Origin of the sequence: Paraglaciecola arctica, assembly GCF_018861065.1 — a bacterium.
Classification (GTDB): Bacteria; Pseudomonadota; Gammaproteobacteria; order Enterobacterales; family Alteromonadaceae; genus Paraglaciecola; species Paraglaciecola arctica_B.
The window spans coordinates 173015-230685 of record NZ_JAHKQO010000015.1 but is presented as its reverse complement, the minus strand read 5'-3'; the positions used below and the strand labels follow the sequence as shown (position 1 = coordinate 230685).

Sequence of the window (57671 nt, the reverse complement as noted above, 5' to 3'; positions counted from 1 at the left end):
GTCGGCCATTTTGGGGGAGTGTTTAGAGCGACGAGTAATCTTCAACAAACCTTTGGAAAGGGGCGGTGTTTTAATACCCCTTTAACTGAGCAAGGAATAATTGGTTTTGCTACTGGACTAGCAGCGCAAGGCTCTGTGCCTATTGCTGAGATTCAATTCGCTGATTATATATTTCCTGCATTCGATCAAATAGTAAATGAGACTGCAAAGTTTCGATACCGCAGCGGTGGTCAATTCTCTTGCGGAACGCTGACTATTCGTACCCCTTATGGCGGCGGTATCGCCGGTGGTCACTATCATTCTCAGTCACCTGAAGCGTTTTTCGCCCATGTACCCGGAATTAAGGTCATAGTTCCACGTAACCCCTATCAAGCGAAGGGTTTGTTGTTGGCGTCAATTCGTGATGATAATCCTGTGTTGTTTATGGAGCCCAAACGTCTGTATAGAGCTTCGGTTGGCGAAGTTCCTGAAGATGATTATAAATTACCTCTAGGTCAAGCCGAAGTGATTACACAAGGTACCGACATCACCCTATTGGCTTGGGGAGCACAAGTGGAAATTATCGAAAAAGCAGCGGTATTAGCTGAAGAACAGGGAATTTCATGTGAGGTAATAGATTTACAGAGCATTTTGCCATGGGATGTTGAGACGGTTTGTCATTCTGTTGCAAAAACCGGTCGATTATTGATTAATCATGAAGCACCACTCACTGCGGGTTTTGCCAGCGAAATTGCGGCAAGTGTGCAAGAAAGGTGTTTTCTAAACCTCGAATCACCTATTTGTAGAGTGTGCGGCTTAGATACGCCTTATCCCTTGGCTCATGAAAAAGAGTATATGCCAGACCATCTTAAAACCTTCGAAGCGATTAAACGCAACGTCAATTTTTAGCTCAATATTAAGGAGCAAGTTATGCAAGATTTTATTCTGCCGGATATTGGCGAGGGCATTGTGGAATGCGAAGTGGTTAAGTGGTTAGTTGCACAAGGTGAAACTATTACCGAAGACCAAGCGGTTGTTGAAGTCATGACAGACAAAGCCTTAGTAGAAATTCCTGCAAAGTATAGTGGTGTAGTCACCAAGTTATATTATGTAGAAGGGGATATTGCGAAAGTACATTCACCTTTGTTTGAAATGCAGATAGATGGAGAAGGAGAGCAACAACCGACAGTGGTGGCTAACGAACCTAGCAATGAAGTTAAAACAACAGATAACCCACTCGATAGCAGCCCAAATGATTTGGGGAATATCAAACCCGCGTCGGGTAAAGCGCTAGCAAGCCCCGCAGTCAGAAGGTTAGCAAGAGAATTAGAAATAGATTTATCACAAGTTAACGGCAGTGGAGAAAAAGGGCGAGTATTAAAAGAAGATCTTAGCGGGTTTTCTTCTTCAACTTCGCAACCTAGTGCCACTGTTCCAAACGTTAGTGGTGGAACACGAGTAGAACCTATTCGTGGAATTCAAGCTGCCATGGCAAAACATATGATGCATTCAGTTTTTACTGTGCCACATTTCAGTGTCAGTGAAGAAATTGAAATGGATAGTTTGATTTTGGCTAGGGAGCAACTAAAACCGTCTTTTGAGAAAGAAGGGGTGAAACTGAGTTTTATGCCATTTTTCATTAAAGCGATGTCGTTAGCACTACAACAATTCCCAGTAATTAACAGTCAAGTTAATGCTGATTGTTCAGAAGTGACCTATTTCGACGATCATAACATCGGTGTAGCGGTAGACTCCAAAGTCGGTTTGGTGGTGCCAAATATAAAAGGCGTGCAAAATCTATCTTTGTTTGATGTTGCAAAACGATCAAACGAGTTGGTAGATCTAGCTCGCCAAGGTAAGTTAAGTAATTCGGATCTTAAAGGTGGTACCATCAGTATCTCTAATATTGGTGTATTAGGGGGCACAGTTGCTACACCTGTTATTAATGCCCCAGAATCAGCAATTGTAGCTTTGGGCAAGATCCAACGCCTACCTAGGTTTGATGAGAATGACGTGGTAAAAGCCGTAAACATCATGCATGTGAGTTGGTCTGGTGACCATCGTATTATTGATGGAGCGACAATGGTGAGATTCAATAACCTTTGGAAATCTTATTTGGAAAATCCTCTCACAATGTTAGCTAATACTCGATAGTGAATTAAATTTAATGATAAACCCGCTAACAGCGGGTTTATTTTTGCTTTAAGATTAAGGCCAATAAATTAAATACTACTGCTACATTAAGGATTTCACTATTGTTAAGTTATCGACATAGTTTTCATGCAGGTAATCATGGTGACGTACTAAAACACATTAGCCAACTATTATTAATTGACAAATTAAAAAGTAAAAATAAAGGCTTTTGTTATTTTGATACGCATAGCGGAGCAGGGATCTATCGATTAGATTCTGAAGAAGCACTTAAAACTAAAGAATTTCAACAAGGTATTGATTGTTTAGTAGGAAAATCAATTCAAAATCAAACTGTTAGCGACTATTTGTCGTTAGTTTCGAGCTATCGAAAATTCATGCAGTACCCAGGCTCTCCTGAAATCGCCAAATCAATGTTACGGCCTCAAGACAAACTAGTGTTGATGGAGTGGCATAATCAGGAAATACAAAATTTAAGAAGCAATATGGGTGGTAAAAATATCGCGATTCATCATAGAGATGGTTATGAAGGATTGTTAGCCTTAACCCCACCAGAAATGCAACGAGGCATAGTGTTAATTGACCCTTCTTATGAAGTAGCCAGTGAATACCAGCAGGTAGTCGATACTGTGATATCAGCTTATAAAAAATGGAATTCAGCCATTTATGCCATTTGGTATCCTTTAATAGCAGACAGAGCCGCAGCGAATCCTAGTTTCAATAGTAGTAACAGTAAACAAGGGAAAAGCGAATCAATGCTTCAGAGCTTGCAGCAACATCCTTTCAAAAATTTACTTAAGGTTGAGTTACGCGTAACTGAAGGCGAGCAGGCTGCAGGCATGTATGGTTCGGGCATGGCGATAATTAACGCTCCTTGGCAATTTGATCTCAGGGTGCAAGAAGCATTAGTCGAGTTGACACCATTAATGGCGCAAAACGATAGCGCTTCTTTCAGTGTCGATTGGTTAATTGCAGAGTAAATGGTGCTCTATAAAAGATGACAGCTGAAAATATAAAACATTTTTATATTCCAGATGAACAGTCTATTTATTTGTTATCCCATAAGGATGCCAAGAAATTAAAAGATTGGTTTAAACTATGTACCGAACAATTGCAGTTACTCGGTTACCAAGACATTGAATTAATCGGCAAAGGAGCGTTTGGATTTGCTTTTTCGGGAACGGTTGCTAGGCAAAATAGCGCTCAAAATGCCTTTCACCGTCAGCAACAGGTGTTTAAGTTTTCGCGAATTAATCTGCCACAACATGTACAAGACAGACTAGAAGAAGAAGCGTACATGTTGAGTTTGGTAGATCACCCTCATGTTCCACGATTAATCGAATATCAAAAAATTAAGAAGCAGTCTGTTTTGGTAATGGAAAGAGCCAAAGGTGAGGATCTCGAAAAAATATCTCTTAAATATGGGCCATTATCAGTGCGTCTGGTGATAAAAATAGCGGCACAACTTGCTGATATTCTTTTGTATTTACGTGATCACCAACAACAAAATCAAAGTAAACCAATCGTTCATGGCGATATTAAACCATCCAACATTGTGTTTGATGAAGATAGTGAGGAAGTGGGACTGATTGATTGGGGGTCTTCAGTTTTTGCCCAAATTGACCAGCAAGGGCAATTTGTAGGTAACAATGTCATGGATTTGATGTCTAGTGACATGCAACAAACCAATGCTCGTCTTGGTGATGTATATTTTATCGGAGAGGAGCAACTTAACGGAGGTCTGTCATCGGTACGCTTTGATGAGCAAGGATTAGCTAGTACCTTATATGCATTGGCATCAGGGCAATCTAGTCGTTTTGGACATAAGGTGATCACTCCAAACTCGCTGGGCTTACCTAAAGAGTTGGCTAAAACCTTAACTGCGATGATGAGTGATTCCCCCGAATTACGGCAACAAGGAGGGGATTATTTTATTCAAAACATGCAATATATCAAAAATGTCGTATTGAATGATCAGTTGCATCTTGCCCATGTATCTCTTATTCCGTCTAGGGTGAGCAGCTATTCAAAAGAAATCGATACAGTAGTTTACAGTTCTAGAAAGTCTTTTCTAAGGATTGAATCCTATGACGTTGAAGAAGAACTTAGGTTAATCGACGACGCGCAATTTGAGCGATACTACAAAAATTTTATGCAGGGAATGGGAGACACTGAGAAAGCCTTTGTTGCTGCGGTTAGCCGCTTAGGTAAATACCCTGTGGTGGGTGGTCTAGCGGTTAGGTGGGAGAAAACCGGTGTTTTCATTGACTCTAGCCTCAATTTATACGATTCAACTTTACTAAAATCTTTTGAAGCGTCTCTTAATAATATCGTGCATTTTGCCAGAGCTATTAATCGAGTGGGTGTATTTAAATGTTGTATGTTTAACGCGCGAGATACATTACATGTTGAACGTAAAGATGAAACCAGCGTATTTTTACCTGAAAAATCTATGCAAATTCCCTTTGAACTCAGCGAGGTCTCACTTTCGGAGCATGACAGTCGCATGCATTCATATTTTGAGGATGGTGATGATCCAGACGAGTTATTAACGTTACCAAAAGCATTAATGGCAGTAATCAGGCAATTAAACAGTATTCATCATACTGGTTGTATTATATTTGAATCTTTGCCGACACACCTTAAAATACATAGTGATTACAAGTTGTTAAATCACAGTATGGAACTGGAATTTAAGAGTTTATTAAAAGATGTCATTGACCTTATTCCGACAATAGAAGGCCTCGGAATTTCAGGTTTTATGAAGTTACCTTATAAAGACACCAGGTTTTTTACCCATCAAAGTCAATTACCTGATAGATTTTATCCTAAGAACCCTCGTCGAGTAACTTAGGGTAAAAAATCAAAATCGTATTAAACAAGTAGGGTATATATGCCAGAAGTAAAATTAGTAGAATTGTTGACCCTAGATAAACTAGAAGAAGGTTTATTTCGAGGACAAAGTTGGGATTTAGGTTTCAGAGCCTTATTTGGTGGCCAAGTATTAGGCCAAGCGCTAGCAGCGGCGCAACTTACTTTGCCGGAAGGTCGTATTACCCATTCATTTCATAGCTATTTTTTGCTGCCAGGAGATGCAAATAAGCCCGTGGTGTTTGATGTTGAAAACGTACGCGATGGGCGCAGCTTTTCGACTAGACGCGTAAAGGCGATTCAAAATGGCAGAAATATATTTTATATGACGGCATCTTTTCAAACTCCAGAAAAGGGTCTTGAACACCAATACGCCGAAATGCCCAATGTACCGCAACCAGAAGAAATAGAGTCGGATATTAAATTAACAGAAAACTCTTTAAGTTTGTCACAACACATGTGTGACAACAGTGGCTACCATAAACCCATTGATATGCGCACCGTTAATTTTGCCGACTTGGATAAAGCGACAAAACAAGAGCCTAAACGGTACATTTGGATGAAAGCCCAAGAGGTGTTATCAGGCAATATTAATCTCAATCAAGTCATGTTGGCCTACGCGTCGGACTATCATTTTTTATCAACTGCTCTTCATCCCCATTGTGTCGCGAACTCTGATAAAAATTTACGTATTGCCACTATTGATCATTCAATGTGGTTCCATCATCCGTTTGATTTTGATGACTGGTTATTATACAGCGCTGAAAGCCCGTTTTCTGGTGGTGCAAGGGGACTAGTCAAAGGCCAGTTTTTTAATCGACACGGTAAGTTGGTTGCTTCAACCATGCAAGAAGGTCTAATACGTTTAGTTGGAGAACAGCAGTGATTTATTCTTTAGGTGATGACAAAGTGACTTTAGCTGAGGGTGTTTTTGTTGCTCCTGGCAGCCATGTTATTGGTAAAGTTGTTATGAAAACCAATAGCAGTGTTTGGTTTAACTCTGTAGTACGCGGTGACTGTGATTTGATTAATATTGGTGAAGACAGCAATATACAAGATGGCTCAGTGTTACATACAGATTTTGGGATTCCACTTATTATCGGTAAAGGTGTAACTGTAGGTCATAAGGTAATGTTACACGGTTGCGAGGTAGGAGATTACAGTTTAATTGGTATTAATAGTGTGGTGTTAAACGGCGCAAAAATTGGTAAGTACTGTGTTATAGGTGCTAACAGTTTAATAACCGAAAATATGCAAATACCCGATGGTTCTTTGGTAATGGGTTCTCCTGCCAAAGTGATTAAAACTATTCCTGAAAAACAGCAAAAAATGTTAGAACAATCTGCTGCCCATTACGTGCAAAATGCGAAGCGGTTCTTGCGAGATTTAAAACCGGAGAAAACATCATAAAAAAGGCCCGAATCTATTGCTAGACCGGGCTTAGGGGAATGGCTCTTAGTTGAGCCGTGCGCTAACTGTTAAATTCTGAATAGAAATACTTAATCTTAAAACTAGACTTTTAAGAGTAGAACAAGTTTCAACAAAAAGTGGAATATTTTCCAATTTATTTTTATTAAATAGAAAAATCAATATGTTAGAACATATCTAAAACTCAAGTTTTTTACATAAATTAAACGCTTTATTCAATCGATAAATGTATGAGCATTAGTGTATTTATCTTTGTTATGCTCAGCATACAGACTCTGCTGTTGTGGCAAACATCTATTACTGCAAAAATTAACCTATTAATTCACCCAAATTTGGAGCTTCTATGACTCAGTCATTTACATCCTTTATTCCACCAACACGCGTCCTTATGGGGCCGGGTCCTTCAGACGTCTACCCAAAAGTACTCGAAGCATTAGCAAGACCAACCATAGGTCATTTAGATCCAAAGTTTGTTGATCTAATGGACCAAGTAAAACAATTATTACAATATGCCTTTCAAACTGACAACGCCTTAACTATGCCTATTTCGGCGCCAGGATCTGCGGGAATGGAATCGGTTTTTGTTAATTTAGTCGAACCCGGAGACAAAATTGTCGTCTGTCAAAATGGTGTATTTGGTGGACGTATGCAACAAAACGTTGAACGTTGTGGTGGTATAGCAATTATGGTGCAAGACGACTTTGGCAAACCCACTGATCTTAATAAAGTTAGAGAGGTGCTGCTTGCTAACCCTGATGCCAAAGCACTGGCATTTGTTCACGCTGAAACGTCAACGGGTGTATTAAATGATGCTAAAGCTTTGTGTCAAATTGCGAAGGAATTTGACTGCTTAAGTATAGTTGATGCCGTTACATCTCTAGGAGGCAGTGAATTACAGGTAGATAAATGGGAAATCGATGCTATCTATTCCGGTACTCAGAAATGTCTTTCGTGCATACCTGGTTTATCGCCAGTGTCATTCAGCGAAAAGGCGATTGCAGTGATTAAGCAGCGTAAACATCCTGTGCAAAGTTGGTTTTTAGACATGGATCTAGTCATGGGGTATTGGGGGCAGGGTACTAAACGTGCTTATCATCATACCGCACCGGTTAATAGTATCTACGCCTTACACGAGTCCTTGTTAATTTTGCAAGAAGAGGGATTACAAAACGCTTGGCAAAGGCATTTCAAAAATCATATCAGTTTAAAAAATGGACTAGACAAGCTTGGGTTGTCGCTATTGGTTGACGAAAAGTATCGCTTACCACAGTTAAATATGGTGTTAATTCCTAATGGTGTAGACGATGCGCTAGTACGCAATCGATTATTAACTGAGTTCAATTTGGAAATAGGAGCAGGCCTAGGTAGTTTAGCTGGCAAAGTTTGGAGAATTGGGCTAATGGGATGTGGTTCGAGCCAAAAGAATGTGGATTATTGTCTTTCAAGTTTAGAAACGGTGCTTAACTAAGCGTTCACGGTCTAATTTATTATTGTCGACACTTTACCCTTGATCTTTTTGTTATAAGATTTATTATGGGGGTATTAGTTTTAATTGTCGACAATAAAGCCATTGCAAACAACCAACAACCTATCTCCGAGCATTACACGTGCGGATACAGTTTTTATCGACCTTCGGCAACGTATTGTTGAAGGTGATATTAAAACGGGCTCAAAATTGAGTGAGCCCGAACTGTCTAAATATTACGAAATTAGTCGCTCTACGCTTCGCGACGCCTTATCTAGGCTAGAAGGTTGTGGTTTGCTTGAACGTAAAGCCAACATCGGTTATCGCGTAGTGACTTTGTCTACACAAAAGTTACTGGAGATTTTTCGTGTGCGAGAATCTTTAGAAGGTATGGCGTGTCGCCTAGCAGCGCAAAATATGTCTGCGTCTCAAATTGCAGATCTAAAACATTTGCTCGAAGTCCATAATCAACATGAGTCTTTGCAGCAAGGTGAAGCCTATATACAAGAAGAAGGTGATTTAGACTTCCATTTTCGTATTGTAATGGGAAGCGGCAATATTCTGCTAACTCGCCTTTTGTGTGAAGAATTATACTATTTAGTTCGTATGTACCGGTATCAATTCGGTATGGCGAGCCCTAGAGCTAAAAGAGCCTTTTCTGAACACCACCACATTATTCAAGCCATCGAAGATAAAGATGGTGAACTGGCTGAAATACTTATGCGTAGGCATATTTCAGCGTCACGTAAAAACGTCGAAAAACGGATGAATACCCTATGAAAACTCCCGGACAACGCTTTCGTCAAGCTTTAAAAGACAACCAACCGTTACAAATTGTTGGCACCATTAATGCCTATTCAGCGATGATGGCAAAACAAATCGGACATCAAGCAATCTATTTATCAGGCGGTGGTGTGGCTAACGCTTCCTATGGATTACCCGATTTAGGCATGACTTCTTTAAACGATGTATTAGTAGACGTTCAGCGAATTACTGCTGCTTGTGATTTACCACTATTGATTGATATCGATACCGGATGGGGTGGTGCCTTTAATATTGCTAAAACCATTCGTGACATGGAAAAAGCCGGTGCAGCTGCGGTACACATGGAAGACCAAGTTGCTCAAAAACGCTGCGGTCACCGACCCAACAAAGAGATTGTGTCTACGGAAGAAATGGTAGACCGAATTAAAGCTGCGGTTGACGCACGCACCGATCCTGATTTCTTTATTATGGCCCGCACAGACTCATTTGCGCAAGAAGGACTAGAGGCCGCAATTGAGAGAGCAAAGGCCTATGTAGCAGCGGGGGCAGATGGAATATTTGCAGAAGCGATAAAAACAGAACAACACTATCGTGCTTTTTCAGAAGCTTTGGACGTACCTATTCTGGCAAATATCACAGAGTTTGGCCAAACTGAACTTTGGAATAAGAAGGAATTAGGCGAGTGGGGCGCCGATATGGTGCTTTACCCTCTTAGCGCATTTAGAGCGATGAATAAAGCGGCTGAAAATGTGTATCAGTCTATATTGAGTAGCGGCGATCAAAAAGCCGTAGTAGACACCATGCAAACCCGTGCAGAGTTGTATGACTATCTTGGCTATCATGCATACGAGCAGAAATTAGACTCACTATTCTCTGAAGGTAAGAATAAGTAAAGCAAGACATTGAACCCAGTAGATAACTATAAACCTTACAACCTTTGTTTTTAAGCAAAGGTTTAAATATATAAGTTGGACAAAAAATGACTGATAAAAAATTAAGTGGTGCAGGCCTTCGTGGTCAAAGTGCTGGTGAAACTAAACTTTGTACTGTTGGTAAATCAGGCTCAGGGCTTACCTATTGTGGATATGATGTGTCAGACCTGGCAGACAATGCCACATTCGAAGAGGTAGCCTATTTGTTGTTTAATGGTGAGCTACCTAACCAACAACAACTAGACACTTATAAAGCACAGTTACTTAAACAAAGAGATTTACCACAAGCGCTTAAAGATGTCTTAAAACTTATTCCTGCTGATGCCCATCCAATGGATGTAATGCGTACAGGTTGTTCATTTTTAGGCAACATCGAACCTGAAATGGACTTTAGTGAACAAAATAAAGCGGCTAATAGATTGCTCGCCGCGTTTCCAGCCATCATGTGTTATTGGTATCGATATAGTCACGACGGAATTGAAATTGATTGTGTCACTGATGAAGATTCTTTAGGCGGGCATTTCCTTAAATTATTGACTGGAGATTCCCCATCTGAGCTTCATAGTAAAGTGATGGATGTCTCTCTAATTTTATACGCTGAGCATGAATTTAATGCATCTACTTTCACGGCTCGCGTGTGTGCTTCTACTTTATCTGATATGTATTCTTGTGTGACTGGCGCCATAGGTTCGCTTCGAGGTCCTCTACATGGTGGTGCAAATGAAGCGGCTATGGACATGATCCAAAAATTTAGCTCTCCGTCTGACGCAAAACAACAAATGGCTGGTATGTTAGAGCGTAAAGAAAAAATCATGGGATTTGGTCACGCGATATATCGTGAGTCTGATCCTCGTAATGTCATTATCAAAGCCTGGTCAGCAAAACTAGCAGAGGAATTTGGTGATAGTTCACTTTATGATATTTCAGTCGCTTGTGAAGAATTTATGTGGGATACCAAAAAATTATTCTGTAATGCGGACTTCTTCCATGCTTCGGCCTACCACTTTATGGGAATACCTACTAAGTTATTTACCCCAATATTTGTGTGTTCACGCTTAACGGGATGGGCTGCACACATTATGGAACAACGCTCGAACAATCGTATTATTAGACCAAGTGCTGATTATATCGGAGCAGAACCAAGAAAAGTAACCGCCATTAGCCAACGATAATAGCCTTCTATTAACAGGCCGAACATTTCGGCCTGACGTCCTTTCTTTAAACTCTGGATATTTTTATGAATTACGAACATCGCAAACCTCTTCCCGGTTACTCTATTGGTGGGGTCAATGTTGACTACTTTGATACCCGTGAAGCAATAGAAGCCTTTAGCCAAGGGGCTTACGCTAAATTACCTTATACCTCCCGAGTGTTAGCCGAACAACTTGTCAGAAAATGTGAGCCAGAATCACTCAAGGATTGCTTAAAACAAATTATCCACAACAAACAAGAACTGGATTTTCCGTGGTATCCAGCACGAGTTGTTTGTCACGATATTTTAGGGCAAACCGCGTTGGTTGACTTGGCCGGATTGCGCGATGCAATTGCTGAACAAGGTGGTGATCCAGCTAAGGTGAATCCTGTTGTACCTACGCAGTTGATTGTGGACCATTCTTTAGCTGTTGAACATGATGGAAACGACCATGATGCTTTTAATAAAAACAGAGCCATAGAAGACAGACGTAATGAAGATAGGTTCGATTTCATAGAGTGGACCAAAACCGCCTTTAAAAATGTTGATGTGATTCCTGCTGGCAACGGCATTATGCATCAAATTAATTTAGAAAAAATGTCCCCGGTCATACAGTTGCGTGACGGTGTGGCATTTCCCGATACATGTGTAGGCACAGATAGTCATACTCCCCATGTAGACGCCTTAGGCGTAATTGCGATTGGAGTAGGTGGACTAGAAGCGGAAACCGTGATGCTTGGTCGCCCATCTATGATGCGTTTACCTAGTATAATTGGCGTAAAACTTTCAGGTAAGCGACAAAGTGGGATCACTGCCACAGATATTGTTTTAGCTATTACAGAGTTTTTACGTAATGCCAAAGTTGTGTCTGCTTACCTTGAATTTTTTGGAGAGGGTGCATCTGAATTAACCATTGGTGACCGCGCAACTATTTCAAATATGACGCCAGAATATGGTGCATCTGCGGGTATGTTTTATATCGATCAACAAACCATTGATTATCTTAAAATGACGGGCCGCGAGCCAGAACAAGTTGAGTTGGTAGAAACCTATGCTAAACATACCGGCCTTTGGGCTGATGACCTAAAAGAAGCAGAATACCAGCGAGTTTTGGAGTTTGATTTGTCCTCTGTTGGCCGCAACATGGCTGGCCCGTCAAGCCCCCATAGCCGCGTCGCTACCAGTGATTTGGCTTCAAAAGGCATAGCCTATAGTGTTGAACAAAAAGAAGGTCAAATGCCTGACGGGGCAGTGATCATTGCGGCGATTACTAGTTGTACCAATACGAGTAATCCTCGTAACGTTGTGGCGGCTGGTTTAATTGCCAAAAAAGCCAATGAATTGGGACTTCTTCGAAAACCTTGGGTGAAATCATCCTTTGCACCAGGCTCTAAAGTCGCTAAATTCTATTTAGAAGAATCAGGTCTATTACCAGAAATGGAGAAGTTAGGCTTTGGTATTGTGGGATATGCTTGCACCACCTGTAACGGCATGAGTGGCGCATTAGATCCTGTTATTCAAGAAGAAGCAGTAGAACGCGATCTATACACAACTGCAGTCTTATCTGGTAACCGAAATTTTGACGGGCGAATTCATCCTTATGCGAAACAGGCATTTCTAGCATCACCACCTTTAGTGGTGGCTTATGCCATTGCTGGGACTATACGTTTCGATATTGAAAAAGACGTACTGGGTTATGACACTAACAACCAGGCTATTAGACTCAAGGATATTTGGCCCAGTGATGAGCAAATAGACGCGATAGTGTCGCAGTACGTTAAACCGGAACAGTTTAAAAAAGTGTATACCCCTATGTTCGATTTAGGTTCTTTTGAAGCGGCTAAGAGCCCGTTGTACGATTGGCGACCACAAAGTACTTATATCCGCAGACCGCCCTATTGGGAAGGAGCCCTTGCAGGAGAACGCACCATGAAAGGCATGCGTCCATTGGCTGTATTAGGTGACAATATTACAACTGACCATTTATCACCTTCTAACGCCATTATGTTAGACAGCGCGGCAGGTGAGTATTTAGATAAAATGGGCGTGCCCGAAGTCGACTTTAATTCTTATGCTACACACAGGGGCGACCACCTTACAGCGCAACGTGCCACTTTTGCTAATCCCAAATTGTTAAACGAAATGGTATTGAAAGACGGAAAAGTGCAGCAAGGATCGTTAGCTAGACTAGAGCCTGAGGGCAAAGTCATGCGAATGTGGGAAACCATAGAAACCTATATGCAACGTAAACAACCGCTGATTATTGTTGCTGGTGCTGATTACGGACAAGGCTCTTCTCGAGATTGGGCCGCTAAAGGTGTGCGTTTGGCAGGTGTTGAAGTTATAGCGGCTGAAGGTTTTGAACGAATTCACCGCACAAATTTAGTGGGTATGGGGGTGTTGCCTCTTGAGTTTAAACCTGGCACAACACGACATACTTTAAATATAGACGGTACCGAAACCTATGACGTTATTGGTGATTATGCTGCAGGCAAAACCTTAACTTTAAATATCACCAGAAAAAACGGTTCACAAGTTCAGGTTCCGATGACATGTCGCTTAGATACTGCAGAGGAAGTTCGAGTTTACGAAGCAGGCGGAGTACTACAACGTTTTGCTCAAGACTTTCTTGAGTCTGCGGTGACAGAATAAGGAGTGATTGAAATGAGCCATAGTCAACAACTTGCTGTACCTGCCACCTATATGCGAGGTGGTACCAGCAAAGGCGTATTTTTCTGTCTTAATGACTTACCTGAATCAGCACAACAGCCAGGGCCATCTCGAGATAGTTTATTGTTAAGGGTGATTGGTAGTCCTGACCCTTATGGAAAACAGACAGACGGTATGGGAGGTGCCACATCAAGCACTAGCAAAACCGTTATTTTGTCGAAAAGTGGTCACAAGGATCACGATGTTGACTATCTATTTGGCCAAGTGTCCATTGATAAACCCTTTGTAGATTGGAGCGGGAATTGTGGCAACTTAACAGCTGCTGTAGGCTCATTTGCTATATCCAACGGTTTGGTTGATGCAAAGCGTATCCCTAAAGATGGCGTGTGTGTGGTACGTATTTGGCAAGAGAATATCAGTAAAACTATCATAGCCCATGTACCTATGACAGATGGTCAGGTTCAGGAAACCGGTGATTTTGAGTTAGATGGTGTGACGTTTCCCGCGGCCGAGGTCAAAGTTGAATTTGTTGAGCCTGTAGATGGTGATGAGGCGATGTTTCCTTCAGGAAACCTTGTAGATGATTTGCACGTACCTGATATTGGAGACTTTAAAGTCACCATGATCAACGCAGGTATCCCCACCATTTTCCTAGATGCATCTGCGTTAGGGTATTCTGGTACTGAATTGCAAGATGCCATTAATGGCGATGATATCGCTTTGGAACGATTTGAAACCATACGCGCATATGGTGCCTTAAAAATGGGAGTTATCAAACATCTAGATGAAGCAACAACCAGTCAGCATACTCCTAAAATTGCATTTGTTGCACCAGCTGCACAGTATTTAACGTCTAGTGGCAAAACTATCAATGCACAGAGTATTAATTTATCAGTTAGAGCACTTTCAATGGGCAAACTGCACCACGCCATGATGGGTACTGCCGCTGTTGCAATAGGCACAGCTGCTGCTATTCCAGGCACTCTAGTTAATTTAGCCGCCGGTGGCGAAGAATTGCAGTCAGTTATTTTTGGTCATCCTTCAGGCACTTTGAAAGTGGGAGCTCAAACGCAGTTTGAAAATGGCATGTGGAAAGTTAACAAGGTATCCATGAGTAGAAGTGCTAGAAAGTTAATGAAAGGAGAGGTATTTATTCCATCTGATGCATTGTTAGAGTAATTTTTAGGTTAGCATGGCTAAACAAATAAATTCCTAAGGGGTAATAATGAAAACAAACTTACTAACCACTGTTGCTGTTGCAAGTACATGTATATTCGTTGGCTGTAGTAATCCTGAACCAGAACAACAAGATAAATTGGACCAAACTCCCCTTATGACAGAACAATCTAATGAAGCACCGTTGTGGCTAGAAGAAGTTGAAGGCGAACAAGCCCTGACTAAAGTGAATCAATGGAATGAGACTACCCTAGAGAAGTTAATGGCGGATAAGCGTTATCAACAATACTTTGATGCTGGCTTAGAAATTGTTAACTCAAAAGATAAAATTCCCTACGGTACTTATCGAGGTGGCTTTGTATACAATTTTTGGCAAGATGAAGATAATGTTCGCGGAATGTTAAGAAGAACAACACTAGAGGAATATGCTAAAGCACAACCTAAATGGGAAGACTTACTCAGCATAGATAACCTAGCAGCGTTAGAAGAAAAAAACTGGGTATATAAAGGTTCTACCTGTTTTGAAGGTAATTACGATCGATGCCTTATATCCTTATCCGACGGTGGAAAAGATTCGGTAGAAATACGCGAATGGGATCACGCATCTCAAACGTTTGTGGACGGTGGTTTTGCGTTGCCTGAAGCAAAAACAGACGCCAATTGGAAAGATATTAATAACCTTAATATCGCCACAAACTGGGGAGAAGGCTCGTTAACTGAAAGTGGTTATCCATATATCGTTAAAACCTTAAAAAGAGGACAGCCACTCACTGAGGCTAAACAAGTTTTTTCTGGTGAAAAAGGTGACGTTGGAGTCTTTCCATTTTCCATCAAGTTCGATGATAAAAATCTTAACATGCTGGTACGTGCGCGTACTTTTTATGAATCAGAATATTTCTGGCTTCCTGATGATGGCAGCGAAGCTAAGCAATTACCTTTGCCTTCAAAAGTAAGTCTAGAAGGTGTGTTTAAGGGACAACTCGTTTTGTCTCTAAATCAACAGTGGTCACCGACTGGTTCGCAACAAACCTTTGAAAGCGGAGATTTAGTTTCTTTTGATTTGAGTCACTGGCTGCAAAAGCAGCAAATCAAAAACTTACAACTGATATATCATCCAGATGAACGCTCCACTGTTGATGGTGTGTCTATTTCAGCCAACAAAGTGGTGTTAACGCTGTTAGAAAATGTCAAAAGTAACCTCTATTTGTATGACTTTGACACTAAGTGGTCACATATAAAGTTAGCTATGCCAGAAAATGGTTCGATGTCAGTTTCATCGGTTAATCAAGACAGCGATATCATTTTTGTCAATCAGGAAAGTTTTGTTGCACCAGACACCTTGTTTAAAGTAGATGTCAAAAGTATCACTATCACTGAAATAAAATCTATTCCTGCTCGATTTGATGCATCGGACATTGTGGTTGAACAATTTCAAGCCACTTCCAAAGATGGTGAGAAAATACCTTATTTTGTGGTTAGGCAAAAGGACATTAAATATGATGGCTCAAACCCAACTTTACAATATGCTTATGGTGGCTTTCAGGTCTCATTAAAACCGAGTTATTCTGGGATACTGGGCAAAAATTGGCTTGAGCAAGGCGGGGTGTATGTGTTGGCCAATATTCGCGGGGGAGGAGAGTTTGGGCCTAATTGGCATCAAGCTGGACTAAAAACCAAACGTCAGGTTATCTATGATGACATGATCGCGGTTGGCGAAGATATTATTGCTAAGAAAATCACCTCACCCGAAAATTTAGGGATAATGGGTGGCTCAAACGGGGGCTTGTTAATGGGGGTTATGTATACCCAAAGACCAGACCTCTGGAATGCCGTTGTTTGTCAAGTGCCTTTGTTAGATATGCTGCGCTACCACAAATTATTGGCAGGGGCATCTTGGGTAGGGGAATATGGTAGCCCTGATATTCCTAATGAGCGAGAGTTCTTGGAAAAAATATCGCCACTGCATAATATTGATCCCAAAGGAGATTACCCATCAATATTGTTTGTTACTTCGACTAAAGACGATAGAGTGCACCCCGGTCATGCCAGAAAGATGGCTTATCTATTGGAAAATTATGGTCATGATTTCGAATATTATGAAAATATAGATGGTGGGCATTCAGCGTCGGCTAATTTGCGTGAAACAGCCAAACGAACGGCCTTAGAATATACATTTTTATCGCAAAAATTAATGGACTAAGAGTCTTTGTGGCAGCGACTAAGTGTTGCTGCCATTTGTTGATGTTCAATATTGTAAGGATTGCACTTGGTTCATACTTTATTCATTTCTATATATTTATGATAGCGCCTCTTTGAATTTGAAATGTCCCACTATTGAGGTTTTTATATGCGAATTTGTCTACTATTTTGTCTCACGCTTTTGATTGGCAATACCTTTGCTAAAGAAAACTCTAACGTTAAACAACACAAGAGCATTGAGGTCTTTGGTGCGGGAAGCATACAAAGTGTCCCAGATCGCTTTAGTTTTAGTTTGTCTATTGAGGAAAAGGGAAAAGTTGCAGCCCACCTTAACCAAGCCATTATTGAAAAGTCGAACTCGGTAATACAAGCCCTATTCGAAATAGGTGTCGATAAGCAACAGGTGCAATCTTTACAAATACGATTTAATCCTTGGATTGAATACAAAAATAACACCCAAGAACAAAAAGGTTTTATTCTAACTAGGCAGATAACGGTAACTTTAGATTCGTTAACCAAATACGAACAGTCAATAGATGCCGTTCTAAACCTTGGTGTGAGTCATATTAATCAATTTATTTTTTCAAATAGCCAAGCTGACAAGCATTACCAAGCTGCGTTACAACAAGCTTTAATAAACGCGCAACAACGAGCAACGGATATGGCTAAGGTATTGGGCTTGAAATTATCTGGTGTAATATCCATATTAGAGCAAACATCAGGGCAGCCTGCGCCAATAATGGCTAAAGCGCGGCAATTCCAAGCGTCTGAAAGTTACCAAGCTGGAGAAATGTTGACCGAGGCAAGGGTTAAGGTAGTCTTTGCTTTGCAAAACGCTTCTAAATAGAAAGTAAATTTATATTAGGTTGAAATTGATGGTACAAAACAAACAGCAACACTATGTGCAATTGGCACAACAAATCGAAGCAATAGTTGCTGGTGAGCAAGATTTAATCGCCAATATGGCGAACATAAGTGCAATACTTTATTGGGGATTAGAAAAAGTAAATTGGGCAGGATTTTATTTGTTAAAAGACGACCAATTAGTTTTGGGACCATTTCACGGACAACCCGCCTGTATACGTATCCCAATTGGCACCGGGGTATGTGGTACAGCAGTTTCCGAAAATTCCATTCAATTAATTGAAGATGTGCATCAGTTTTCAGGACATATTGCTTGTGATGCCGCTTCAAATTCAGAAATTGTGTTGCCTATTTTAAAAGATGACCAGATTATTGGTGTCCTTGATATCGATAGCCCTGAAATTGCCAGGTTTGATCTTGAAGACCAAACGGGGCTTAGTCGTATTGTAGATATATTACAAGGCGCCATATGTAAGGTGGTAACAGATAATTCTGGGAGTAAATCGGCGTGAAGAGCAGTATCGATATTCAAGTGGTTCTGGCAACAGTTGAGGATATGGATTTTTGGGACGAGCGAGCGCCTGACGCTACGGATAGGATAAATACTATTCTTCATATGCTTTATGATAAAGCTGATGAAGACATAAATTCGACGTCTTTAGAGAATATGATCCAATATATTTGGGAAAATTGGCGAGAAGATGCTCATTTACTCGATATTGATGAAGATGATTTGTATGACTGGGTTGACCAACTTCTAGCAACTTGGGATGATGAGCACCAAGAACCCCGTTAACGAACTAACTAGAAGACTGAATGGACAATCTACAGAAATTTACGAACAGCAAAGAAGTCATTGGCTTCCTAGTCGAACAATTCCCCGCCTGTTTTAGTAACAAGGGTGATGCTAAACCTTTAAAAATTGGTATTTTTCAAGATTTAGCTGAACGATTAGAGAACGAAGAGCGCGTCAGTAAAACATTGCTACGTTCGTCATTAAGGCATTACACCAATAGTTGGCGTTACTTGCATTGCATCAAAAATGGTGCGAAACGCATTGATTTGGATGGCAATGAAGTTGCAGATATTGAAGATGAACATATCGAACACGCTAAAAAACAGCTAGACGAAAGTAAAGCTAAAGTAGCAGAAAAGCGTAAAGAACAAAAAGCAGCCGGTGCAGAAGTAAAAAATAACTTTAAAAAGAAAGAGGCACCGAAATTTAAACCTACTTCAAAAGTTGTTAAACAAGATCAAACCAAGGTTAAAAAGCCCCCCGCTGAACGTTTGGAGCAACAACATATCGTTGCAGGAACAGCAGTAACAGTGAAAATTGGCAAGAGTCCTATGCCCGCAACTATCACAGATGTCAGTAAAGATGGCATTCAAGTGCAACTTGATACAGGAATGGTTGTCAAAGTTCAGTTGGAAAACCTGAGGTTGGCTCGTTCTAAAAGGTAAAATAATGATTAAATCAATTCGTATTTCAGTGGCATCAGCCTTATTGGTGATGAGTTCTGGCTCTTTAGCAATAGAGAGTAGTTTGGGTGTGAAAGATTTACCCAAATTGACACAAGAGTCACAACATGTGGCTGCAGCAAAAAGGGTATCCTCACAATTTTTACGATCTCACTATAAACAAATTGATTTAGATGATGCCTTGTCACTCAAGATTTTTGACCGCTTTATTCGGTCTCTCGATTTTAATCGAAATGTGTTTACCGCAGAAGATATCAAGAGTTTTGAAGCATATAAAAGTAAATTTGATGATGCAATTGAGCGAGGCAATTTAAGTATTGCCTATGAAATTTATCAACTTAATATGCAGCGACGCGCACAAAGATACGAATACGCATTAACCTTATTAGATAAAGAATTTGATTTTGCAAAGCCTAACGATAAATTTAATTACGATCGTGAAGATGCACCTTGGGCTAAGAATACTCAAGAGTTAGATGAGTTGTGGCGTCAAAGAGTCAAGTACGACGCCCTCAACTTAAAACTAGCGGGTAAAGATTGGCCTAAAACACAAGAATTACTGACAAAACGCTACGAACGCGCTATTAAACGCCTAACTCAGACCTCTAGCGAAGATGTATTTCAAACGGTAATGAATTCGTTTGCCCGCAGCATAGAAGCGCATACCAGTTATTTATCACCGAGGAACGCTGAGCGTTTTCAAATGGAAATGAACCTTTCTTTCGAAGGGATTGGCGCGGTGCTGCTTAGTGAAGATGACTATACGGTTATACGAAGTGTGGTTCCTGGCGGACCAGCAGATTTGTCAAACAACATTAAGCCTGAAGACAAAATAGTGGGTGTTGCCCAAGACGACGATGAATTTGTCGACGTTATCGGCTGGCGTTTAGATGAGGTCGTTGAACTTATTAAAGGACCCAAAGGCAGCATTGTAAAATTACAAGTGGTGAAAGGTTCCTCTGAGTCTTCAGTACCTGTAGTGGTTAAATTAACCCGAGACAAAATTAAGTTAGAAGATAGGGCGGCCAAATCCGAAGTCTATATTCCTAAAGATGGTCCACATAAAGATCAGAAGTTAGGTGTTATTTCTATTCCTTCTTTCTACAATAACTTACACAAAGACGTTAAGAAAGAAATAGATAGCCTTAACGAACAAGGTGTTTTGGGGGTAATTGTTGATTTGCGTGGCAACGGAGGCGGCTCGTTAACTGAAGCCACTTTGCTATCGGGATTGTTTATTGATAAAGGCCCAGTTGTACAAATACGCGATGGAGCAGGGCGTATTCGACTCGAAAAAGATGTAGACGGTAAGGTTTTTTACGACGGTCCTTTGACTGTTTTGGTAGACAGATACAGTGCTTCAGCATCAGAAATTTTCGCCGCAGCTATGCAGGACTATAATCGCGCATTGATTCTAGGCGAACAAACTTTTGGTAAAGGTACAGTGCAACAACATCGTCCACTTGGACGCATTTATGACTTGTACGAAAATCCACTAGGTAGTGTTCAGTTTACTATTGCGAAATTTTACAGAATCAATGGTGGCAGTACTCAGCACAAAGGAGTAATCCCGGATATTTTATTTCCATCTGTCATAGAGCATGCTGATTGGGGGGAAAGCCAAGAAGAAAACGCTTTGCCTTGGGACAGTATTGCTAGAGCCAATTACACAACTTTTGGTGAAAATAAAAATACTGTAAAAGGTTTAACAGAGCTGCATAATCAAAGAATTAAAAAGGAATTTAATTATATATACGAAGATTTAGAGCGTTACAGAATTAAGAAGGAAGACAAAACAATTTCTTTGGTTGAAGCAGAGCGTCTTCAAGAGAAAAATGAAAATGAAAAACGTAGCCTTATGCGCACGAATGAACGTCTGGCGCGTTTAGGGTTAGAAAAAGTAGAGAACTTGGAAGACTTACCTGAAGAATTAGAATCGGTCGATCCGTTTTTAGAAGAAGCGGCGAACATTACCTACGATGTGTTAACTATGGGTAAGTACGCCATTAACAGCGACAAAAATTAAGAAGAGGCTGCATTATGCAGCCTTTTAAATTCTTAAATATAATAATAAAAATAATAAGGGCAACACATGGCGGTACGCGGAGAGTTTTCGTCTCGAATGGGTTTTGTGCTGGCTGCTGCTGGTTCAGCAGTAGGTCTAGGGAATATATGGGGGTTTCCCACTCAAGTAGCCAGCAATGGTGGCGCAGCATTTGTTTTAGTATATATCATACTCGCATTCCTTCTCGCCTATCCAGTGCTGATGGCTGAATTAATCATTGGTAGAGCGACACGTTCGAATATGGTTGACGCGCTGGGCAAAATATCTGGCAGTAAAATTGGGCGCGCTACGGGGGTGTGGGGATTTGTGACTGTTTCATTGATCCTTTCGTTTTATGCCTTAGTTGCCGGTTGGATGTTATCGCACTTTTTGCAAACCATCAGTAATATGGTTGGTCAAGAAACGATTTCAACTTGGTTAATTTCTTCTTCATACACCAGAGACATACTTTTCTCAGGCATCTTCTTATGTTTAACCGCCAGTATAGTTACGGGAGGTGTTAAACAAGGGATTGAACTTTGGTCAGTTCGATTAATGCCTGCTCTTTTCTTAATCATTGGATTATTAATCATCTATGTATCTACTCAAGATGGTGCCGCAGCAGGTTGGAAAGCGTATTTACTCCCTAATTTTAGTTTAATCATGGAACCAGACCTATTGATTAGTGCAATGGGGCAAGCGTTTTTCTCTATGTCGTTAGGGGTCGGTACTATGTTGGTATATGGTTCTTATGTCAGCAAAAATGAAAACTTACCGACACTCGGGGCTTCAGTGGCGTTAGTGGATATAGGTGTCGCAATTTTAGCAGGTATGCTAATTATTCCTGCTATGTATGTGGCTTTGCATAACGGTGTGAAAATATTTTCTGATAGTGGTGCACTAATTGAAGGTCCTAATCTAATATTTGCGGTACTTCCTTCGTTATTCGAAACCATGGGAACCGTCGGCATATATGTGGCCTTTGTTTTTTTCGCACTAATGATAATAGCGGCATTAACATCTTCCATATCGATGCTTGAAGTACCGGTTGCTTTTGTAGTCGAAAGTAAGGGAATTGATAGAAAACGAGCAGTATGGACATTAACGCTGATTATCTTTGCACTGAGTTCTACTATTGCATTGAATATGGGGAGCTTATTTGGATTGGTCATTGATTTAACTACTAAATATAGTCAGCCTTTACTGGGTTTAGTGTTATGCATATTTGCTGGATGGGTCTGGAAGCGTGATCAAATTTTGACGGAATTAAAACTAGGTAATGAACAAGCTGAACATAGTGTTTTCTGGAAAATTTGGCCGTGGTATGTACGTTTTGTCTGTCCAGTAGTGATAGCCATTATGTTTTATCGTTCTATCGCTGGTTAATACAGCTTATCTAGACTTTTCAGGATAGTTTAAATTTATGACAATTGAAAAAACAAAAGCCGAAGCTTCATTATCTGATGCACTAATACCAATCATAATTTTAGTCGCACTGTTAGGCGGTTCGGTCTATTTATTTGAAGATAATTCCTCGTTTGGTCCTAATCAAATAGCATTATTGATAGCCATGGGTATCGCAGCAATAATCGGTCTAAAGAATGGTTATAGTTGGGATGATATTGAACAAGGCATCATCAAAGGGATCTCTCGGTCCTTAGGCGCAATTCTTATTTTGTTAGCTGTTGGTTCGCTTATTGGTACATGGATGTTGGCTGGGACGGTTCCCACCTTAATTTATTACGGATTGGATTTACTAAACCCGTCGATGTTTTATGCGGCCAGTTGTCTTATTTGTGCAGTCGTTGCTATGAGTATTGGAAGTTCTTGGACTACGGCTGCCACTGTTGGTGTGGCGCTAATGGGCGTGTCTATAGGAATGGGAATGTCTGAAGCAATCACCGCCGGCGCAATTATATCGGGGGCCTATTTTGGAGATAAGATCTCGCCACTGTCAGAAACAACTAATTTGGCACCTGCTATAGCTGGTACTAATTTGTTTGAACATATCCAATATATGTTGTGGACAACCATACCAAGTATTGTCCTGACACTGATTTTGTTTGTAGTGATTGGATTAGGGGCAGATTTACCCGAAGCTGCCAGCAGTATTCAAGAAATGCAAACCTTGTTGCAGCAAGAGTTTAATTTGGGTTTACATATGTTAGTACCACTATTGGTATTGTTAACTATGGCCATTAAAAAAGTGCCAGCGTTTCCCGCTGTTGCAATCGGGGCTTTGTTAGGTGGCGTATGGGCTGCAGTATTTCAACCTGACGTTATCGCCAGTTTAGCTGGAGAAGGTGTAAGTGCGCTTCGTGGCTCAATAGTTGTAGTTTGGACAGCTTTGTTTGACGGCGTATCGTTTTCTACTCCAAGTGACACTTTGAATGACTTGTTAAGCCGAGGTGGGATGTCAAGCATGCTGAATACCATTTGGTTAATCATGTGTGCCATGACATTCGGTGCCGTATTGGAAAGAGTGGGTTTACTTAAACGAGCAGTTAGCGCGTTTTTAAAAGGTGCAAAATCAGCTGGAGATATGATTACCCGAACGATTTTGACGAGTATTGGTACTAATATCATCACTGCAGATCAATATATGGCAATTGTTATGCCTGGTAGAATGTACAAAAATGAATTTGAAAAACGTGGACTTCATCAGCTAAATTTATCCCGTAGCTTGGAAGATGGTGGCACCTTAACGTCACCTCTTATTCCATGGAATACTTGTGGTGTATATATGCACGGTGTATTAGCTGTTAACCCGTTAGATTATATATTCTATACGTTTTTTAATTTAATTAACCCCGTGTTAGCCATTATCTATGCTTACCTTGGCATTAAAATTTTGCGTATACCCATTCCAGAGGTTAATGCCGACGCTGAGCAACTAAAAGAGCCCTTAGAAACAAAGGTCTAATGTGTAAAATTGCTGCTTAGCAGGCAGCAATTTTAGTCTCTCTAGTTAATTCATTTTTATTATTGAGGATATAATGTCCACTATACTTCCCGCTGTAAAAAAACGAGCTGATTATCAACAACCAGATTTCTCAATCAATCATGTCGATCTCGAATTCACTTTATTAGAAACAAACACAAAAGTGGTGTGTGTTTCACAAGTCACAAGAAATGGACAACATAACAACGCACTTGTTTTAGATGGCGAAGGTATTAGTCTAAATTCAATACAAATTGATGGCGTAGCTATCAGTTCATATCAGCTAACAGAGACCACGTTGACTATTGATATAGATAATGGTTGTAATGAATTTGAATTGCGTATCGAAAATACCCTTAATCCAAAAGAAAACTCTAGCCTAGAAGGGCTCTATCTTTCAGCTGGAGCATATTGTACGCAATGCGAGGCGGAAGGGTTTAGAAAAATAACCTACTTTTTGGATCGACCAGATGTATTAGCTAAATACGATGTGACGATTATTGCGGATAAGGAAGCATTTCCCTATTTGCTCTCCAATGGCAATAAAATCGATTATGGCGACTTACCAGGTGGAAAACACTGGGTAAAATGGTCAGATCCTTTTTATAAGCCATGTTATCTATTTGCTTTAGTCGCCGGCGATTTTGACCTGTTGAAAGATACTTTTGTCACCCAGTCGGGCAGAACTATTGCATTGGAACTTTTTGTAGATAAAGGCATGATTGGTCGAGGGCAGCACGCACTCGATTCACTTAAAAATGCCATGAGATGGGACGAAACCGAGTTTGCATTAGAATACGACCTCGATATTTATATGATAGTCGCTGTAGACTTTTTTAATATGGGAGCGATGGAAAACAAAGGGCTAAATGTATTTAACAGCAAATTTGTATTAGCTGATGCAGAAACTGCTACCGATGAAGATTATTTTAATATTGAAGCCGTAATAGGCCATGAGTATTTTCATAATTGGACTGGGAATAGAGTCACTTGCCGAGATTGGTTTCAACTAAGTTTGAAAGAAGGGTTAACGGTTTTTCGCGATCAGCAATTTAGTGCTGATATGTCCTCTTCAATCGTTAACCGTATTCAAAACGTCAGAATTATTCGAGAGCGTCAATTTGCTGAAGATGCTAGCGCGATGTCGCATCCAATTAGGCCTGACGAAGTAATTGAAATGAATAATTTCTATACTGTGACTGTATACGACAAAGGGTCTGAGGTAATCAGAATGTTGTTCACCTTGTTAGGAAAATCTGGATTTTTAGCGGGTATAAAACTGTACTTTGAACGCTTCGATGGGCAAGCCGTGACTTGTGATGATTTCGTACAAGCCATGCAAGATGCCAATAATAAAGATCTGTCTCAATTTCGTCGTTGGTATGGCCAATCTGGAACGCCTCAGGTAGTCGTAAAAGATGCTTATGATCCAAATACTAAGACCTATCGAATAGATTTTGAACAGTCTCATTCAGCGACTTTTGATCAAAAAGAAAAGCAAAATTTGGTGATACCTATTCAATTTAGTTTACTCAATGATAAACGCGAGGCGTTGAAACTCAATAATGCTAATGATGTACAAACCACAATTGAACTCAAAGACACAACTCAGAGTTTAGAATTCAAAGACGTAAATTCTAAGCCAATTCCATCGCTACTGCATGGATTCACTGCGCCCGTTCGACTTAATTACGAATACAGCCAACAGCAGTTGGAAAATGTGATGTTGGGTTCGCCCGACGAATTTGCACGTTGGGACGCGGCACAAATGTTATTTAGTGACTGCATTCATAACTTAGGTGCTAAAACTGCTCAGCAACAAGAGGCGTCAATTAAAGAAACTGTGGCTATGTTTGAACCTGTTTTTCAAGCTACTGATATCACCTTAGCATTAAAAGCAGAAATGCTCACGCTTCCTAGTTTTGAAACCTTATTCCAACAAAAGAATCGCGTAGATATTGATGTTTTAAATCAGTCAAGAAAACGCTTATTTGCTGCGTTAGCGCAAACCTTCCAAAAAGACTGGCTTGCCCTATATTCTGCGTTTGAAATGAAGGCCTATGCCTATGAACCGATACAGGTCGAACAAAGAAAGATGCGTAATTTGGCCCTTAAGTATTTAACGCTTTCTGGACATTCAGATACTAAAACTCTTTTGAATGAACAATTTAGTAAAGCGGACAATATGACTGATACCTTAGGGGTACTCAATGCAGCACAACTGGGAGATTTGAGCTTATTTGAAAAGCTAATGTTGGAATTTGAACAAAAGTGGCAAGCTGATCCCCTTGTTTTGGATAAATGGTTTGCGTTACATGCTAACACCGATCGTACTGATATTCTGTCACGTATAACTATGTTGATGGGACACAGTCAATTTACTATCAGTAATCCGAATAGAGTTCGTGCGTTAATCGGAACATTTAGCTTTTTTAATGTTGCCGGATTCCACAATATTGACGGTTCAGGTTACAAATTTGTCGCTGATTACCTGATAAAACTAAATGAGGTTAACCCTCAAGTGGCAGCTCGGATTATTACGCCCTTAATACAGTGGCAAAAAGTGGATGAGACCAGACAGCAGCTTATGCAGCATCAGCTTATGCGGATTGGAGACACCCAAGGTTTGAGTAAAGATTTATTTGAAAAAATAACTAAAAGTCTGCCATAGCGTCGTGGGTTCTTAATCTAATAAAACAAACATGCAAACCTTCTATTTTACCTTATCGCTCAAATATGAGTTATGTGAACAACTTTATAGACCTGGTATTAATACCGTGGTTATGCAGGCTGACAATGGGAAACGGATCCAGTTACCAGTTAAAAACTTAAGGCCCCACGTCAGCCCTATCGGTATCAAAGGGCGCTTTAGGTTGGTGATTGATAATAGTAATAAAATTAAAAGTTTCGAGAAGATTGCATAGCCTTCTCATTACTCATCTTCAGTTACAGCGTCCTTAGGTAAAATATGGGGCGTTTTGGTTTTAGCCCTTGTTACAACGTATTAAAGCATCGGTGGTTTTTACCCACTATGAATAAGCAAACTGAGTAAATTTTACTCGAGCCTCTCAATTATTCGTTTTTCCTTGGTTTCAGCCTGAGCATTGCATAAATTAGACATTGCACTCCATCCTAGTTTGAGCGATTAAAGCACTAGAGGTAGTTCAATATTTTATCAAAAAATATTTGCATAATTATTAGCGTGATTTGTGGCTTGCAACGATGTTTTTGTCTTTTTTATGCTGTGAATTTGCATAGCTATGAATTTTGTTAAAATTAAGTAAATATAAGTCTTTTATTGCTTGATAATTTTAGCGAGAATAACCTATAAAATACAAAAAACTGTATATATCTCAGTCTTTTGTCTAATCTAGTATGGCTAATGTTTAAAAGCTTAGTATGCTTAGTAATGACAAATTTTCCTACCACTCACATGTTATATAAGAATGGGCAAACACATGACGGTTGCAGATAACCAACATTCAATTCTACTTGAAAATGTCTTTAAACTAATTAATAAAAAAGTGGCTCCTGAACGAGTCGAACAAGTTACAAATTTTTCGAAAATACTATTTAAAAATATAGCGCGAGATGATTTAGACAATCGCAGTGATGATAATTTGTACGGTGCGACATTAAGTCTGTGGAATCAATTTGTAGACTATAAAGGTGACGCACCTTTTATTCGTGCTTTTAATCCAGCAATAAGTAAACATGGGTGGCAATCCACGCACACTATTGTAGAAATTATCGTTACTGATATGCCATTTTTGGTGGATTCGGTTCGAATGGCATTGAACAAAATGGGTATTACCGCACACTTATTGTTGCATTGCCCAATAGGTCTTAAAAGAGATAAACAACACTCTTTTGTCTCTTTCGAAGACTCCAACAGTAAAAACAAAGAGATAATCAGGCAAACCGTATTTCTGATCGAAGTAGACAGACAAACTTCAAAGCAGGCACTAACGCAACTAACTGAAGAGTTAATGTCAGTGGTGAACGACGTGTCTCTTGCTGTGCAAGATTGGCAGCCAATGCGAGCTAGATTAAAACAGATAATTGATGAGTTTCCTAAAAGTAACTGTCCAATTTCGGCACAAGAAAAGAAACAAACAGAAAACTTTTTGACATGGTTAAACGATCATAATTTCACCTTGATGGGGTATCGATCTTATAGTGCTAAAGGCATAAAAGGGGACTATCGTTGGGTAGCAGATAATGACTCTAGTTTAGGGTTGATGAAAAACTCTAAAACGAATCGAGAACGAGTGTTATCCAATATTCCGTCTTCTGCTAGGGAAGAGGCTTTGAGTAACAATCCTTTGATGCTAACCAAGACCAATTCGCGCTCAAGAGTACATCGACCAGCCTATTTAGATTATGTGGGAATTAAACGATTTGATGAAGCGGGTAAGGTGGTGGGTGAAGATAGGTTTATCGGTCTATATTCAGCTTCATTTTATAATAGTAGTGCAACACAACTACCCGTGTTGCAGGACAAAATCGATGCGATATCTAAACTGTCTGGATTTGATCCAGACTCACACGGTCATAAGGCGTTTCTGAATATCATAGAAACCTATCCACGAGATGAATTATTGCAAGGTAGCGTAACCGAACTAGCGCAGATTATTTTAGGTATTTTCCAAATGCAGGAGAGGGGGATTTCGAGGTTATTCGCCCGTAAAGATGTGTTTGGAAGGTTTATATCCTGTTTAGTTTTTGTTCCTAGAGAGCGTTACAACACCCAGTTGCGAAAAGATACACAAACACTTTTGCAACAGTCATTCGCCAGCGAACAAGAAGTGGAATTTACGACTTACTTTTCAGAGTCTGTGTATGCGAGAACGCATTACATTGCCAGAGTGAAAAACAACAACGCGGATTATAATGTGAAGGATATCGAGAAAAACATCATAGAGTTAACTAAAAGCTGGGATGACAGACTAGCGAATACGATCCGTTCTAATCATGGTGAGGCTAAAGGTAAAAGGTTTGAACAAAGGTACGTCAATGCTTTTCCTAGCAGTTATAAAGAATATAACCTGCCTAGCGCCGCATTAGTCGATATTGAAAAACTTGAGTTACTCAATACAGAACATACTCTAGACATGTTGTTCTATCGTCCGCAAGAAGAAGGACCAGAGAGCAAAGCGGTTCGTCTAAAGCTTTTTCATAAAAATGAGCCTATTCATTTATCCGCCGTATTACCTATGCTAGAAAATTTTGGCCTTAGGGTCATTGATGAAAGTCCCTATAAGATTAGTCCAAATGGAGAACAAGTTAATTGGATTATGGACTTCTCTATGCTGCATAACACCAGCAATGATATGGATATGGAGCAAGCACAAACCTTATTTCAAACTGCGTTTTCGAAAGTGTGGTACAACGCTTTGGAAGATGACCCCTTTAATCGACTAGTCTTGGGTGCGGGATTAACAGGTAGAAACGTCACTATTTTACGTTCTTATGCTAAGTACATGCGTCAAATTGGTAGTTCTTTCAGCCGTGATTATATTGCAAACACACTGGCCAACTACCCAAAAATCGCTACGTTACTTGTAGAATTATTCCACCAAAAATTTGATCCTAGTGCCAAACGTAGTGATAAATTGGAAGAAGCCACACTTAATACGATTAAAGAACAGTTAGAGAATGTTTCTAACCTAGATGATGACAGGATCATTCGTCGTTATTTAGATTTAATTTTAGCGACACTTCGTACCAATTTTTATCAAAAAGATGAGCAGGGCAACGAGAAGTCATACATTTCCTACAAAATGTTGCCTGAACTTATCCCCGACATGCCGTTGCCTCGCCCAAAATTCGAAATATTTGTGTATTCCCCGCGAATTGAAGGTGTGCATTTACGCGGTGGCAAAGTTGCCCGTGGCGGTTTACGTTGGTCGGACCGACAAGAGGATTTTAGAACAGAAATTTTAGGTTTAGTGAAAGCCCAGCAAGTAAAAAATACTGTGATAGTGCCTGTAGGTGCCAAAGGTGGTTTTGTTTGTAAAAACCTACCTATGGATCAAGGCCGGGAAGCATTTCAAAAAGAAGGTCAAGAATGCTACAAAATATTCATCCGCAGTTTATTGGATATCACCGACAATATAGTCGAAGGCAAAGTGGTGCATCCTAAAGATGTGGTTAGATTGGATGAAGACGATGCCTATTTAGTTGTTGCTGCAGATAAGGGCACCGCTACTTTTTCAGACATTGCCAACGGAATTTCAGAAGAGTTTAATTTCTGGTTAGGCGATGCATTTGCGTCAGGTGGTAGCATTGGATACGACCATAAAAAAATGGGTATTACTGCGAAGGGAGCCTGGGAATCAGTTAAACGCCATTTCAGAGAAATGGGTAAAGATTGCCAAACCACTGATTTTACCTGCGTAGCTATAGGCGACATGGCCGGTGACGTGTTCGGTAATGGCATGTTGTTGTCTACTCATACGAAACTAATTTGTGCGTTCAACCATTTACATATCTTTTTTGATCCCAGCCCTAATATTGAAACCACCTATAAGGAACGACAACGTTTATTTGATAATCCTTCTCTTAGTTGGGACGATTACGATCGTAAACTTATTTCGAAAGGTGGAGGTATTTTCAACCGCTCAGCCAAGTCCATTAAGCTGACAACAGAAATGAAAAAATGGTTGGGTACTAAACAACAAAGTATGACGCCAAACGAACTTATCCATAACGTTTTAAAGATGCCAGTTGATTTACTTTGGAATGGTGGCATAGGTACCTACGTTAAAAGTACTAAAGAGAGTCATGCCCAAGTTGGCGACAGAGCCAATGACGATGTACGAGTTAATGGTAATCAATTACAAGCAAAGATTATCGGCGAAGGTGGTAATTTAGGTGCAACTCAACTCGGCCGAATCGAGTTTGCGGCCAATGGTGGTAAGGTCAATACCGACTTTATTGACAACGTGGGTGGGGTAGATTGTTCCGATAACGAAGTGAATATTAAGATTTTGCTTAATTCTTTAGTGAATGCTGGCGACTTAACCATTAAACAGCGTAACAAGATTTTGTACGACATGACTGATGAAGTAGGCGACTTAGTTATTCATGATTGTTATCGTCAAACCGAGTCGATATCTATATCTGCCCTAGGCGGGGTAGGTCAATTAAGAGAGCAGCTTCGGTTTATACATGCTCTCGAGCGAGAAGGTTACTTAAACCGAGAGTTAGAGTTTATTCCAGCAGACGATGAAATTTCTGATAGATTAGCCAGATCCAGTGGTTTAACTAGACCTGAGTTATCAGTATTGATTGCCTATGGAAAAATGGTCATGAAAGAGCTATTTAACGTTGCTCCTATTACCGATAATCCCTATCACGGTAAACTTCTAATTGAAGCTTTTCCCAAGAAACTGCAAGAAAACTTCTCTGTTCAGATGCAGCAACATCCCCTAAGAAGTGAAATCATAGCCACTAAGTTAACGAATAATATTATTAACGATATGGGTATGAATTATGTATTTAGGATCCAAGAAGAAACAGGAGCGGGTGTTGATGAAATAGCCACGGCTTACTCGGTGGTGAAAGGTATTTTTGGCATGCAAAGCTTGTGGGATGATATTGAAGATTTAGATAACAAGATATCCTCTGACGTGCAGTTGCGTATGTTAGATAGTATGCGTAGAACTATGCGTAGAGCCTCTCGCTGGTATTTACGTCATGGTAGCAAAACGCTTAGTATTCAGGAGTCTATTGACAGTTATCGTTCAACCTTTGATGACCTATTTGCAAATATCCAAGATTATCTTGTCGAAAGCGAATATCAACAACTTGAAAGCTTAAGCTTAGAATTGACCTCTGCGGGAGTTCCGGATGCTATTGCCTATAGAGTGGCATCACTTAGCAATATGTTTCCTTGTATGGATCTATCACAAATTGCTGAAACTGAAGGGCGTGACATTAAACTAGTGTCTAACTTGTACTTTAAGTTAGGTTCAAAACTTGAATTACATTGGTTCTTATCTCAAATAGACGGACAAGCGGTAAGTAACCATTGGCAAGCGCTAGCACGGGCGTCATACCGTGAAGAGTTAGATTGGCAACAACGTTCTATCACATCAGTGTTATTGGCAGAAGATCCAAAAAATAACGATGCAGAATCGATTTTAAATAATTGGATGGAGAATAACCAAGTGTTACTCGATCGCTGGTATCATATGATGTCTGAATTTAAAACCAGCAGTACTCATGAGTTTGCTAAGTTTTCAGTGGCACTTAGGGAGTTAATGTTATTAAGCATCAACGCCAGTAGCTGATAATTGCACCTACTCAATTAAGATCATTACTCATATCACTTCAAATTTATTGTTGAAGTGTTGTGGGGATTTGTTTAACAACGCCCTGGTTTTCGCTAAAACGTACCGGGGCTTTTTTATGTTTAAAGAGAAATTATGTATCCCCTTATACAAAAATTATTGTTTACTCAAGATGCCGAATGGAGCCACGACTTCACAATTAACTGGCTGAAACGCACTCAAAACAGTTTGCTGGATTGTGTATATAGGCAAAATTTACCTGATAAACCGGTTACAGCTTTTGGCTTAACCTTTAAAAATCCACTCGGATTAGCGGCTGGATTAGATAAGAACGGTGAGTGTATTGATGCATTTGCTGCTATGGGATTTGGTTTTATAGAAATTGGAACGGTTACACCTAAGCCGCAACCGGGTAATGACAAACCTAGGATGTTTAGATTACCGCAAGGGAAGGCCATTATTAATCGAATGGGATTTAATAATAAGGGAGTAGACAATCTAGTTGAAAATGTAAAACGAGCAAAATACAGCGGAATATTGGGGATAAATATTGGTAAAAATAAAGACACACCCGAAGAGCAGGCGCTACAAGATTATCTAATTTGTCTGCAAAAAGTATATAACTATGCCAGCTATATTACGGTCAATATCTCCTCGCCAAATACACCAGGATTAAGAAACTTACAACATGGTCAAGCATTAGATGAGCTTCTTGTCGGACTCAAAGCTGAGCAAAAACAGTTGCAGACTAAACACAATAAGTATGTGCCGATCCTAGTGAAGATCGCACCTGATCTAACTGACCAAGAGATTGTCGACATGTCAAATTCTTTGATCAATGCCGAGATCGACGGGGTCATTGCAACTAATACTACTTTAGATAAAACCACAGTAGAGGGACAACAGTATTCAACAGAAACTGGGGGGCTCAGTGGCGCAGTATTATGCCCTAAGAGTCAGGCGGTGACTGAGAAGCTTTGCAAGCAGATCAACGGTAGGATACCGGTTGTAGGCGTAGGGGGTATTCACTCCGCAAGCACAGCAAATGAAAGGATCAGTGCTGGATCGGCTCTGATCCAGTTGTATTCTTCGTTGATCTATCAAGGCCCGAAAGTGATCAAAGAGATCGTTAATTCCATATAATGATCTTGCTTTGATCTGTTTCTTTTATACTAAATAAATAGGTAATAAATTGCCCAAAGGCTAAAAACATATGTTAGGTTTTTAGCCTTTATTATCTATCGAGTTTGTTCTGTTTATGCTGCAACCCATGTCAGATTGGTATTGGTTTTCTGAAAATAGTCAGCTTATGTTGTCTATGGGAAAGGAATGGCAGTGCACCACTGCGTATGGACAAAAACAAATTATAGATATACCTAAGTCACAACTGTTCAGTTTATGTGATACTGAATATTATTTATCTTTTGGCAATCATTTAGTTGCCAGTGGAGCGCGATTTTCTGAAGCGCAACTAACTCACATCTTGATTAATGCCACAGCGGCAATAATGTTTCACAAACCAGTCACCCCTAAAAGTTGGTTTTTTGACGAAATAGAGTCCTTTGGCTCTCACAATAGATTATCGAGAATATCGAATCGGTTTGATTCTGGTATCGTTTTGGTTTTAACAGACGAACAGTCGTTGGTGACTTGTATGTTGATTTCTTCGAAACTGCAGTTAAACGAAAACAAATTTCTAAAGCAATTCGAGCTGATTAAAGTCGCTAAAAATCGGCTTGAACCTCTAATGTCGGAAATAACTTCTCAGTTGACCGCTTAGTATTGCCGCCTTAAATTAATTGATAAAATCCTCCTGCCCATTATTTACCGATTAAACATGCGCTTAGATGACAATTACCGTATAATCGCGGCCGTTTTAATCATAGAGTATCTTGAGTCGCGCAATGAGCCAAACCACGTTCGAATTTTTAATCACTACGTCTAAGGGCTTAGACGGATTGCTGTTAGAAGAGATAGCAGAAATATGCCCAGACGTGGCACTAAAATCTAAACCTGGCCAAGTGTTGTTTAGCGGTCATCTCGCTGATGCATATAAGGTTTGTATTTGGTCTCGTTTGGCAAACCGCGTGTTAGTTAAACTTGCCGAAGGTGAAGTGAATAGCGCTGATGATGTCTATAAGGTAGCAGATCAGGCTAACTGGTCAACTCATTTTGGTGTAAATGATACTTTTATGGTCGACTTTACTGGTACTAATCAGAGTATTAATAACACCCAGTTTGGTGGCTTAAAAGTGAAGGACGCCATAGTCGATCAGTTTTCTACGTTTTTTGATGAGCGACCATCGGTCAGTAAAATATCTCCTAGCATACGAGTTCAAGCGCGTATGTGGCGCAGCATCCTAGGCATCTATATCGATTTAACGGGACAAAGTCTGCACCAAAGGCATTATCGAGCGAAAACCGGTATAGCCCCGGTTAAAGAACATTTAGCCAGTGCCATGTTAATAAGAAGCGGTTGGTGTAAGAATACTCAAGCGCCACTCATAGACCCTATGTGTGGTTCTGGTACTGTTGCTATTGAAGCCGCGATGATTGCTGCAAATATAGCACCCGGTCTAAAACGCCAGTCTTGGGGTTTTGAAGCTTGGAAAGAACATGATAAATCTGCATGGGATCAATTAATTAAGGAATCAGAGCAAGCCGGCCGAAATCATGATGGCGTGATTTGGGCGAACGATATTGAGCGCTCAATAATAGCGGTGGCCAAAGAAAATGCTGCCGCTGCAGGGGTGTCTAACTTAATCAAATTCAGCCAACAAGACGCGTGCACGCTGCCCTCATCAAATTTACCTAGCGGTTACATAGTGAGTAACCCTCCATATGGTGAAAGGTTAAGTGAAACAACACAACTAATCCCAGTGTTCCAAAAGTGGGGAACCTGGTTAAAACAAGAGTTTAAAACGTGGCATCTGTCGCTGTTAACATCAGACCGCAATTTGTTACGGGAAATGAAGTTAGCAGCCAAGAAAGAATATAAATTAATGAACGGCAAATTAGAATGTTCATTGGTTAACTTTGAATTAGATGAAAAAAATTGCCAAGTTAGAGAAAATAAAACCATTAATAATGATTTTGCTAATCGCATTTCAAAAAACTTAGTAAAGACAAAAAAATGGTTAAAAACTCAAAACACCAATTGTTATCGAATTTACGACGCTGATTTACCTGAATACAATGTGGCAGTAGATAGATATGCAGATTACCTAGTGGTTCAAGAGTATTCAGCTCCTAAGGATGTACCCGAACAAAAAGCTAAAAAGCGATTACAAGACGTAATGATGTCTTTGCCCCAAGCCACAGGGGTAGAAGCAAATAAGATTATTCTTAAAGTCAGAGAGCAACAAAAAGGTAAAAACCAATACCAAAAAGTGTCACAACGAAAAGAAACCATCGAAGTGTTTGAAAACGGTGCAAAATTTCAAGTGAACTTATATGACTACTTAGATACTGGATTATTCTTAGATCATCGAGTGACAAGGCAGTTGGTTCAAAAAAAATCTAAAGCCAAAGATGTGCTCAATTTATTTGCCTACACTGGAAGTGTATCCGTGCACGCGGCCTTGGGTGGAGCAAAGTCTGTTACCACAGTGGATATGTCAAACACCTACATTGATTGGGCGAAAGAAAATTTTAAACTAAATAAGTTAAGCGGTGCCTACGAATTTATTCAAGCTGATTGTTTAACTTGGTTGAGTCGCCACAATGGTAAGTACGATCTCATGTTTATTGACCCCCCATCTTTTTCCAACTCAAAACGAATGGAAGGAACTTGGGATGTACAAAGAGATCATGTTGCTTTAATCACCGATGCGTTAACTTGCCTTAATCAAGGTGGTGAAATCTTGTTTTCAAACAACTTACGCCAGTTTAAGTTAGATCAAGCAGCCCTGAGTAGTTTAGGACTGAAAATCCAAGATATATCCAAGCAAACTCTGCCAGAAGATTTTCTGCGCAATCCAAAAATACACCATTGTTGGTCACTTGTTAAACACTAAGGTGGATTAGGTTTTATGGGTTTAATTTTATATACAGGCCAAGGTTGCTGCCTTTGTGAACAGGCAGAGGCGTTACTTAAGGAAGTGGATAAACACGCAGCATCTAAGCTTGAAAAAGTCGATGTGCGTTCAAGCGCGGATTTGTATCATTTGTTTGGTGCGCGGATACCCGTTTTATTCCGAGAAGATAACCAAACTGAATTACCTTGGCCATTCGATTCTTTTCAAATAGGTGAGTTTTTACGTTGAGTTTATTGCAGTTAAAAAATGCCAGTATCATTCTTGGTCATCCCCCTTTATTAAATGGTATTGAATTAGTCATTCATCCAGGAGAAAGGTTGTGTCTAGTGGGTCGCAATGGTTGTGGCAAGTCCACTTTACTTCGAGTGATTGAAGCTGATATCAAATTGGATGACGGTCAACGTTTGATAAATAGGGAAGTAAAGGTTTCCCGTTTACCACAAGATCCACCAGCAAGTGTGCAATGTAGTCTGTTTGATTATGTAGCAGAAGGGTTGGCTGAGGTAGGGGAGTATCTAAAGGGATATTTTCACACCGCAGATTTAGTTGCAGAAGATCCCTCTGATGCGAATATGGCCAAGTTAGAGTTCTTCCAGCAGCAACTTGACCATCACAATGGTTGGCAGCTTGAGCAACGTATACAGCAGGTTTTAACCAAACTTCAGCTTGATCCGAATCAACAACTAAGCAATTTGTCTGGAGGTTGGAGAAGAAAAGCCGCGTTAGCAAAAGCTATGGCGAGTGAACCAGATATTCTACTTTTAGACGAGCCTACAAACCACTTAGATATTGACATGATCAAATGGCTTGAAGATGCCATTATGGGGTATTCAGGTGCGGTAGTATTTGTTAGTCATGACAGGGCATTTATTCGCAGAGTTGCCAGTCGTATCATCGATTTAGACCGCGGAAACTTAGTGAGTTATCCAGGTAATTATCAAGCATATCTCGACCAAAAAGCACATGATTTGGAAGTGGAAGAAGCACAAAATGCGTTATTCGACAAAAAGTTAAGCATTGAAGAAGCATGGATAAGACAAGGTGTTAAAGCTCGCCGTACCCGCAATGAAGGACGAGTACGTGCCCTCAAAGCATTGAGAACTGAACGCTCACTTAGAGCCAACAAATTAGGCACGGCTAAAGTCAGTGTCAGCGAGTCTAAGAGCTCAGGAAAAATAGTTTTTGAAACCGAAAACCTTCATTACAGCATTGCCGATAAACTGATTGTAGAGTCCTTAACTACCACTATTCTTAGAGGGGAAAAATTAGCGTTAGTCGGACCTAACGGCTGTGGTAAGAGTACCTTGATTAAACTGTTATTGGGCCAATTGTCACCAACTTCAGGTGTAGTTAAATCGGGCTCAAAGCTTGAAGTGGCATATTTTGATCAACACCGAGACCAATTAGATGGCGAGCTAAAAGTCATAGATGCTATTGCTGACGGAAGAAGAGAAGTCACACTCAATGGTAAAACTAAACATGTCATGAGTTATCTACAAGATTACTTATTTACACCAGAACGTGTCAATTCCCCTGTAAAATCCCTATCTGGTGGAGAAAAGAATCGATTGTTATTGGCGAAGTTGATGTTAAAGCCTAGCAATATTCTTATCTTAGATGAACCAACAAATGACTTAGACGTAGAAACCTTAGAACTGTTAGAAGATACTATATGTAGTTATCCTGGAACGGTCATTTTAGTTAGCCATGACAGGGAGTTTGTTGATAACGTAGTCACATCGAGCTATTTCTTCGAAGGTAAAGGGAAAATTAGAGAATTTGTTGGTGGCTGCACTGATATCAGCAACTGGTACGCTCAACATAGGTCACAAAAAGTGACAAAAGTTGCAACTAAACCTCAAACTCAGAGTCCTAAAAATATTTCTGCGGAAGTAAAGGCTAAAAAGTTATCATATAAATTACAACTTGAATTAGAATCTTTACCTTTGAAAATTGAATCGCTTGAAAATCAAATAGAGAATTTACAACAATTAGTCAATTCTCCTGATTTTTTTAGCCAAGGAGCGGAAAAATCAGACCCCGTACTTGCAGAATTAGCTGAAACAGAAAAGTTGCTAAACCAAAGTTATGAAAGGTGGGATGAGATTGAAGCTTTGAACGAATAACATAATATAAAAAAGAAAATAACAATTAACATATTAGTAGTAAGTAGGATTAATTATACATGACTAAAACAAGGCTAGCCGCCGCATTATCTTTAGCCCTTTTGGTAGCGCCTAGTACCCAAGCTGCTAAGTACACAGTGGTTGAATTACCTGTTGCTGATAAAGGACAAAATAGTTTCCCTAGTGCAATCAATCAAGATGGCAATGTTACAGTCAATGTGAACTCGCCGTTCAATATACCTATTGATTTAGATTTATTAGATTTTGAATCTGAAACTTTAATCAGTCTGCTAACTGATGTTCAAGCAGCGAGCAATGGCGATTTCAATAGTGTTGATTATCAGTTGTTACTGGCCTTAATAAGTTCAGCGGATGGTACCCAAAGCTCGCAGCAAATTGCTAATCGTATTAGTTTTTTAGCCTCTGAAAATGAAACAGATTACATTACTGGTTTTGATCAACTCACCGACTTCAGTAACGAGTTTTCAATTGCTACTAATACTAACGTTAGGGATATTAACAATTCAGGTATGGCTGTGGGTAGCGGTGAAGGGTTTTACAATAAAGTAGACTATACCTTTGAAGACGGAGACGATGTCACGTTTATCGTGCACGAATTTGGAACACGCGGTTTTGTTAGTTTGGGAAATAGAATAGTTGATTTACCCGCGCCTGAAACTATCGCTGGCGGTTTTAGTGATGCCTTTGGGATTAACGAAAGTAATCAGGTTGTAGGTTACGGTTCAACTTCATTTTTAACTGATACGTTAGAAACCGCCATTGAAGACTGTGAAGATGAGGGACTTGTAGACGACGACGATCCTGATACCACTGACTTTCCATCCAGAGGGGACGTTCCAATTGAGTCCTGTATCAGTAGTGTAGTGACAACATTTAGTAATTCCGTTACCTCTTATGCGCATCTCAGAGGGTTAATCTGGCAATTAGACGACCAAGGTAATTTGTTAGATACCAAAGAACTAGGATTACTTTTTGAGCCAGAAGCCGAAGATACTACCGTTTATAGTAGTCAGGCCATAGCAATTAACGATAATGGTATTGCTGTTGGAATTTCAAACGGGGAATATACGGAAAGTGACGTCACCGTAATCCGTAATTACGGTGTAATATTTGATGGTGACGAAATTATTAATTTAACCCCCGATCCTGAACGTATAGTGGCTAGAACCTCAAACACTATCAGTACCGCCCAAGATATCAATAATGATAATCTGGTGGTGGGCTATCAAGTTAAATCGGTAAACGGTACCAATAGAACCAAGTTTTACGTTTACGATATGAATTTGTCAGAGTTAACTTTCCCTGATGACTTCTTTTTGGGATCTTCGAGCGTAGCGTTAGATATCAATAACAATGGTCAAGTTGTTGGTTATGGAGATATCGATGCCTCGTTAACAGGACGTCGCACTGAAGGTTTTTTATACGATCATCAAACCCAAGAGTTTAGTGGTTTACAAAGTCTAATTGACTGTGATTCACCTTATAAAATAGTGCAAGCGAATAGCATAAATGATAACGGAGAAATCGCTGCAACGGCTAGATATCAAGGGCCATCAAAGGATGCTTCGGGAGAAGTGATCCTCGATTCAGCCGGTAGTGAAATTATAGTTGACTTAGTCACTGCGGTTAAACTGGTTCCAATAGTAGGTGGTGAAATTGAAGCATGTGATGTACCCGATGAAGAGAATAGAGATAGGCAAGGCGCTAACCTTTCATGGATATTGGGAATTGGCTTGTTAGTGCTAGGCTTTCGACGTATAAAACGTTCAGTCTAACTTAATGTATGTTAAACACAAAGAACCCGCCTAAAGGCGGGTTCTTTGTTTATGTAAGTAATAATCATAATGACTCATAAGTCACTTTGTTTACACCCATGCTTAGACGTATAAACTTAGGCGGGGTTGAGTGCTCATTAGCTAAATGATAAAAGTGATCGTTGAGATAAATACGCACTATTGAGCTATAAAAGAGCTATGAATATTCGTCTTTTGACACACCTCTAGACTAGAAAACGAGCGTAGATTTGTATTATTACATTTATGTTAAAATAGCCGGTTTTATATACAAATTTAGTTTATGGGCAAAAAACACACTTTTTCAATCAGTTAAATAATGTCAAATAATTTAACTAACATTTACTATTGAACCAAACATCAGTATCCACTATCTCTATTACGTGGTGATCAATTCTCCACAGGTAATTAATCATTCAAAAGAGGAAACTCAATGAAAAGACAAAAAAGAGATAAACTTTCAAGGGCGCATTCTAAAGGTTACCAAGCAGGCATAGCAGGTCGTTCAAAAGAGAACTGCCCGTTTCATACTTCAAATACAAGATCTGAGTGGTTAGGAGGGTGGCGAGAGGCCATCGGAGATAGAAGTATCGGACTAATCAGTCGATAAATAGTTAAATTAATAAGCCCCAGAATTGGGGCTTTAATTTTTATAAAACATTCATGGTGACCATTAAACCGAATTAAAAGCTACTGGTATCTTGGAATAATCCTACTTTCAAATCATTCGCTTGATAAATCACTCTACCGTCAACGGCCACTGTTCCATCACCTAATCCCATAAATAGTTTACGTTTGATGACACGTTTTAAATCGATTCGATAAGTCACTTTTTTAGCCGAGGGTAACACTTGTCCAGTAAATTTAACTTCGCCGACTCCCAATGCTCTGCCTTTGCCCGGTCCACCTGACCATCCCAAGAAAAATCCAACTAATTGCCACATCGCATCGAGTCCTAGGCAACCTGGCATAACTGGGTCGCCAGGAAAGTGGCAAGCAAAAAACCAAAGGTCTGGAGTAATATCAAGCTCCGCTACTATATAGCCTTTATCGTGAGCTCCGCCGGTTTCATATATTTCAACAATGCGGTCCATCATTAGCATATTTGGTGCCGGCAACTGGCTATTTCCGGGCCCGAACAATTCCCCGGTACTGCAAGATAAAAGTTCTTCTTTTGTGAAACTATTTTGTTGTACTGTCATTCTATATACTGCCTAAATATTCTGAGGTGGGTAATTTAGCGAACAGTTGTAAGCTAAACAACTCTGAACAGTGATATATTTCACCTTTTGAGCAATTTAACCTAAAGATATGAATTTTTGAATGATATGAGCCAAATTAAACGCAGTGCTAATGCCGAAAAACAACGGCGCTTCAGAGAAAAACAGAAAGACAAAGGAAAAAAACAGGTGAGGGGTTATGTTACTCCCCAAGCCATGGACTGTTATGCAGAGTTATCCGAAAAAACAGGTTGGACAGACAGTGAAATGTTATCAAATGCGTTACGCATAACCTATGCAGCATACAAGTGTGGGCAAATTAAGCTTTTAAATGAATGGCTTAAGGATCACCAAAAGTAAAATGGAAAACACTCAAGTCGCTAGGAATACTAGAAATTACGAAACTGATTTACTCAGAGGTGTAGCCATAATCTTGATGGTTATTTTTCACTTCAGTTACGATTTAACAGTGTTTAATTGGGCTTATTTTAGTACCAGTGAAGATTTTGAATGGCGAGTATTTAGGGCGATCATTGTGAGCTGTTTTTTGTTGGCTGTGGGTATGAGTAGTTATTTGGCATATCATCACTCAATAAATAAAAAGAAGCTCGCTATGGCAATAGCTAAGCTGTTTTCTGTTTCGCTTTTTATTACCTTAGGCAGTGTATTAATGGACCCAAATACTTGGGTGTACTTTGGGATCATACATTTTATTACTGTAGCGCTGCCAGTTTCAGTTTTGTTTGTTCGAGCTCCGAACTTGGCGCTAGTACTAGGTATTTTGTGTATAGCGGGTTATGGAACTAATACCTATGATCTGTATCCGTTATGGGAGTGGAGTGTGTTTCATCTTGGTATACCTACCTTTACCGTGGATCTCGTGAGCTTTTTTCCTTGGATAGGCGTGGTGCTAATCGGGATATTTGTTATGCACAAGAGACTTTTCAACATTAGGATTAAACCAAACGGAAAGTTAAACAAAGTGGTATTTTTGGGGCAACATTCGTTGATTATTTATTTGCTGCATCAACCTATTTTATATGGTTTTTTTGGGGTAACAGATTTAATTTTAGGCCGTTAGATCGGCTTACAGACAGGTAAACTGGATATCAATTTATCTGTCTGTAGTTCGTGTTGTGTGGGTTAATGCAGTTTCAGTTTGGGTCCTACAATATTACTTAGTTTTCTAGTCAGTAATACCAACAACCCCTTACGCCAACCATGGACGGCAAACTGATGCATATTGTATAGAGAAATATAGACCAATCTTGCAATGCGGCCTTCGATAAACATACTGCTATTACTTAAACTACCCATAAGGCTTCCGACGGTACTATATTTACTTAAATGTACCAGAGAGCCATAGTCGGTGTAGTGGTAGTCAGCTAGTGGCTTATCTTTGTTGATATTGATTAAGTTTGTAGCCACTAAACTTGCCATCTGATGAGCGGATTGGGCACGCGGTGGTACCCATGTTCCGTCCTCTTGCTTAAAGCCGCAACAATCACCAATGACAAATATTTGTTCACTTATAGTACTTTGCAAATGTGTATTGACTAACACTTGTTGTGCTTTATTTGTTTCAAACAAATTGAGTCTTTGAATAAAGTCAGGGGCCTTGATCCCAGCGGCCCATACTAGAAGGTCTGCTGCAATTAATTGGTCATTGTTAGTAACAAATCCCGCCTTTTCAGCTTTAACTATTCGAGTCCCTTCGAGAACTTTAATGCCCAGTTTTGTTAGGGCTTTTTTGGCTGATACTGCAATTCGTTCCGGTAGGGCAGGTAATATCCGCTTCCCTGCTTCAATAATTGAAATTTCTAAGCGTTCTGAAGACATGGCAGGCATACCATAGGATCGAGCTAAGTTAGCCACATGATGCAATTGAGCTGCTAATTCAGTTCCAGTTGCGCCAGCTCCAACAATCGCTACTTGTAGTGTACTGTCGCTGTCTGATTGTTGATTGATCCTTAACAATTGATTTAATAATGCTTTATGAAAACGCTCGGCTTGAGCCAAGGAATCTAAAAAGTAAGCGTGTTCAGCTACTCCAGGTGTACCAAAATCATTACTGACACTGCCAATTGCTAGCACTAAATAATCGTAGTCAATTACTCTACTAGGCAACAGCGGTTCCCCTTGTTCATCTAAGAGAGGATCCAGTGTAATTTGTTTGTTCAACGGATCAATGTTACTCATGTTTCCGAGTTGAAATTGATAGTTGTGACGAGCGGCATGAATTCGGTAATCCACACCATCAGAGTTTTTATCTATCACCCCAGCCGCCACCTCATGTAATAAAGGTTTCCAAACATGGGTAGGCTGCCGGTCAACTAAAATGATTTTTGCCAGACCTTTTTTGCCTAATGCTCGACTCAGTTGACTAACGAGTTCTAAGCCACCCGCGCCTCCGCCTACAATAACAATTTGTTGCATGGTATTTCCTAAAAGTAATGTAAAAACTGGAGGCGCTTTTGAGTCTTGTGAATAGTATGGGGAGAACAATGGGAAAAAGTATAATTGATATAAACACAATAATTGCAAATGTATAACGCGATGTGATGATCATGCATAAAATTTCTATATCTGTCTAGGGACGATATAGAAACTCAGTTAAGTTTTGTTTACTTGTTTACTTGTTTACTTTTTTACTTGGGGTTTCAACCTAAACAATCATAACCTGCCAGTTAATTAGTTGACTTGCGTCAAGACCATTAAAAGGTCCCCTTGTTAAGCTGCAATATTGCTAATAATTACTGCTTGTTGTTTTGAATTAACTAGTGACTCAAGCTGTAAACGACTAGTGGTAGCACATGAAATCATTTATTGTCAGTCCTTTTAAAAACCTAGCCAATCAACTTGACAACCTTATTAATGGTCGGCTTTGGTTGAAAGTCATCATAGCGTTAATTTTGGGTGTGATTTCAGGCATATTACTAGGTCCAGATTTAGGATTCGTAAAAAGTGAATTAGTCGCCGCCCTTACCGCATGGCTAGCGCTACCTGGGCAGATATTTTTAGCCGTCATTCAGATGATTGTTGTTCCTCTAGTCGTTGCTTCTATCGTCAGAGGGTTAGCAGCTAACAATAACCCCGCAGCCATTAAACAAAATGGTTTAATTGCGTTAATTTTTATCATGTTTTCTACAGCGATTGCAGCTGCAGTTGGGATTGCATTAGCATTAAGTATTCAGCCTGGTCAGTTTGTTGATGCGAGTGCACTGGTAGATATGCCTTCAGCGCCAGCCACTGGTGATATTGTTCAGAGTTTTCCCGCCATGTCGGAACTCCCTGACAAAGTGTCAGCGCTGATCCCCAAAAATCCACTGGCGTCTATGGCATCCGGAGAGATGCTACAAATTATTTTATTTGCAGCGGTGCTCGGTGCAGCTATGTTGTCAATACCAGCGCAGCAATCTAAGCCATTATTTGACTTGATGGGTGCGTTACAAGACGTCAGTCTGCGCATTGTTTCTTGGGCTATGTTGCTGGCGCCGATTGCTGTTTTTGGACTGATTACACGTTTAGTGGCAAATCTAGGGGTCGAGGTATTGGCAGGAATGGTAGTTTACGTGGCAACAGTCGTACTTGGACTGCTCATTCTGGCATTTCTATATTTTGTTGTTGCTAAAGTGACACTCACACAAACAGTAGGCGAGTTCTTCAATAACGTTAAAGAGTTGCTATTGCTGGCTTTTTCTACTAGTAGTTCAGCAGCTGTAATGCCGATTAGTCTGCAAGTTGTTGAAGACAAACTAGCGGTTAATCCGGAAATAGCACAATTCTTAATTCCTTTAGGGGCCACCATTAATATGACTGGAACTGCAATGTATCAAGGCGTGGCGACGGTATTTTTAGCTCAGGTGTTTAACGTTGATTTAAGTATGTTTAGTTACATTTTTATCGTGACTATGGCTATTGCTGCGTCTGTTGGATCGCCGGCAACGCCTGGCGCTGGTATTATTATATTGAGCATGGTGCTCGAAGGAGTGGGAATTCCCGCGGCGGGAATTGCACTCATCCTTGGCGTAGATCGCATTTTAGATATGTGTCGAACCTCAGTAAATGTATTGGGTGACGTTGTTACGTGCACAACGGTTCAACGTTTTACTGGCCATTCAAATATTTCCCTTAAGCCGAGTAACCTAACTGAGAGCAAAATATAGTGGATTCGATAACGTTAATGGGCACAATACTGGGTGGACTTGGTCTATTTTTACTGGCTATCGGTATGATGACTGATGGCCTTAAACTGGCTGCGGGTTCCTCCTTAAGAAAGTTACTTGCAGAATCAAGCAGAACCCCTTTAAGGGGAATTTTGTCTGGGTGTTTTATGACGGCAGTAGTGCAATCCTCGAGCGCTGTTACCGTGGCTTCCTTAGGTTTTGTGAACGCTGGCCTCATTAGCATGCGTCAAGCATTGGGAATAGTCTATGGCGCTAATATTGGCACCACCATGACGGGGTGGTTGGTTGCAATTTTAGGCTTCAAGTTTGATATTCAGGCGTTTGCTCTACCCATGGTTGGTGTGGGAATGATTCTAAAACTGGTCAAACAAAAGGGGAAATTAGCGTCTTTTGGTTTAGCGTTGGTAGGCTTTGGGTTATTTTTTATCGGTATAGATGTGCTTAAAACTTCATTTGAGGGTTTGGTGCAAACATTTAATCTTAGTGAACTTACCGCTGAAGGAATATCAGGTATTTTTACTTTCCTGTTAGTTGGTATTGTAATGACGATGCTAACTCAAAGTTCGAGTGCTTCAATTGCTTTGACGATAACCGCAGCGTCCTCCGGAATGGTAGGGATATATGCGGCCGGTGCGATGGTTATAGGTGCAAATATTGGCACAACTTCAACAGCACTGCTTGCGGCAATAGGTGCCACTCCTAGCGCGAAACGTGTAGCAGCCGCCCAAGTGATATTCAATTCGTCAACCGCTTTAGTTGCTTTGGCGGTTATGCCTTTAATATTTTACCTAATTGAAGCTTTTGCTCGGTTTTTTGAAATGAATTCTGATGCAGCAATATCATTGGCACTTTTTCACAGTGTATTTAATATACTCGGCGTGTTGTTGGTGTTTCCATTTAATGATCGTCTAGCGAATTTCCTCGAGGGGCGCTTTCATGCTCGAGAAGAAAAAGACTCACATCCACAGTTTTTAGACAACAGCATCGCACAGACCCCAGTCATCGCTGTTAACGCTCTGGTGCTCGAAAACCTTGCACTGTCTGACAAAGTGATTAATTTGTATGCTTGTGCCATAAAATCGAGTTCTTCGGGACTGTTTCACCTTGAAAAAGATGTCAAAACGGTGAAATTACTGTCGGCTGAAATATCAAAGTTTATTGCCAATATTGGACGTGTTGAACTGGGCGATGACACCACTGCAGACCTCGCGACTTTGTTGAGAATTGAACAGTATTTTCTCAGTTGTACCCTAACGATAGAGCAGTTTGCTTATCAGTTTGAGAAAAGAGAAGCGTTTGCAATTCAACTGTTAGAGCAGGAAATGACAGATTATTTGGCTAAGGTACTGACTTTTATGCAAAGTAGCAGAACAACAGAGTTTGGGACCTTAGATATACAGCAAATTCAATTAAATGAGCTAAATTCAAGTCACGATAATTTAAAAGGGAAATTGCTGGTCGAAGGAACCCGCTCACAAATTTCTATTACTCAAATGTCAGAATCAATTGATGTGCTAGCCGAAGTATTAAGATTGGCTCAACAATGGAACAAGGCGCTCATTCGAATTAAAACACTGCAAGGAAAGCTCGACTTTGAAGATAGTCCAGTACCTGAAGCTGTAGCTGACAACTAAAAATTCGCGTTTTATCGGCAATGACATATTCATGATGAAATAATCAAGGGTATAATTAACGCAAAGTAGTGCCAAGCTCGGTATTGACTAGATAAGGTATACATTAAAATGAGCAGTTTTTTCGATCTGTTGTTAGCCTTTGGTGGCGTCGCTAAAGTACTTACTACGATTTTATTAAGTTTTATCGTTTTAGCATTACTGAATCGATACCTTAGAAGTTACTGGGAAAAACGTAAATTTCAGTTCCAACTGCTGATGTTGTGCCTCACCTTTGTTGCCGTTGTAGTAGTCATTATTGTATTACCATTGAGTGATGCATTACGTGGACAGTTATTATCGCTATTTGGTATTTTGCTCAGTGCTGCAATTGCGTTTGCCTCCACCACATTTATTGGGAATATTCTAGCGGGAGTGATGTTACGGGTAATTAAAAACTTCAAATTAGGAGATTATATTACAGTTGATAACATCACCGGCCGTGCTACTGAAATGAACCTATTGCATGTTGAAGTGCAAACAGAACAGAGTGATTTAGTCACTATTCCAAACATCCATATGGTGACATTTCCCGTAAAAGTGGTACGGAGTTCAGGGACTATAGTCTCTATCGATATATCGTTGGGATACGACATACCTCGACAACGAATAAGTAAACAACTCTGCTTAGCTGCTGAAGATGCGGGCTTGTCTGAAGGGTTTGTTCAAATACGAAATTTAGGCGACTTTTCTATCACTTATCGTATTGCAGGGCATCTAAAAGACACCTCAAATTTAATTTCGGTTAGAGCAAATTTGCACAGTTCGGTGTTAGATCGTTTGCACGCTGATAATATCGAGATTGTTTCGCCTAGCTTTATGAATACTAGAGCGATAGACGAACAGCCAATTATTCCTGTGCCACAACTCGTTAAAGAAGAAATAAGTGAAAATAAGTTAGAAACCTTAGCGTTCGAAAAAGCGCAAAAGGCGTCGTCGGTGGCTAAGGTTCAGACTGCAATTGATCAACTAAGCGCTGAATTAGACCAAGGCAAAAACAGCCTAAAGCCTCAAGACCAAAAAGCAATTGAAGAAAAATTACAGGTATTGAATGTTCAATTAGATGAAGAACAAGAACGTTTGCGAGAGCAAGATCTCAAAAACGACTAGTAACGGCTGGGAGCTATTTTTCTAATCTAGATTTTTTCTAAGGCACACCGCCGCTAAAACGAGTGCATAGACAGTGAATTGAATCTGCCAATAAACATTAGGTGAAATTAGTGTGATTAGTAAGGGAGACTGTCGGTCTAATTACCAAGCTAAAGAGGTGATTTTTCAACTCAATAGTCAGCTTATTGGTTTTGTGGTGACCAGAGTATTGGTACTTCAAATCTTCTACAGATTTAAATTCGAATTGACTGGTTGGGTAAACTATTCAGTCATTTAAAATTCATGGAAAGGGTGGTTTATTACTCCTATACTTTGAGGCTCTTCTGTTTTTCACCGTTTTTTGACTATAAAGGAAAATGTCATGGCCACACATACCTCTGGATCAATCGAAGTCGAACATAGGGAAGGAGCCAAGAGCGCAGTTATCTATGCTCACGGGGGCTGGGCTGCGGGAGGGTTTATAGCTAAAGGGAGTGGTATGACGATAGTACCGCCATGGACCACTGTCGTCTTCCTAGCTGCGGACGGTGAGCCAGCTCTTGCTCCAAGTCCTCAGCGTCTTGTGAGTGGCGCGATTGGCGAGCAGATCATTGGTGGTATAAAAATGCATGAGGAAATTATGTTTTCCTCTATTGCCCAGAACGGTAGTACAGTGAAAAACTATGAAATTTCTCGGCATCAGCAATCTGATAGCGTGGGGAACCGATTAAACATTAACCGTCCCCAAGGCAAAGTATGGTCTTTGATTATGCCTATTGAAGGTAAGAGCCCGAAGTTATCGGACGTATTCGCTGAGTTAAGTAGACTGAAACTGGAATACGAAACGCTGTTTTACGCCGCTTGTCGAGTCAATTTGTAGGCGGATTACAGGTTAAGACATCGTTATTTTCATGGTGAATCATCATTTATTGTTTAGTATTTTATTTTCAGTTTTTACAATCTCTGGATCTGTATATCCGAAAACTATTTCAGCTACAGTAAGTGAGTCTGACGGTGTCTTATTTATGAATACACCCATTTTAACTCTCAGCTCTGCAATATGATTGTCACTCCGGTAGTCACTTCAATATGCTTGTCTCTCCCGTAGTCTCTACAATACGATTGTCTCTCCGGTAGTCTCTTCAATATGCTTGTCTCTCCCGTAGTATCTACAATACGATTGTCACTCCGGTAGTCTCTTCAATATGATTGTCATTCCCGCAGTCTCTACAATACGATTGTCTCTCCGCTAGTCTCTTCAATATGATTGTCATTCCGGTAGTCTTTTAAGCCGGAATCGGATTTTCTCAAACGTTAAGTCTACAAATAGATTCCTGCTAACACCATGCAGGAATGACCAGTTATTTGATACTGTTTACAGAGACATATTTGGACTCTCCGCTATGTTGGACAGAAGCCCAAACCAGACACCTCATCGCACACCAGTATTCAACAATGCATGAAATCAATAAATCAAAAAGCAGCCACTACCACACTGATGTCGTTCGTGGGCAGCTCCAAGCAAGACATGCCTAAAGGCATCGCCTATGCACTCGAAGACCACTGCGAATTAGTCGACACCACAGGTAGAATCATAAGAGACAACAATGCAGGTCACATATGAGCCTATACTCCTATTGAGATCTCTTAGCGGTTCAGTCGTGCTTTCAACTGGGAGTTTTCCTTTTCTAATTGTTGTTTTGTTTTCATTAATTCTATTATCATGGCTGTTGCGACCCAGTCTAGGTGTAATTCTTGGCTTAGTTTAACCGCCTTTTTAATCCACATAGCACTTTCTATATCAAATGCCCATTTTGCTATGCTTTCATCTTCAATAGGGGTTGCAATGCCGTATTCTACCACTTCAACTATCGCTTCTTGGCATATACCCGCATTGAGACACAGTTCATCAATACGAATTTGATAGGTAATATTACTCATGGCTAATTGCTCCAATCTTGTCGAGGATTAAATTGTTCTATTTCTGCGAGTTGTTCCCATAACCTTTTAGTTTCGTTGTTGGTTGTGGGCGGGATAACAATCTTAACAACAACTAATAAATCACCTTGGGCTGTTTTGTTTTTAAGTCCTTTACCTTTTATTCGTAACTTTTTACCTGCATTGCTATTGGCAGGGATATTTAGACTGATTTTTCCAGAAAGTGTGGGTACTTCGAGTTTTGTTCCTAGGGCCGCTTCCCAAGGCGTAACTGGGACTGTCAATAATAGGTTTAAACCTTGTACATCAAACAAGGGGTGGGGCACTAACCTAATATGTAAGAATAAGTCACCATTCAATTGGGTGTGTTCTTCGGATGCACCATGAACTGGAGCACCTTGACCTTTGACTCTAATGCGTGCGCCATCTGCAACACCAGCGGGTATTTTTACATTTAGAGACTTTTTAATTTGTTTACTTTGTTGACCATCAAAAACAGGTATTGAATATTCTAAACTCTTTGTTAACCCAGACACAGATTCCTCTAGGAATATAGGAACTTCCATTTCCAGATCTTGACCTTTATGTTGCTGGGCGCCGTCAGATCCAAAACCTTGTGCTCGGCCGCCAAAAACAGAATTAAAGAAGTCAGAGAAGTCTGCGCTGGAACCATTATTAGCACTATGATTGCTTTCATAAGATTGCCATCCAGGGGGAGGTGTAAAGCCTTGTTCTGAATTTGCACCATAACTTTTCATCTCATCGTACTCAGCACGTTTGGTCTGGTCTTTTAACACTTCATAGGCTTCAGCTACCTGTTTAAATTTTTCTTCTGCATCTGCGTCTGGATTCATGTCAGGGTGAAACTTAAGAGCCAGTTTTCGATAGGCCTTTTTGATTTCTTTTAGTTCGGCATCTTCGTTTACACCCAAAATTTTATAGTAATCTTTAAACTCCATTATTGGTTCCTTTACATCAATTTAGGTTATCCCCATGCAGAACAAGCTAATTGTTATGCCCACTTGATACTATTGTTATTGTTGTATTCCAAGAGAAGAATAGCTTTTCCTATCTTCTCGTTAACTCTTGACTGTGTAGTTAGGAATATCGATTAAAATATAACAATTTATGTTCGCTCTATAACATCCAAAACTGTCTTGACTAGGGTGTTTTCTATGAAAGGCTTTTCTATAAAATCAATGGCTTTAGCTTGCATTGCACGAACGGCATCACTAACGTTACCGCTTGATGACAGAACAATTGTGGGTAACCTTAGACCAAGATTATTGATATGTTTGAGTAATTCAATGCCATCCATGTTAGGTAAATTAACCTCAACAATAAGGCATGATGCTCTGGTTCTTAATTTATTGTTAAGAAAGTGCTCTGCTGACTCAAACACTTCAACTGTCAGTCCACTGAGTCTTAGAACTGCAGAAAGTGATTCCATTAACCTTTGATCATCGTCGACCAAATAGACGATTGGTTTTTCAAAAGTACTCATTGTTTTGCCATTGATACCCAAATTACACTGTAATTGTTATTTACTAGACTTGAGATTAGTGTTGGTAATTATCGGTGTCTACTTCAGGTATTGGCAATAAGCATTTATACCTAATTAACTAGTAGCAGAGGCATCAATTACAACTTTAACAAGCTCAGCTAATGACCTTACCTCCATTTTATCCATAACATGAGCCCTATGGATCTCAACGGTCCTCTGACTTAGATGTAAATCAATGGCGATCACTTTATTGGCTTTTCCTGCCACTATCGCTTCAAGTATTTGAGTTTCGCGGTTAGTTAGTGATGCTAATTTCGCTTGGGTTTGTTGTATTTTTTCGAGTCTTTGTTGGTTTTTAAAGTTTACTTGAAGGGCTTTTTGAAGCGCATCTATAAGTTGTTGCTCTCGAAAGGGTTTTTGAATAAATTCCATCGCGCCATGTTTCATCGCTTCCACAGCCGTTGGTACGTCTCCATGACCTGTGACAAATATAATCGGTAGACAACATCCCAGTTTTTCGAGCCTATGTTGGCATTCTATGCCACTGATTAGCGGCATTCGAATGTCCAACATGATGCAGCCATTGTGTTTGTCGAAGCTTTCTTCAACATAGGCATCCAAAAACACTTGAGCATTTTTGTAGCATATATTACTTAGTCCTATGCTATCTAGCAGCATGGAGACTGAATCTAAAACGGCTTCATCATCATCCACTACATGCACAATGGGTGAAGAAGACTCATGTTGGGTGGTTCTATTCATTTGCTGTTAATTCTCTGTATTTTCTTGGTTTTTAGCGGTGGCAGGTAAGTGAAACGAAAATGTACATCCAGATGGGTGATTAGCCTCAAAGTAGATCCTTCCGCCATGTGCATGAATAATGGTTTGACTCACTGACAACCCCATACCCATCCCTGATTCCTTGGTAGTAAAAAACGGGTTAAATATACTGCCAATCGTTTGTGCATCCATTCCCAAGCCACAATCACTCACTGATACCTCGATAAGTTCATCTGATAACCATTGGCTTTTTATAATTAAAGGCGCGCCTTTTATATGTTCCATCGAATCAATCCCGTTACGGATAAGATTCAACAACACCTGTTGAATTTGTACAGGGTCAACTAACAATTCTGGTTCTTTTATACTTTCCAATTTTACTATGACTTCATGATCTAAAATACGCGTATCGACTTTAGCCAATTTGACTGTCTTAGTGATTAACTCATTGAGATCAACGTATTCACGTTGTGAGATACGCTTCTTAACGAAGGTTCTAAGTCGATCAATCACGTCACTGGCTCTAATGGCTTGGTCACAAATTTTATCTAAGGTAGCGGCTACTTTTTCAATGCTCTGTTGTGAACCAGACTCTAGCAATCGTTTAGATGCTTGGGCATAACTGGATATGGCGGTGAGTGGTTGATTCATTTCATGGGCAATACCAGCTGCAAGCTCACCCATAGAGCTTAATCTTGATGCGTGAGACAAACGATTTCTATTGTCTTGCGCCTCCATTTTATCGCGTTCTTGTTCTGATATATCTCTAATAATGCCGACAAACTGGATGTGGCTAGAGCCTTTTACTTCACCTACACTGAGAAAAATAGGAAATTCTTCTCCGTTGGATTTCTTTCCTTTTACTTTTCTACCTGTACCAATAATTTTTGCTTGGCCGGATGTCATATAAGAGGAGAGGTAAGTATCGTGTTCGCGGCTAAATGGGGCAGGCATTAACATCTTTATATTTTTACCCAATACCTCCTGACTACTGTATAAAAACATTTCTTGAGCCGCGCTATTGAAAAGCTCAATTGTGCCTTTCTTATCAATAATAACCAGGCCGTCAACGGCGGCATTAAGTAAGGCAATTAATCTTTCGTTAGCATCTTCAATGGTTTCTTTACGTTCACTACTATCTGATAAAAACCGGCCCAAATTTGTACTGTCAGATGCTGACATGAGTTGTTCCCATATAGTTCTATATACCCTAAACGCCATTAAACCTGTAATTTCTTAGGTTGTTGCATTTCGCCAAATAGCGCCGCGGTTATAGGTAGTTACCGAAACATTTTACGCGATACTTCGGATAGCGAGCGCTAGTAGGTAAGTTATATTATTTAGGTAACAAGTGAAAGCGACAGCTAGACAATTATGCCGTATGTCAGTTGATACTCTAAGTTTTACGAGGCATTAAAAGTATGGATAGTTCATATCAACCTAAGAATGATCGTTACAGCGAGTCTCCACTTATTGGTAATCATAGAGGGACTCAATACAACACCCATCACTCAACGCGAGGACATTCTCATCGTATTTTCCAGCGAAGGGATAACTTGTTTGCTGCTGGTGATTACTTTGAAGGTGTTTATATTTTGCGTTCCGGTTCAGCTAAAGCATTTATTACATCTAGAAACGGTGAAGAGCATATAACCAAATTTTACTATCCAGGTGATATGTTAGGACTCGATGGATTTGATGTAAATATGCATACACAGTCGGTACGATTCCTTGAAACCAGTAGTGTGTGCCTAATAAAAGCATCACAGGTTCAAAACCTAATGGGTACCGACCAAAAGTTTCGTGAAGCAATATTGCAATCAATGAGTCACAACTTAGCCTGTGATAGCGCCATGATGATGTGTCTCAGTACTTGTTCAAGCGAACAAAAAGTCGCACGGTTTTTAATGGACTTGTCTATCAGTTTTTCTGAAAGGGGACTGTCAGCGGGAGAGTTTATTCTTAGTATGACACGTACTGATATCGCCAATTATTTAGGCATGGCGATTGAAACGGTGAGTCGCATATTTTCAAGTTTTCAGGAAAGACACATAATCTCCGTACAACAACGCTTTTTGAGCATCGTTGACTTCGCTGCTTTGAATGCGTGCGTTTCAATCGATGTTTGTGCTAAGACTGCCGCCAATAATTCAAGTTCAAAGAAAGCTATTTTGACCATGAATTGAGGGATGTTTCTGCAATCACAACTAAACCAATAAAGAGTGTGAATCACTTTTTTGGAGAGTAAATATGAAAAAGTACCAACGTATTTTAGTGGCGATTGATATCTATTCTGAATATGATCATGTACTTCAACGAGCTTTGTCTATTGCTACCAATAAGTCTCATCTACATTTGGTTTTTGTTACTTTACCCAGTACCTATTTTCAGCCTTACATTAGTGACGTAGGAGGTGAGTATGTCGCTGAGATCCACAAACAAGCAAAGCTATGTTTACAAGATATTGCCACAAAAAACCATATACCGACTAAACAAGTTTATCTACCTATTGGAAATACGGCTGATGAGATCCACACACTAGCTGATGAAATGCATGCTGATCTTATTGTAATCGGTACTCATGGACGCAGTGGCGTGAAACTGCTATTGGGGTCGACAGCTAACTCAGTGTTACACGGCGCGAAACAAGATGTTCTGGCTGTTAAAATGGCTTAGTCGGTTCGATAGTCAAAAAACACTGAATGAATCAATTCAAGTAGTCTCTGTATGAATATGCCTTGCCTCCCATTTCGACATCAATCGCTAACAGTGAAATGCTTGGAGCACGTGTTTGAGTGTTCCCATTAAACGGATAGGCTAATCCTGGAGCCCTAATTTTCTGAGTATGGTCATCATTGGGCACCACCGCGTAAAAGCAGACTGAATCAAATTGGCTGCAATAAATATAGTAAAAAACACCCAGTTGGCGTGTACGTAATAGGTCAGTAACAGCGATACTAGAATCATGACCCCGGCGACTAATCTTAATGCTTGATTAACGTTCATTTTTTACCTCTATTATAGGATTGAATTGAATTACTTTTTATATTAGATAAATCTAATATTAGACAAAACTAATGTAAAGGGTATACTATCGTAAGTCAAATCAAACTGGAGTGCTTTAATTGGATCTAGATCAAATAAAAGCCAATGCGTCTGAGGCAGAATCATTTCTAAAAATGATAGCCAATAAAAATCGCTTAATGATCTTATGTAGCCTAGTTGCCGGAGAATGCTCAGTAACCAAATTGAATGAATCAGTCCCGCTGACTCAATCGGCTTTATCACAGCATTTAGCGGCTCTAAGAAAGGCAGGAATGGTGTCCACTAGGCGTCAAGCGCAAACCATTTATTACTCGGTTACCGACGTTAAAGTGAAACAAATAATCGAAAAAATGTATGAATTTTTCTGTGATACACAGTAGTACAAGGCTATGAAACAACATCCAATAGATAGATTAGTTGCTTATTCTTTAAACGGTGGTTTTCCGCAGTTTGTGTTTGTTATTGCGTTATTTTTAGGGGCCATTGCCCTTACTTATACACCGCGAGAAGAAGAACCACAAATTGTTGTGCCCATGATTGATGTGTGGGTAGATGTGCCCAATCTATCTGCCCGTCAAGTTGAGAGACAAGTCACCATAACCCTTGAAAAATTGATTAAACAAGTACCAGGTATAGAGCATATATACTCGACGTCTCGTGATGGTGGATTAAGTGTTACCTTGCGCTTTGAAGTAGGTGAAGACAGAGAAAGGGCGTTACTCAATACTTACAATAAGCTTCATTCCAATCAAGATAAAATCCCTGAAGTGGTAACAGATTGGATCGTAAAACCCATTGAGGTTGACGATGTTGCGATACTTATGATTGCATTGTTCAGTACTGCACCAGATCTCTATTCGGACTACGATCTACGTAGAATGGCACAAGAAACCTCAACAGTCATTCAAAGCTTACCTGATACCAGCGAAGTCAATATAGTGGGTGGCCGCTCAAGAGAGATACAAGTACTGCTTGATATTCAGTCACTCGCTGCAAGGCAAACGAGTGTGATGAATGTCATGGACGCATTGGCGATATCGAATCAGTTGTCTAGACATGGCGAACTGCAACTTAGACAAGAGTCGATAATAATTGAGTCAGGAGATGTCATTCGCGATCTCCAGGAACTGAAGAATATAGTGGTTAATGTCATCAATGGAAAAATGGTGATGCTTAAGGATGTCGCGCAAATTATTGATGCACCTGCTGAGCCTCAAAGTTACCAGTGGTTAGAGTTTGCTAGTGCTTCCAAAAGTCAACTACTAGACAAGTACCCTATGGTTACCATCAGTGTAGCTAAACAAAAAGGCAGTAACGCGGTAACAGTTGCCAACAATGTATTGGCGAAAATGAGTGAGTTAGAAACGCAGTTATTGCCACAAGAAGTGCACTACGAGTACTTGAGAAATTACGGGCAAACCGCTAATGAAAAAGTCAACAATTTAACCTCTAGCTTGGCATTTGCAGTCTTTACTGTGGTGGTGTTTATTGGTGTGTTTTTGGGCTGGCGTCAGGCAATAGTCGTGGCGCTAGCGGTACCGATATGTTACGGACTGACACTGATGTTGGATTTTGCGTTTGGTTACACTATCAACAGGGTCACTCTATTTGCTTTAATTTTATCACTTGGTTTACTAGTGGATGACCCGATCACCGGTATCGACAATATCACAAGATTTTTGGGTAATAAAAATAGCTCTAAAAAAGACAACATTATTAACGGGATGTCAGAAATACGACCCGCTCTTATTATGTCAACTATTACTATCATTCTAGCCTTTGTACCTCTGGCATTTATTACAGGCATG

The 57671-nt window shown here is 40.1% G+C and carries 49 protein-coding genes (2 of these 49 running past the window's edge); 41 read left to right on the top strand and 8 right to left on the bottom strand.

Going from position 1 to position 57671, the window contains the following annotated elements; genetic code table 11:
• From KO534_RS05685 to rmf, 30 genes are all read left to right on the top strand, one after another.
• Positions 1-888: the 3' portion of an alpha-ketoacid dehydrogenase subunit beta gene (locus tag KO534_RS05685; RefSeq protein WP_215928279.1), read on the top strand. 90 nt of this gene lie to the left of the window's left edge; 888 of the gene's 978 nt are visible here — the last part of the coding sequence; its start codon lies beyond the left edge, outside the window; its stop codon occupies positions 886-888.
• A 21-nt stretch (positions 889-909) separates the two neighbouring features.
• A complete protein-coding gene (locus KO534_RS05680) occupies positions 910-2133 on the top strand; it encodes a 2-oxo acid dehydrogenase subunit E2 (protein ID WP_215928277.1) in 1224 nt (407 codons plus the stop codon).
• Between the two features lie 101 nt (positions 2134-2234).
• Positions 2235-3110, top strand: a complete 876-nt coding sequence (locus KO534_RS05675; RefSeq protein ID WP_215928275.1) for a 23S rRNA (adenine(2030)-N(6))-methyltransferase RlmJ — start codon at positions 2235-2237, stop codon at positions 3108-3110.
• A gap of 17 nt (positions 3111-3127) precedes the next feature.
• Complete coding sequence (locus KO534_RS05670) at positions 3128-4984, top strand: protein kinase domain-containing protein (protein ID WP_215928273.1); 1857 nt, start codon at positions 3128-3130, stop codon at positions 4982-4984.
• Positions 4985-5023: 39 nt separating this feature from the next.
• The gene (gene tesB, locus KO534_RS05665; protein WP_215928268.1) at positions 5024-5887 is read left to right on the top strand and encodes an acyl-CoA thioesterase II; all 864 of its coding nucleotides are present in this window, start codon (positions 5024-5026) and stop codon (positions 5885-5887) included.
• A complete protein-coding gene (locus tag KO534_RS05660) occupies positions 5884-6411 on the top strand; it encodes a gamma carbonic anhydrase family protein (RefSeq protein WP_215928265.1) in 528 nt (175 codons plus the stop codon). Before tesB ends, KO534_RS05660 begins: the two co-directional genes overlap by 4 nt.
• 361 nt (positions 6412-6772) lie before the next feature.
• Entirely contained in the window at positions 6773-7897 is a 1125-nt protein-coding gene (locus KO534_RS05655; protein ID WP_215928262.1) for a pyridoxal-phosphate-dependent aminotransferase family protein, read from the top strand.
• Positions 7898-7981: 84 nt separating this feature from the next.
• Positions 7982-8674: a GntR family transcriptional regulator gene (locus tag KO534_RS05650; RefSeq protein ID WP_252731966.1), complete on the top strand. Its 693-nt coding sequence runs from the start codon at positions 7982-7984 to the stop codon at positions 8672-8674.
• Positions 8671-9552: a methylisocitrate lyase gene (gene prpB / locus KO534_RS05645; RefSeq protein WP_215928260.1), complete on the top strand. Its 882-nt coding sequence runs from the start codon at positions 8671-8673 to the stop codon at positions 9550-9552. Before KO534_RS05650 ends, prpB begins: the two co-directional genes overlap by 4 nt.
• Before the next feature lie 86 nt (positions 9553-9638).
• The gene (gene prpC / locus KO534_RS05640; protein WP_215928257.1) at positions 9639-10763 is read left to right on the top strand and encodes a bifunctional 2-methylcitrate synthase/citrate synthase; all 1125 of its coding nucleotides are present in this window, start codon (positions 9639-9641) and stop codon (positions 10761-10763) included.
• Between the two features lie 65 nt (positions 10764-10828).
• The gene (acnD, locus tag KO534_RS05635) at positions 10829-13435 is read left to right on the top strand and encodes a Fe/S-dependent 2-methylisocitrate dehydratase AcnD (protein WP_215928253.1); all 2607 of its coding nucleotides are present in this window, start codon (positions 10829-10831) and stop codon (positions 13433-13435) included.
• 12 nt (positions 13436-13447) lie between these two features.
• Positions 13448-14632, top strand: a complete 1185-nt coding sequence (gene prpF / locus KO534_RS05630) for a 2-methylaconitate cis-trans isomerase PrpF (RefSeq protein WP_215928251.1) — start codon at positions 13448-13450, stop codon at positions 14630-14632.
• 46 nt (positions 14633-14678) lie between these two features.
• Positions 14679-16829, top strand: a complete 2151-nt coding sequence (locus tag KO534_RS05625) for a prolyl oligopeptidase family serine peptidase (protein WP_215928249.1) — start codon at positions 14679-14681, stop codon at positions 16827-16829.
• Positions 16830-16976: 147 nt separating this feature from the next.
• Positions 16977-17675 carry an SIMPL domain-containing protein gene (locus KO534_RS05620; protein WP_215928247.1) on the top strand — a complete coding sequence of 233 codons (699 nt, stop codon included), beginning with the start codon at positions 16977-16979 and terminating at the stop codon, positions 17673-17675.
• A gap of 28 nt (positions 17676-17703) precedes the next feature.
• Positions 17704-18204 (top strand): GAF domain-containing protein, encoded by a 501-nt coding sequence (locus KO534_RS05615; RefSeq protein ID WP_215928234.1) that lies wholly within the window; start codon positions 17704-17706, stop codon positions 18202-18204.
• Entirely contained in the window at positions 18201-18488 is a 288-nt protein-coding gene (locus KO534_RS05610; protein WP_215928231.1) for a hypothetical protein, read from the top strand. The genes KO534_RS05615 and KO534_RS05610 overlap by 4 nt, the downstream gene beginning before the upstream one ends.
• Positions 18489-18508: 20 nt before the next feature.
• Positions 18509-19153: an RNA chaperone ProQ gene (proQ, locus tag KO534_RS05605; RefSeq protein WP_215928230.1), complete on the top strand. Its 645-nt coding sequence runs from the start codon at positions 18509-18511 to the stop codon at positions 19151-19153.
• Between the two features lie 4 nt (positions 19154-19157).
• The gene (prc, locus tag KO534_RS05600; RefSeq protein ID WP_215928229.1) at positions 19158-21197 is read left to right on the top strand and encodes a carboxy terminal-processing peptidase; all 2040 of its coding nucleotides are present in this window, start codon (positions 19158-19160) and stop codon (positions 21195-21197) included.
• A 66-nt stretch (positions 21198-21263) separates the two neighbouring features.
• On the top strand, positions 21264-22601 hold the full coding sequence (locus tag KO534_RS05595) for a sodium-dependent transporter (RefSeq protein WP_215928228.1): 1338 nt from the start codon (positions 21264-21266) through the stop codon (positions 22599-22601).
• Positions 22602-22638: 37 nt separating this feature from the next.
• Positions 22639-24138, top strand: a complete 1500-nt coding sequence (gene nhaC, locus KO534_RS05590) for a Na+/H+ antiporter NhaC (RefSeq protein WP_215928226.1) — start codon at positions 22639-22641, stop codon at positions 24136-24138.
• A 73-nt stretch (positions 24139-24211) separates the two neighbouring features.
• A complete protein-coding gene (gene pepN, locus KO534_RS05585; protein ID WP_215928224.1) occupies positions 24212-26827 on the top strand; it encodes an aminopeptidase N in 2616 nt (871 codons plus the stop codon).
• Positions 26828-26858: 31 nt separating this feature from the next.
• Positions 26859-27080: a DUF2835 family protein gene (locus KO534_RS05580; protein ID WP_215928222.1), complete on the top strand. Its 222-nt coding sequence runs from the start codon at positions 26859-26861 to the stop codon at positions 27078-27080.
• Positions 27081-27614: 534 nt separating this feature from the next.
• On the top strand, positions 27615-32453 hold the full coding sequence (locus tag KO534_RS05575; protein WP_215928220.1) for an NAD-glutamate dehydrogenase: 4839 nt from the start codon (positions 27615-27617) through the stop codon (positions 32451-32453).
• A gap of 135 nt (positions 32454-32588) precedes the next feature.
• Positions 32589-33596: a quinone-dependent dihydroorotate dehydrogenase gene (pyrD, locus tag KO534_RS05570; protein ID WP_215928218.1), complete on the top strand. Its 1008-nt coding sequence runs from the start codon at positions 32589-32591 to the stop codon at positions 33594-33596.
• 127 nt (positions 33597-33723) lie between these two features.
• Positions 33724-34233 carry a cell division protein ZapC domain-containing protein gene (locus KO534_RS05565; protein ID WP_215928216.1) on the top strand — a complete coding sequence of 170 codons (510 nt, stop codon included), beginning with the start codon at positions 33724-33726 and terminating at the stop codon, positions 34231-34233.
• Positions 34234-34357: 124 nt separating this feature from the next.
• Positions 34358-36469 carry a bifunctional 23S rRNA (guanine(2069)-N(7))-methyltransferase RlmK/23S rRNA (guanine(2445)-N(2))-methyltransferase RlmL gene (gene rlmKL, locus KO534_RS05560; RefSeq protein WP_215928213.1) on the top strand — a complete coding sequence of 704 codons (2112 nt, stop codon included), beginning with the start codon at positions 34358-34360 and terminating at the stop codon, positions 36467-36469.
• A gap of 15 nt (positions 36470-36484) precedes the next feature.
• Positions 36485-36718, top strand: coding sequence for a glutaredoxin family protein (locus KO534_RS05555; protein ID WP_215928211.1), 234 nt, complete (start codon positions 36485-36487; stop codon positions 36716-36718).
• Positions 36715-38616, top strand: coding sequence for an ATP-binding cassette ATPase Uup (gene uup, locus KO534_RS05550; RefSeq protein WP_215928209.1), 1902 nt, complete (start codon positions 36715-36717; stop codon positions 38614-38616). The genes KO534_RS05555 and uup overlap by 4 nt, the downstream gene beginning before the upstream one ends.
• Positions 38617-38675: 59 nt before the next feature.
• Complete coding sequence (locus tag KO534_RS05545) at positions 38676-40412, top strand: DUF3466 family protein (protein ID WP_215928207.1); 1737 nt, start codon at positions 38676-38678, stop codon at positions 40410-40412.
• A 451-nt stretch (positions 40413-40863) separates the two neighbouring features.
• Complete coding sequence (gene rmf, locus KO534_RS05540; protein ID WP_215928204.1) at positions 40864-41040, top strand: ribosome modulation factor; 177 nt, start codon at positions 40864-40866, stop codon at positions 41038-41040.
• Positions 41041-41113: 73 nt separating this feature from the next.
• Here rmf and fabA read toward each other — a convergent pair whose 3' ends face one another.
• Positions 41114-41632 carry a 3-hydroxyacyl-[acyl-carrier-protein] dehydratase FabA gene (gene fabA, locus KO534_RS05535; RefSeq protein WP_215928201.1) on the bottom strand — a complete coding sequence of 173 codons (519 nt, stop codon included), beginning with the start codon at positions 41630-41632 and terminating at the stop codon, positions 41114-41116.
• A 126-nt stretch (positions 41633-41758) separates the two neighbouring features.
• Between fabA and KO534_RS05530 the strand changes: the two genes are divergently transcribed.
• Both KO534_RS05530 and KO534_RS05525 read left to right on the top strand, forming a co-directional pair.
• Positions 41759-42010, top strand: coding sequence for a hypothetical protein (locus tag KO534_RS05530; protein WP_215928198.1), 252 nt, complete (start codon positions 41759-41761; stop codon positions 42008-42010).
• A 1-nt stretch (position 42011) separates the two neighbouring features.
• Positions 42012-42731, top strand: a complete 720-nt coding sequence (locus KO534_RS05525) for a DUF1624 domain-containing protein (protein ID WP_215928196.1) — start codon at positions 42012-42014, stop codon at positions 42729-42731.
• Between the two features lie 62 nt (positions 42732-42793).
• Here the strand turns inward: KO534_RS05525 and KO534_RS05520 are convergent, their stop codons facing one another.
• The gene (locus KO534_RS05520) at positions 42794-44086 is read right to left on the bottom strand and encodes an NAD(P)/FAD-dependent oxidoreductase (protein ID WP_215928195.1); all 1293 of its coding nucleotides are present in this window, start codon (positions 44084-44086) and stop codon (positions 42794-42796) included.
• Between the two features lie 377 nt (positions 44087-44463).
• Between KO534_RS05520 and KO534_RS05515 the strand changes: the two genes are divergently transcribed.
• From KO534_RS05515 to KO534_RS05495, 5 genes are all read left to right on the top strand, one after another.
• Positions 44464-45816 (top strand): dicarboxylate/amino acid:cation symporter, encoded by a 1353-nt coding sequence (locus KO534_RS05515; RefSeq protein WP_215928194.1) that lies wholly within the window; start codon positions 44464-44466, stop codon positions 45814-45816.
• The gene (locus KO534_RS05510; RefSeq protein ID WP_215928193.1) at positions 45816-47471 is read left to right on the top strand and encodes a Na/Pi cotransporter family protein; all 1656 of its coding nucleotides are present in this window, start codon (positions 45816-45818) and stop codon (positions 47469-47471) included. Before KO534_RS05515 ends, KO534_RS05510 begins: the two co-directional genes overlap by 1 nt.
• A 108-nt stretch (positions 47472-47579) precedes the next feature.
• Positions 47580-48617, top strand: a complete 1038-nt coding sequence (locus KO534_RS05505) for a mechanosensitive ion channel domain-containing protein (RefSeq protein WP_215928192.1) — start codon at positions 47580-47582, stop codon at positions 48615-48617.
• A 361-nt stretch (positions 48618-48978) separates the two neighbouring features.
• Positions 48979-49476 carry a putative adhesin gene (locus KO534_RS05500; protein ID WP_354667907.1) on the top strand — a complete coding sequence of 166 codons (498 nt, stop codon included), beginning with the start codon at positions 48979-48981 and terminating at the stop codon, positions 49474-49476.
• 579 nt (positions 49477-50055) lie between these two features.
• On the top strand, positions 50056-50220 hold the full coding sequence (locus KO534_RS05495) for a hypothetical protein (RefSeq protein WP_215928188.1): 165 nt from the start codon (positions 50056-50058) through the stop codon (positions 50218-50220).
• A gap of 23 nt (positions 50221-50243) precedes the next feature.
• Here KO534_RS05495 and KO534_RS05490 read toward each other — a convergent pair whose 3' ends face one another.
• From KO534_RS05490 to KO534_RS05470, 5 genes are all read right to left on the bottom strand, one after another.
• Positions 50244-50537, bottom strand: a complete 294-nt coding sequence (locus tag KO534_RS05490; RefSeq protein ID WP_215928186.1) for a chaperone modulator CbpM — start codon at positions 50535-50537, stop codon at positions 50244-50246.
• Between the two features lie 2 nt (positions 50538-50539).
• Positions 50540-51493: a DnaJ C-terminal domain-containing protein gene (locus KO534_RS05485; RefSeq protein ID WP_215928184.1), complete on the bottom strand. Its 954-nt coding sequence runs from the start codon at positions 51491-51493 to the stop codon at positions 50540-50542.
• A gap of 167 nt (positions 51494-51660) precedes the next feature.
• Positions 51661-52038: a response regulator transcription factor gene (locus tag KO534_RS05480; protein WP_252731965.1), complete on the bottom strand. Its 378-nt coding sequence runs from the start codon at positions 52036-52038 to the stop codon at positions 51661-51663.
• 114 nt (positions 52039-52152) lie between these two features.
• Complete coding sequence (locus KO534_RS05475) at positions 52153-52800, bottom strand: response regulator transcription factor (RefSeq protein WP_215928181.1); 648 nt, start codon at positions 52798-52800, stop codon at positions 52153-52155.
• Positions 52801-52806: 6 nt separating this feature from the next.
• The gene (locus KO534_RS05470) at positions 52807-54000 is read right to left on the bottom strand and encodes a two-component system sensor histidine kinase NtrB (protein WP_215928180.1); all 1194 of its coding nucleotides are present in this window, start codon (positions 53998-54000) and stop codon (positions 52807-52809) included.
• 239 nt (positions 54001-54239) lie between these two features.
• Here KO534_RS05470 and KO534_RS05465 point away from each other — a divergent pair, with 239 nt between their 5' ends.
• Both KO534_RS05465 and KO534_RS05460 read left to right on the top strand, forming a co-directional pair.
• Positions 54240-55004, top strand: a complete 765-nt coding sequence (locus KO534_RS05465) for a helix-turn-helix domain-containing protein (RefSeq protein ID WP_215928179.1) — start codon at positions 54240-54242, stop codon at positions 55002-55004.
• Positions 55005-55068: 64 nt separating this feature from the next.
• Complete coding sequence (locus KO534_RS05460) at positions 55069-55494, top strand: universal stress protein (protein ID WP_215928178.1); 426 nt, start codon at positions 55069-55071, stop codon at positions 55492-55494.
• Between the two features lie 141 nt (positions 55495-55635).
• Here the strand turns inward: KO534_RS05460 and KO534_RS05455 are convergent, their stop codons facing one another.
• A complete protein-coding gene (locus tag KO534_RS05455) occupies positions 55636-55824 on the bottom strand; it encodes a YgaP family membrane protein (protein WP_215928176.1) in 189 nt (62 codons plus the stop codon).
• Positions 55825-55943: 119 nt separating this feature from the next.
• Here KO534_RS05455 and KO534_RS05450 point away from each other — a divergent pair, with 119 nt between their 5' ends.
• Both KO534_RS05450 and KO534_RS05445 read left to right on the top strand, forming a co-directional pair.
• A complete protein-coding gene (locus KO534_RS05450) occupies positions 55944-56243 on the top strand; it encodes an ArsR/SmtB family transcription factor (protein WP_215928173.1) in 300 nt (99 codons plus the stop codon).
• Between the two features lie 9 nt (positions 56244-56252).
• Positions 56253-57671, top strand: partial view of an efflux RND transporter permease subunit gene (locus KO534_RS05445; RefSeq protein WP_215928171.1) — the 5' end (the start) only. 1902 nt of this gene lie beyond the right edge of the window; only the first 1419 of its 3321 coding nucleotides appear in the window; its start codon is at positions 56253-56255; the stop codon falls past the right edge of the window.

Excerpts from the sequence above, each read along its gene's own strand:
- KO534_RS05655 (WP_215928262.1), top strand. The coding sequence starts at position 6,773 with ATGACTCAGTCATTTACATCCTTTATTCCACCAACACGCGTCCTTATG.
- prpB (WP_215928260.1), top strand. The coding sequence starts at position 8,671 with ATGAAAACTCCCGGACAACGCTTTCGTCAAGCTTTAAAAGACAACCAA.
- nhaC (WP_215928226.1), top strand. The coding sequence starts at position 22,639 with ATGACAATTGAAAAAACAAAAGCCGAAGCTTCATTATCTGATGCACTA.
- rmf (WP_215928204.1), top strand. The coding sequence starts at position 40,864 with ATGAAAAGACAAAAAAGAGATAAACTTTCAAGGGCGCATTCTAAAGGT.
- KO534_RS05520 (WP_215928195.1), bottom strand. The coding sequence starts at position 44,086 with ATGCAACAAATTGTTATTGTAGGCGGAGGCGCGGGTGGCTTAGAACTC.
- KO534_RS05545 (WP_215928207.1), top strand. The coding sequence starts at position 38,676 with ATGACTAAAACAAGGCTAGCCGCCGCATTATCTTTAGCCCTTTTGGTA.
- KO534_RS05580 (WP_215928222.1), top strand. The coding sequence starts at position 26,859 with ATGCAAACCTTCTATTTTACCTTATCGCTCAAATATGAGTTATGTGAA.
- pepN (WP_215928224.1), top strand. The coding sequence starts at position 24,212 with ATGTCCACTATACTTCCCGCTGTAAAAAAACGAGCTGATTATCAACAA.
- prc (WP_215928229.1), top strand. The coding sequence starts at position 19,158 with ATGATTAAATCAATTCGTATTTCAGTGGCATCAGCCTTATTGGTGATG.
- KO534_RS05455 (WP_215928176.1), bottom strand. The coding sequence starts at position 55,824 with ATGAACGTTAATCAAGCATTAAGATTAGTCGCCGGGGTCATGATTCTA.
- fabA (WP_215928201.1), bottom strand. The coding sequence starts at position 41,632 with ATGACAGTACAACAAAATAGTTTCACAAAAGAAGAACTTTTATCTTGC.
- pyrD (WP_215928218.1), top strand. The coding sequence starts at position 32,589 with ATGTATCCCCTTATACAAAAATTATTGTTTACTCAAGATGCCGAATGG.
- prpC (WP_215928257.1), top strand. The coding sequence starts at position 9,639 with ATGACTGATAAAAAATTAAGTGGTGCAGGCCTTCGTGGTCAAAGTGCT.
- KO534_RS05680 (WP_215928277.1), top strand. The coding sequence starts at position 910 with ATGCAAGATTTTATTCTGCCGGATATTGGCGAGGGCATTGTGGAATGC.
- rlmKL (WP_215928213.1), top strand. The coding sequence starts at position 34,358 with ATGAGCCAAACCACGTTCGAATTTTTAATCACTACGTCTAAGGGCTTA.
- KO534_RS05625 (WP_215928249.1), top strand. The coding sequence starts at position 14,679 with ATGAAAACAAACTTACTAACCACTGTTGCTGTTGCAAGTACATGTATA.
- KO534_RS05485 (WP_215928184.1), bottom strand. The coding sequence starts at position 51,493 with ATGGAGTTTAAAGATTACTATAAAATTTTGGGTGTAAACGAAGATGCC.
- KO534_RS05620 (WP_215928247.1), top strand. The coding sequence starts at position 16,977 with ATGCGAATTTGTCTACTATTTTGTCTCACGCTTTTGATTGGCAATACC.
- KO534_RS05575 (WP_215928220.1), top strand. The coding sequence starts at position 27,615 with ATGACGGTTGCAGATAACCAACATTCAATTCTACTTGAAAATGTCTTT.
- KO534_RS05555 (WP_215928211.1), top strand. The coding sequence starts at position 36,485 with ATGGGTTTAATTTTATATACAGGCCAAGGTTGCTGCCTTTGTGAACAG.
- KO534_RS05530 (WP_215928198.1), top strand. The coding sequence starts at position 41,759 with ATGAGCCAAATTAAACGCAGTGCTAATGCCGAAAAACAACGGCGCTTC.
- KO534_RS05470 (WP_215928180.1), bottom strand. The coding sequence starts at position 54,000 with ATGTCAGCATCTGACAGTACAAATTTGGGCCGGTTTTTATCAGATAGT.
- KO534_RS05490 (WP_215928186.1), bottom strand. The coding sequence starts at position 50,537 with ATGAGTAATATTACCTATCAAATTCGTATTGATGAACTGTGTCTCAAT.
- KO534_RS05615 (WP_215928234.1), top strand. The coding sequence starts at position 17,704 with ATGGTACAAAACAAACAGCAACACTATGTGCAATTGGCACAACAAATC.
- KO534_RS05515 (WP_215928194.1), top strand. The coding sequence starts at position 44,464 with ATGAAATCATTTATTGTCAGTCCTTTTAAAAACCTAGCCAATCAACTT.
- KO534_RS05525 (WP_215928196.1), top strand. The coding sequence starts at position 42,012 with ATGGAAAACACTCAAGTCGCTAGGAATACTAGAAATTACGAAACTGAT.
- proQ (WP_215928230.1), top strand. The coding sequence starts at position 18,509 with ATGGACAATCTACAGAAATTTACGAACAGCAAAGAAGTCATTGGCTTC.
- KO534_RS05480 (WP_252731965.1), bottom strand. The coding sequence starts at position 52,038 with ATGAGTACTTTTGAAAAACCAATCGTCTATTTGGTCGACGATGATCAA.
- KO534_RS05670 (WP_215928273.1), top strand. The coding sequence starts at position 3,128 with ATGACAGCTGAAAATATAAAACATTTTTATATTCCAGATGAACAGTCT.
- KO534_RS05500 (WP_354667907.1), top strand. The coding sequence starts at position 48,979 with ATGGCCACACATACCTCTGGATCAATCGAAGTCGAACATAGGGAAGGA.
- KO534_RS05460 (WP_215928178.1), top strand. The coding sequence starts at position 55,069 with ATGAAAAAGTACCAACGTATTTTAGTGGCGATTGATATCTATTCTGAA.
- KO534_RS05505 (WP_215928192.1), top strand. The coding sequence starts at position 47,580 with ATGAGCAGTTTTTTCGATCTGTTGTTAGCCTTTGGTGGCGTCGCTAAA.
- acnD (WP_215928253.1), top strand. The coding sequence starts at position 10,829 with ATGAATTACGAACATCGCAAACCTCTTCCCGGTTACTCTATTGGTGGG.
- KO534_RS05475 (WP_215928181.1), bottom strand. The coding sequence starts at position 52,800 with ATGAATAGAACCACCCAACATGAGTCTTCTTCACCCATTGTGCATGTA.
- KO534_RS05495 (WP_215928188.1), top strand. The coding sequence starts at position 50,056 with ATGAAATCAATAAATCAAAAAGCAGCCACTACCACACTGATGTCGTTC.
- tesB (WP_215928268.1), top strand. The coding sequence starts at position 5,024 with ATGCCAGAAGTAAAATTAGTAGAATTGTTGACCCTAGATAAACTAGAA.
- KO534_RS05595 (WP_215928228.1), top strand. The coding sequence starts at position 21,264 with ATGGCGGTACGCGGAGAGTTTTCGTCTCGAATGGGTTTTGTGCTGGCT.
- KO534_RS05465 (WP_215928179.1), top strand. The coding sequence starts at position 54,240 with ATGGATAGTTCATATCAACCTAAGAATGATCGTTACAGCGAGTCTCCA.
- KO534_RS05565 (WP_215928216.1), top strand. The coding sequence starts at position 33,724 with ATGTCAGATTGGTATTGGTTTTCTGAAAATAGTCAGCTTATGTTGTCT.
- prpF (WP_215928251.1), top strand. The coding sequence starts at position 13,448 with ATGAGCCATAGTCAACAACTTGCTGTACCTGCCACCTATATGCGAGGT.